The organism is Mycobacterium sp., assembly GCF_035506235.1.
Taxonomy (GTDB): domain Bacteria; phylum Actinomycetota; class Actinomycetes; order Mycobacteriales; family Mycobacteriaceae; genus Mycobacterium.
This window is the reverse complement of the sequence record NZ_DATJPU010000053.1, coordinates 1-54,152: the sequence shown is the minus strand read 5'-3', so window position 1 is coordinate 54,152 and position 54,152 is coordinate 1. Positions and strand designations below refer to the sequence as shown.

43 protein-coding genes and 1 pseudogene are annotated in these 54,152 nt (G+C 69.9%); 27 read left to right on the top strand and 17 right to left on the bottom strand.

Translation table 11 applies throughout. The features are described from left to right. The coding region (locus VMD50_RS05650; RefSeq protein ID WP_325425691.1) for an MMPL family transporter at positions 1-933 on the bottom strand (933 nt) is incomplete at its 3' end. Between the two features lie 331 nt (positions 934-1,264). Between VMD50_RS05650 and VMD50_RS05645 the strand changes: the two genes are divergently transcribed. After that, on the top strand, positions 1,265-1,789 hold the full coding sequence (locus VMD50_RS05645) for a hemophore (RefSeq protein ID WP_325425689.1): 525 nt from the start codon (positions 1,265-1,267) through the stop codon (positions 1,787-1,789). On the opposite strand, the gene VMD50_RS05640 is transcribed toward VMD50_RS05645, so the two are convergent. Continuing rightward, complete coding sequence (locus VMD50_RS05640) at positions 1,786-2,955, bottom strand: lysylphosphatidylglycerol synthase transmembrane domain-containing protein (protein WP_325425687.1); 1,170 nt, start codon at positions 2,953-2,955, stop codon at positions 1,786-1,788. The two genes, VMD50_RS05645 and VMD50_RS05640, sit on opposite strands and share 4 nt — an antisense overlap. 157 nt (positions 2,956-3,112) lie before the next feature. Here VMD50_RS05640 and VMD50_RS05635 point away from each other — a divergent pair, with 157 nt between their 5' ends. Next, a complete protein-coding gene (locus VMD50_RS05635; protein ID WP_325425685.1) occupies positions 3,113-4,270 on the top strand; it encodes an AI-2E family transporter in 1,158 nt (385 codons plus the stop codon). 22 nt (positions 4,271-4,292) lie between these two features. Here the strand turns inward: VMD50_RS05635 and mmpL3 are convergent, their stop codons facing one another. The 3 genes from mmpL3 to trmB form a co-directional block, all read right to left on the bottom strand. Beyond that, on the bottom strand, positions 4,293-7,193 hold the full coding sequence (gene mmpL3 / locus VMD50_RS05630) for a trehalose monomycolate exporter MmpL3 (protein ID WP_325425683.1): 2,901 nt from the start codon (positions 7,191-7,193) through the stop codon (positions 4,293-4,295). 64 nt (positions 7,194-7,257) lie between these two features. Then, on the bottom strand, positions 7,258-7,977 hold the full coding sequence (locus VMD50_RS05625; RefSeq protein ID WP_325425681.1) for an NYN domain-containing protein: 720 nt from the start codon (positions 7,975-7,977) through the stop codon (positions 7,258-7,260). A 1-nt stretch (position 7,978) separates the two neighbouring features. After that, a complete protein-coding gene (gene trmB, locus VMD50_RS05620) occupies positions 7,979-8,788 on the bottom strand; it encodes a tRNA (guanosine(46)-N7)-methyltransferase TrmB (protein ID WP_325425679.1) in 810 nt (269 codons plus the stop codon). 230 nt (positions 8,789-9,018) lie between these two features. Here trmB and VMD50_RS05615 point away from each other — a divergent pair, with 230 nt between their 5' ends. The 5 genes from VMD50_RS05615 to VMD50_RS05595 all read left to right on the top strand — a co-directional run bounded on the left by VMD50_RS05615 (position 9,019) and on the right by VMD50_RS05595 (position 16,277). Beyond that, positions 9,019-10,113, top strand: a complete 1,095-nt coding sequence (locus tag VMD50_RS05615; RefSeq protein ID WP_325425677.1) for a hypothetical protein — start codon at positions 9,019-9,021, stop codon at positions 10,111-10,113. Beyond that, positions 10,110-11,657, top strand: a complete 1,548-nt coding sequence (locus VMD50_RS05610) for a hypothetical protein (RefSeq protein WP_325425675.1) — start codon at positions 10,110-10,112, stop codon at positions 11,655-11,657. Before VMD50_RS05615 ends, VMD50_RS05610 begins: the two co-directional genes overlap by 4 nt. Before the next feature lie 176 nt (positions 11,658-11,833). Then, positions 11,834-13,663 carry a phosphoenolpyruvate carboxykinase (GTP) gene (locus VMD50_RS05605; RefSeq protein ID WP_325425674.1) on the top strand — a complete coding sequence of 610 codons (1,830 nt, stop codon included), beginning with the start codon at positions 11,834-11,836 and terminating at the stop codon, positions 13,661-13,663. A gap of 130 nt (positions 13,664-13,793) precedes the next feature. Further along, entirely contained in the window at positions 13,794-15,311 is a 1,518-nt protein-coding gene (gene fadD4 / locus VMD50_RS05600) for a fatty-acid--CoA ligase FadD4 (RefSeq protein ID WP_325425672.1), read from the top strand. 3 nt (positions 15,312-15,314) lie between these two features. Further along, positions 15,315-16,277: an enoyl-CoA hydratase/isomerase family protein gene (locus VMD50_RS05595; protein WP_325425670.1), complete on the top strand. Its 963-nt coding sequence runs from the start codon at positions 15,315-15,317 to the stop codon at positions 16,275-16,277. Here VMD50_RS05595 and VMD50_RS05590 read toward each other — a convergent pair. Continuing rightward, on the bottom strand, positions 16,274-17,425 hold the full coding sequence (locus VMD50_RS05590) for an acyl-CoA dehydrogenase family protein (protein ID WP_325425668.1): 1,152 nt from the start codon (positions 17,423-17,425) through the stop codon (positions 16,274-16,276). The genes VMD50_RS05595 and VMD50_RS05590 overlap by 4 nt on opposite strands. A gap of 57 nt (positions 17,426-17,482) precedes the next feature. Here VMD50_RS05590 and VMD50_RS05585 point away from each other — a divergent pair, with 57 nt between their 5' ends. From VMD50_RS05585 to VMD50_RS05575, 3 genes are all read left to right on the top strand, one after another. Further along, on the top strand, positions 17,483-18,511 hold the full coding sequence (locus tag VMD50_RS05585; RefSeq protein ID WP_325425666.1) for a MaoC family dehydratase: 1,029 nt from the start codon (positions 17,483-17,485) through the stop codon (positions 18,509-18,511). Positions 18,512-18,587: 76 nt separating this feature from the next. Further along, positions 18,588-19,727 carry a CoA transferase gene (locus VMD50_RS05580; RefSeq protein WP_414686008.1) on the top strand — a complete coding sequence of 380 codons (1,140 nt, stop codon included), beginning with the start codon at positions 18,588-18,590 and terminating at the stop codon, positions 19,725-19,727. Next, on the top strand, positions 19,721-21,025 hold the full coding sequence (locus tag VMD50_RS05575; protein ID WP_325425662.1) for an amidohydrolase family protein: 1,305 nt from the start codon (positions 19,721-19,723) through the stop codon (positions 21,023-21,025). The genes VMD50_RS05580 and VMD50_RS05575 overlap by 7 nt, the downstream gene beginning before the upstream one ends. Positions 21,026-21,032: 7 nt before the next feature. On the opposite strand, the gene VMD50_RS05570 is transcribed toward VMD50_RS05575, so the two are convergent. Next, the gene (locus tag VMD50_RS05570) at positions 21,033-21,935 is read right to left on the bottom strand and encodes an alpha/beta hydrolase (RefSeq protein WP_325425693.1); all 903 of its coding nucleotides are present in this window, start codon (positions 21,933-21,935) and stop codon (positions 21,033-21,035) included. 228 nt (positions 21,936-22,163) lie between these two features. Between VMD50_RS05570 and VMD50_RS05565 the strand changes: the two genes are divergently transcribed. From VMD50_RS05565 to VMD50_RS05530, 8 genes are all read left to right on the top strand, one after another. After that, entirely contained in the window at positions 22,164-22,817 is a 654-nt protein-coding gene (locus VMD50_RS05565) for a class I SAM-dependent methyltransferase (protein WP_325425661.1), read from the top strand. Then, entirely contained in the window at positions 22,814-24,100 is a 1,287-nt protein-coding gene (locus tag VMD50_RS05560; protein WP_325425659.1) for a molybdopterin-dependent oxidoreductase, read from the top strand. Before VMD50_RS05565 ends, VMD50_RS05560 begins: the two co-directional genes overlap by 4 nt. A 1-nt stretch (position 24,101) precedes the next feature. Next, positions 24,102-24,599, top strand: a complete 498-nt coding sequence (locus tag VMD50_RS05555; RefSeq protein WP_325425657.1) for a hypothetical protein — start codon at positions 24,102-24,104, stop codon at positions 24,597-24,599. A 115-nt stretch (positions 24,600-24,714) separates the two neighbouring features. Next, on the top strand, positions 24,715-25,920 hold the full coding sequence (locus VMD50_RS05550; RefSeq protein WP_325425655.1) for an alpha/beta hydrolase: 1,206 nt from the start codon (positions 24,715-24,717) through the stop codon (positions 25,918-25,920). A 44-nt stretch (positions 25,921-25,964) separates the two neighbouring features. Further along, complete coding sequence (locus VMD50_RS05545; protein ID WP_325425653.1) at positions 25,965-27,374, top strand: WS/DGAT/MGAT family O-acyltransferase; 1,410 nt, start codon at positions 25,965-25,967, stop codon at positions 27,372-27,374. Positions 27,375-27,482: 108 nt separating this feature from the next. Beyond that, a complete protein-coding gene (locus VMD50_RS05540; protein WP_325425651.1) occupies positions 27,483-28,274 on the top strand; it encodes a crotonase/enoyl-CoA hydratase family protein in 792 nt (263 codons plus the stop codon). A gap of 83 nt (positions 28,275-28,357) precedes the next feature. Further along, positions 28,358-29,854 (top strand): class I adenylate-forming enzyme family protein, encoded by a 1,497-nt coding sequence (locus VMD50_RS05535; protein WP_325425649.1) that lies wholly within the window; start codon positions 28,358-28,360, stop codon positions 29,852-29,854. Between the two features lie 4 nt (positions 29,855-29,858). Then, entirely contained in the window at positions 29,859-30,155 is a 297-nt protein-coding gene (locus VMD50_RS05530; protein WP_325425647.1) for a hypothetical protein, read from the top strand. A gap of 21 nt (positions 30,156-30,176) precedes the next feature. On the opposite strand, the gene VMD50_RS05525 is transcribed toward VMD50_RS05530, so the two are convergent. The 3 genes from VMD50_RS05525 to VMD50_RS05515 form a co-directional block, all read right to left on the bottom strand. Beyond that, the gene (locus VMD50_RS05525; RefSeq protein WP_325425646.1) at positions 30,177-31,622 is read right to left on the bottom strand and encodes a PE family protein; all 1,446 of its coding nucleotides are present in this window, start codon (positions 31,620-31,622) and stop codon (positions 30,177-30,179) included. A 331-nt stretch (positions 31,623-31,953) separates the two neighbouring features. Continuing rightward, positions 31,954-33,375 (bottom strand): PE family protein, encoded by a 1,422-nt coding sequence (locus tag VMD50_RS05520; RefSeq protein ID WP_325425644.1) that lies wholly within the window; start codon positions 33,373-33,375, stop codon positions 31,954-31,956. Positions 33,376-33,517: 142 nt separating this feature from the next. After that, positions 33,518-34,177, bottom strand: coding sequence for a TetR/AcrR family transcriptional regulator (locus VMD50_RS05515; RefSeq protein ID WP_475446747.1), 660 nt, complete (start codon positions 34,175-34,177; stop codon positions 33,518-33,520). A gap of 334 nt (positions 34,178-34,511) precedes the next feature. Here VMD50_RS05515 and VMD50_RS05510 point away from each other — a divergent pair, with 334 nt between their 5' ends. Beyond that, on the top strand, positions 34,512-35,306 hold the full coding sequence (locus VMD50_RS05510; protein WP_325425641.1) for a crotonase/enoyl-CoA hydratase family protein: 795 nt from the start codon (positions 34,512-34,514) through the stop codon (positions 35,304-35,306). Here VMD50_RS05510 and VMD50_RS05505 read toward each other — a convergent pair. Together VMD50_RS05505 and VMD50_RS05500 are read right to left on the bottom strand one after the other, a co-directional pair. Next, a complete protein-coding gene (locus VMD50_RS05505) occupies positions 35,303-36,772 on the bottom strand; it encodes an aldehyde dehydrogenase (RefSeq protein WP_325425640.1) in 1,470 nt (489 codons plus the stop codon). The two genes, VMD50_RS05510 and VMD50_RS05505, sit on opposite strands and share 4 nt — an antisense overlap. Positions 36,773-36,816: 44 nt before the next feature. Next, positions 36,817-37,584 carry a class I SAM-dependent methyltransferase gene (locus tag VMD50_RS05500; protein ID WP_325425638.1) on the bottom strand — a complete coding sequence of 256 codons (768 nt, stop codon included), beginning with the start codon at positions 37,582-37,584 and terminating at the stop codon, positions 36,817-36,819. A gap of 216 nt (positions 37,585-37,800) precedes the next feature. Between VMD50_RS05500 and VMD50_RS05495 the strand changes: the two genes are divergently transcribed. Continuing rightward, positions 37,801-38,967 (top strand): glycosyltransferase family 4 protein, encoded by a 1,167-nt coding sequence (locus VMD50_RS05495; RefSeq protein WP_325425636.1) that lies wholly within the window; start codon positions 37,801-37,803, stop codon positions 38,965-38,967. On the opposite strand, the gene VMD50_RS05490 is transcribed toward VMD50_RS05495, so the two are convergent. Continuing rightward, entirely contained in the window at positions 38,951-40,633 is a 1,683-nt protein-coding gene (locus VMD50_RS05490) for an MmpA family trehalose lipid delivery protein (protein WP_325425635.1), read from the bottom strand. The genes VMD50_RS05495 and VMD50_RS05490 overlap by 17 nt on opposite strands. A gap of 9 nt (positions 40,634-40,642) precedes the next feature. Next, positions 40,643-41,944 carry a cell envelope lipid trafficking protein PgfA gene (gene pgfA / locus VMD50_RS05485; RefSeq protein ID WP_325425633.1) on the bottom strand — a complete coding sequence of 434 codons (1,302 nt, stop codon included), beginning with the start codon at positions 41,942-41,944 and terminating at the stop codon, positions 40,643-40,645. Positions 41,945-42,071: 127 nt separating this feature from the next. On the opposite strand from pgfA, the pseudogene VMD50_RS05480 reads away from it, so the two are divergent. After that, positions 42,072-43,275, top strand: a pseudogene (locus VMD50_RS05480) (acyltransferase family protein). On the opposite strand, the gene VMD50_RS05475 reads toward VMD50_RS05480, so the two are convergent. Together VMD50_RS05475 and VMD50_RS05470 are read right to left on the bottom strand one after the other, a co-directional pair. Then, positions 43,241-44,737 carry an AMP-binding protein gene (locus VMD50_RS05475; protein ID WP_325425629.1) on the bottom strand — a complete coding sequence of 499 codons (1,497 nt, stop codon included), beginning with the start codon at positions 44,735-44,737 and terminating at the stop codon, positions 43,241-43,243. The pseudogene VMD50_RS05480 and the gene VMD50_RS05475 sit on opposite strands and share 35 nt — an antisense overlap. Further along, positions 44,738-45,715 carry a phosphotriesterase family protein gene (locus tag VMD50_RS05470; RefSeq protein WP_325425627.1) on the bottom strand — a complete coding sequence of 326 codons (978 nt, stop codon included), beginning with the start codon at positions 45,713-45,715 and terminating at the stop codon, positions 44,738-44,740. It abuts the gene before it with no gap. A 98-nt stretch (positions 45,716-45,813) separates the two neighbouring features. Between VMD50_RS05470 and VMD50_RS05465 the strand changes: the two genes are divergently transcribed. The 3 genes from VMD50_RS05465 (at position 45,814) to VMD50_RS05455 (ending at position 49,253) form a co-directional block, all read left to right on the top strand. Continuing rightward, positions 45,814-47,511, top strand: a complete 1,698-nt coding sequence (locus VMD50_RS05465) for an acyl-CoA dehydrogenase family protein (protein ID WP_325425625.1) — start codon at positions 45,814-45,816, stop codon at positions 47,509-47,511. A gap of 138 nt (positions 47,512-47,649) precedes the next feature. Continuing rightward, positions 47,650-48,318, top strand: coding sequence for a TetR/AcrR family transcriptional regulator (locus VMD50_RS05460; protein ID WP_325425623.1), 669 nt, complete (start codon positions 47,650-47,652; stop codon positions 48,316-48,318). Continuing rightward, the gene (locus tag VMD50_RS05455) at positions 48,315-49,253 is read left to right on the top strand and encodes a R2-like ligand-binding oxidase (RefSeq protein WP_325425621.1); all 939 of its coding nucleotides are present in this window, start codon (positions 48,315-48,317) and stop codon (positions 49,251-49,253) included. Before VMD50_RS05460 ends, VMD50_RS05455 begins: the two co-directional genes overlap by 4 nt. 23 nt (positions 49,254-49,276) lie before the next feature. Here the strand turns inward: VMD50_RS05455 and VMD50_RS05450 are convergent, their stop codons facing one another. Beyond that, positions 49,277-50,695: an NADP-dependent succinic semialdehyde dehydrogenase gene (locus VMD50_RS05450; RefSeq protein WP_325425619.1), complete on the bottom strand. Its 1,419-nt coding sequence runs from the start codon at positions 50,693-50,695 to the stop codon at positions 49,277-49,279. An 80-nt stretch (positions 50,696-50,775) separates the two neighbouring features. Here VMD50_RS05450 and VMD50_RS05445 point away from each other — a divergent pair, with 80 nt between their 5' ends. The 3 genes from VMD50_RS05445 to VMD50_RS05435 all read left to right on the top strand — a co-directional run. After that, a complete protein-coding gene (locus VMD50_RS05445; protein ID WP_325425617.1) occupies positions 50,776-52,422 on the top strand; it encodes an acetolactate synthase large subunit in 1,647 nt (548 codons plus the stop codon). 69 nt (positions 52,423-52,491) lie between these two features. Further along, positions 52,492-53,724 carry an HNH endonuclease signature motif containing protein gene (locus VMD50_RS05440; protein WP_414686007.1) on the top strand — a complete coding sequence of 411 codons (1,233 nt, stop codon included), beginning with the start codon at positions 52,492-52,494 and terminating at the stop codon, positions 53,722-53,724. Further along, on the top strand, positions 53,721-54,152 hold a 432-nt coding region (locus VMD50_RS05435), incomplete at its 3' end, for a recombinase family protein (protein ID WP_325425615.1). The genes VMD50_RS05440 and VMD50_RS05435, both read left to right, overlap by 4 nt.

Genomic DNA, 54,152 nt, shown 5'->3' with positions numbered 1-54,152 from the left:
CGCGCCGGTGGCCATCGACTTCAGCGCCGGGGTGTTGATGATGTAGATGCCGGTCAGGGACGCGACGACCGTCATTCCCGACAGCACCACCGCCAGCCCGGAGGTGGCCATCGCGGCGTCCACGGCCTCGGTCGGCTGGCGCCCGGCGCGCAGCTCCTCGCGGAAGCGCATCAGGATGAACAGCGAATAGTCGACGGCGAGCGCGATGCCGAACATCGACACCGTCGAGGTCACGAACACCGACATGGTGGTGTAGGCCGACAACAGGTAGACCAGGCCCATGGTGACGACGACAGTGCAGGCGCCGAGGGCAAGCGGGATGGTCGCGGCGGCCAGCGAACCGAACACCGCCAGCAGGACGATCAGGATGATCGGCAGGTTCCATTTTTCGGCGGCGGCGATGTCGTGCTTGGTGTTCGCCGCCGCGGCGGCGCTGAGCGCGCCCTGTCCGATGACGTAGAGCCGCACCCGGCCGTTGGCGGTCTGCCCCGACTGGTCACCCTTGATGCCGACCTTCTGGCGGAGCTGCTTGGCGAGGTCGCTGGTGCCGGCGTTGCGCGCGTCCAGCCGAAGCGACACCACATACGGGCGGTCGGGCTGCGGCGGGCGCTGGGTGGGGTTGGGCACCTCGGTGACGCCGGGGAACTCACCGGCGATCTGCCTGAGCAGCGCGACCGCGTCGTTGATGTCGGAGTAACTGGCGTCCGGGCGCGGGGCCGCCACCAGCGCCAACGAGGATGCGCCCTGGTCGTGGTAGAGATCCTCGAGCTGATCGTGGACGGCCAGCGACTGGGAGCCGGCCACTTCGAAGCCGCCGCCGGTGAGGTTTCCCGACTCCGACATCGCCAGACACACCGCCGGCACCAATGCCAGCAACCAGCCTGTGAAGACCAACCAGCGGTACTTACGCAGGCTGCGGCTGATGCGCATCATGAACTGCTGGATTTCTTCACTCCCCGGGCTCTCGCGCAATGCGTGCAGGCGAGGATACCGCAGCAGCCTGTGGATTATGTCGGCTTATCTGGTTCCTGAGCTGCACAGACACGGATGTTGCCGGGACGCTGCCCAGTCGTTGTGGACCGGTGACCAAGCGGGATTTGCATCACACGAGGTGGCCGTCGCTTTGTGGGGCCGTATCGGCCATGGCAGGATGTCCGATGGCCGCGCGGGGGGAGCGGGGAACCCCGGCGGGAAAAGCCGTTCATGCCAACCGTTTGCGAGCTGTTCGACACGCCGCGCGCCTCCGCAAACTAAGGAGTGACCCATGACGACCGTCACCGCGACCGGGCGCCGCCGGCTTCTCGCCGGGCTGATCGCCACCGCCGTGCCCGGCGCCGCCCTCGCCGTCCTCGCCGGGCCGCCGGCGACGGGCGCCAACGACCCGTGTGCGGCCAGCGAGGTCGCCCGCACGATCGGTTCGGTTTCGAAGTCCATGGGCGACTACCTGGACTCACATCCCGAGACCAACCAGACGATGACGACGATGCTGCAGCAGCAGGCCGGGCCGCAGTCGTTCACCGGGCTGAAGTCCTACTTCGAGGCCAATCCCAAGGTTGCCGGCGACATGACGTCGATCGCGCAGCCGTTGACCAACCTGTCGATGCAGTGCAAGCTGCCGATCACGATCCCGCAGGCGATGGGCCTCATGCAGCAGGCGCAGGGCGCGGCCGGCGGACTGCCTGCGCTGCCCGGCAACACCGCGCCCGCGCCGCCCGCGGCCGGGGCCCCGGGCGCCACGCTGCCCGGCGTCACGATCGGCGGCGCGCCGCGACCGAACAACGTCGGCTAACCGCCGCGTTCCGGCTGCGCCTCGGGCGGCGGTAGCGGGCCCTGCAGGGCGGCCTCCGTCGGATCGGCGGCCGGGTCGTGCCGCACCACGGGCAGTGGGCCGGTGATGGGGTCGTCGCCGTCGGAGTCGGCGGTGTTCTCGGTGCGGAACACGAAGAAGAACACCACCCAGCCGACGGCGGAGATGAGCAGCCAGCTGATCAGCCGGTAGATGAGCATGGCCGAGATGGCGTTCGGCAACGACATCCCGCTGGAGACCAGGCCGGGCACCAGCACGGCTTCGACGACCAGCAGGCCGCCCGGCATCAGCGGAATGGTGCCGACGGCGCGGGCGGCCGCATACGCCACGGTCAGCCCGGCCACCGACGCGTGGTCGCCGGCGGCGTACGCGGCGAAGCCGAGGCAGGCCACGTCCGCGATCCAGTTGAACATCGACCAGCTGAACGCCACGCCGAGGTCGCGGCGGCCCAGGCTCACCGATTCGAGCTGCGTGAGGGTCTCGCGCCACCGGTCCAGGCCGGTGTCGGCCGGCTTGCCCCGAACGGAGTTGACCCACGACAACACCCGGCTGCCGATGCCCTCGATCAGCTCCGGCCGCGACGCCACCGCCTGGGCCAACAGCAACAGCGCGACGAAGCCGCCGAGCGTGAACAGCAGCGAGAACGGGTTGTTCTTGGCGCCCAGGAAGAACGCCCCGCCCAAGCCGAGCAGCGCCAGCCCCACCGCCTGCAGCACCCCGGACATCACCAGCTGCCACGAGGCCACCACGGTCGAGGCACCCCAGATCCGTTGCTGGCGAAGCAGGAACGTCGCGGAGAGCACCGGTCCGCCGGGCAGCGTGGTGCTCAGCGAATTGGCCGCGTAAAACGCGGCCTCCGAACGCAATTGCTTGACGTGCACGCCGGCGGATCCCAGCAGGGTGCGCTGGATTTGGGCGAAGCTGTGCATCGATGCGGCCGCCGCCAGCGCCGACGCGATCAGCCACCACCAGTTGGCCTCGTACAGGCTCACCCACGCCTTGGCCAGCTGGTCCCAGCCGAGCGAAAGCTCGACGGCAAGCACGATCGCGACGATGGCCAGAACGACCCAGCGCACCCACCAGTACCTGCCGCGCGGGGTTGCTACACGCGTCAGGTCCAGCTTGCGGGCAGGTGCGTCGTGCGTCACGTGCTTTAGGGTAACCGCGCAGGTGGCGCGGCCGGCCGGGTGCAGCTCCGACTGTGTCAGGGTCGTTCCGGGGTCGTAACCGGATCGTGCCGGGCACGGGGCCTTCACCGGCGGCGAGCGGCCGTCCGGGCGCGTCGGCGCCAGATAGGCTGGCCGGATGCCGGCAAACCTCGACCATGCCTCGGAGGCCGGGTCAGTCGAACCCCTTGTCCGCAAGGCCGCGGCTTGGGCCTGGCGTTTGCTCATCATCCTGGCCGCGGTCGTCGCCCTGCTCTGGGTGGTGAAAAAGCTCGAAGTGATCGTCGTTCCGGTGTTGCTGGCCCTGATGATCAGCGCTTTGCTCGTTCCGGCGGTTGACTGGATCGACAAAAGGGGCCTGGCGCGCGGTGCCGCGGTGGCGCTGGTCCTGCTGGGCGGATTCGCCATCTTCGGCGGCATCCTGACGTTCGTCATCGTCCAGTTCGTCTACGGCGTGCCCGACCTGACCGATCAGGTGACCCACAGCATCGATTCCACCCGCAGGTGGCTGATCGAGGGGCCGCTGCATCTGCGCGGCGAACAGATCTCCAACGCGGGCAACGCCGCGATCCAGGCGCTGCACAACAATCAGTCCAAATTGACCAGCGGCGCCCTGGCCACCGCGGCCACCATCACCGAACTGGTCACGGCCGCCGTGTTGGCCCTGTTCACGCTGATCTTCTTCCTCTACGGCGGGCGCAACATCTGGCAATACGTGACCAAGATCTTCCCCGTCGGCGTCCGGGACAGGGTGCGCGAGGCGGGCAACGCCGGATACGGATCGCTGATCGGCTACGTGCGGGCCACCTTCCTGGTCGCCCTGACCGATGCGGCGGGCGTCGGCACGGGGTTGGCGATCATGGGCATCCCGCTGGCGCTGCCGCTGGCCTCGCTGGTGTTTCTGGGCGCCTTCATCCCCCTGGTGGGTGCCGTGATCGCCGGCTTCCTGGCCGTGGTGGTGGCGCTGCTGGCGAAGGGCGCCGTCTACGCGCTGATCACCCTCGGTTTGCTGGTTGCGGTCAACCAACTCGAGGCGCATTTGCTGCAGCCGCTGGTGATGGGTCGGGCGGTGTCGATCCATCCGCTGGCGGTGGTGCTGGCCATTTCCGCCGGCGGGGTGCTCGCCGGCATCGTCGGCGCCCTGCTGGCCGTTCCGACGGTCGCGTTCCTCAACAACGCGATACAGGTGTTGCTCGCCCCGAATCCGTCCGCCGAGGCCGAGAAGCAGGCCGAGGAGGAGGAGGGAGGGGTCGTCGTGCAGGCGGAACCGGACCGTCCGGGGGACGGAGCCGGCTGAGGCGTTCGGCGCCTGCCGGCTCCTACAGTCGTCCCTCACGGCGCAGGAGATCCTGGGCGCTGACCCCCCCGCCGCCGGCGGCGGCGCGGCGGCGGCGGGGATTGTCGCCGTTGTCGCTCTGGCCGCCGCGGTCGTCTTGGCCGCGGGCGTTGAGCTGCTCGGTGGCCGCGTCGGAATCGTTGGCGTCCGACCGCGTGACCGGGAGTGCGGCGGTGGGGTCGGCCGGGTCGGCGTTGTAGTCGCCGGCGTGGTTGGTCGGGACCGGGATGGCCCGGGTCTGACCGCTGGACGGGGTCGCAGGCGGCCGTGGCGCGGCGGGGCCGGGGGCCGGGTTGGTGGGCGCCGAGAGGCGCGCCGTCTTGGGGTCGGCCGGTTGGTTCGGCCGGGCTTGCATCCGCGTGGTGTCGGCGCGGGACGGCTCGCTCGCGGCACTCGAGCCGGGAGGCCCCTGGGCGGGCCTGGGTTCCGGCGGCGCGGCCGGGCCCGGGGGGGCCACCCGCGACGGTTCCAGCGCGCCCGGGTGCGTCGGGTCGTGCGGCGCGCGCGGCGTCGCGGCAACCAGGCTGGCCGCCGCGACCGGGGGCCTGGCGGGGCGCCCGTTGAGGGTGGGGCGCTTGCGCTCGTCGGGAAGGTCGATCTCGCCCAGCCCGAGCCGGTTCTGCAGGCGCCGGGCCCAGCGCGGCGCCCACCAGCAGTCGTCGCCGAGCAGCTTCATCACCGACGGCACCAGGAACATGCGGACCACGGTCGCGTCCAGCAGCAGCGCCGCCATCAGCCCGAAGGCCAGGTACTTCATCAGCACGAGGTCGGAGAACACGAACGACGCGGCGACCACGGCAAGGACCAGCGCGGCGGCCGTGATCAGGCGCCCGGTGGTCGCGGTGCCGATCCGGATGGCCTCGGCGGTGGACATGCCGCGCTCGCGCGCCTCGACCATCCGGGACACCAGGAACACCTCGTAGTCGGTGGCCAGGCCGAAACCGACCGCGACGACCAGCGCGATGAGCACCACCATCAACGGTGTCGGCGTGAAATTGAGCAGCGAGGCGAAGTGCCCGTCGACGAAGATCCACGTCAGGATCCCCAAGGTGGATCCCAGCGTCAGCGCGCTCATCACCACCGCCTTGATCGGCAGCACGAACGATCCGAACGCCAGGAACATCAATACCGTCGTGGCGCCGAGCAACAGGACCAGCATCAGCGGAGCCTTGTCGAACAGGCTGTGGATGCTGTCCTGCTCCAGGGCCGGCGTACCGCCGACCAGGAGGCTGAGCCCCTTCGGCGGGGTGATGGCCCGCAGCTCGCTGATCTTCTTGGCCGCGTCATCGCGATTGGACAGGCCGTTCTGGATCACCCGCACGGTGTCGTCCTTGGGCTGCGACGTCCCGTTCGGCCCGCTGACGCAGGGATTGCCGGCGATGGTCGGGCACGGTCGTTCCTGCCAGGTTTTGTCGGTGAACCCGGTGATCGGCGCGAGCCTGTTGCGGATGTCCGCGACCTGCTGGTCGGTGACCTTGGTGTGGTTGTCGCTCTGGATCACCACCGTCAGCTGCTCGGTCCGGTACCCGGGGAAGAGCTTGTCGAAGTGCTCCTGCGCCAGGCGCACCGAGTTGTTCGGCGGCAGGTACTTCTCGCTCATGCCGCCGAACGAGAGATTGCCGAGCGGGATGACCAGCAGGATCATGGCGACGGCGATCGGGATGGCGAATGCCAGCGGCCGCTTCATCACGAAGTTGACCAGCTTGCCCCAGAAGCCGGCCTCCACCTCTTCACGGGTCTTGGTCTTCTGCAGCCGGTCCGCCAGCCAGTTGAGGTAGGCGCGCGACACCTTCCAGTTCCGCAGGAAGGGCACGCGGAACGCGGTTCGCACGCCCAGCGCGTCGACGTGGCGGCCGAGGATGCCCAGGCTGGCCGGCAGCAACGTGATCGACAGCAGCGCCGCGAGTCCCACCGCGGCGAAGATCGCGTAGGTCAGCGAATGCACAAAACCCTGCGGCAACGCGAGCAGGCTGGCGCTCGAGGCGATGATCAGCACCGCCGAAAAGGTGACGGTGCGACCGGCCGTCATGACGGTACGGCGCACGGCGGCCTCGGTGTCGTAGCCTTCGGCGATCTCTTCCCGGAACCGGCTCACCACGAACAGTCCGTAGTCGATGGCGATACCGAGGCCGATCAGCGAGACCACCGGCTGGGCGAAATAGTGCACCGGCCCGAACATGGCAACGAACCGCAGGATGCCCAGCGCGCCCGCGATGCTCAGCCCGCCCACGATGACCGGCAGTCCGGCGGCGACCGCACCGCCGAACACCAGGAACAACACCACCGTCACCAGCGGCAGCGCGAGAACCTCCATGCGGCGCTGGTCGGTGGCGATGGTGCCGGTCAGGGCGTTGGCGATCGGCTCCAGGCCGGCGAGTTGGACCGTGCCGCCGTCGAGCTTCTGCAGGTCGGGCGCGATCGCCTTGTAGTTGTTGAGGATGGTGTCGTCGTCGTCGCCCTTCAGCGGGATGGACACGAAGGTGTGCTTCTTGTCCTCGGTGGCCATCCCCTTGATCAACGGGGGCGCGTCGGCCGGATTGGCCACCGCCAGCCAGCCTGCCCAGCCGACGACCTGGTTGGGATGGTCGTTCTTGAACTTATTCAGCTCGTCGACGATCTTCTGTCGCCATGCCGGGTCGTCGACCGTCTTCCCGTCGGGGGCGCTGAAGGTGGCGACGATGTGGCTGGTGCGGTCGCGACCGTATGTCTGGTCACCCAGGACCGAGGCCTTGACGGATTGGCTGCCGTCGTCGTAGAAGCCGCTCTGCGTGACGTGCTTGCCCAGGCTCATGCCGAAGATGCCGCCGCCGAGGCACAGGGCCACCATGACCCCGATCACGATGTACCGGTAGCGGTACACGGTTCGACCCCACCAGGCGAACACGTAAAACTCCTTACTGGATCGCTAGCGACCCGCGCTGTGCCTCTTCGGTTTTTTGAAGCCAGTCTCACACACGCGTGGTCAACAGGGCGGACAGCGGCCGGAACGGCTGCAGCCACGCCCCCTGATCAGGCAGCGAATCCAGGCCGATCCGTGGCAACGGCTCCCGGAAAACACCGGTGATGTCTTCCAGGTCGACGAAATCCAAGGTATCCGACGCTAGCGCCCAACTCGCGTGTTCGCGAAATCCGATCACTTGGACGGATACGCCGGTCCGCGCGATGTCTTCCAGCGGTTGGCGGAACGCCTGACCGTCGGCGGAGGCCACCACCAGCGCCGCGAGGCCCTCCCGGTGCCGCTGTGCGATGTGGGCGAGCATGTCCCGGTCGACGTCGCTGTCCTCGTCGATCTTCGGCTTGGCGAAGACCGCGAAACCCACGTTGCGCAACGCGTCCACCCACGGCCGGACAACGTCGGCGCTGCCCGGCGCGATGTTGGTGAAAACGGTGGCCTCGGGTTCGATCACGACGCCGGGGCGGCCCGAGCTGACCTCCGCGGTGCGCGCCAGCAGCCAGCGCCCGAGCGCGTCGAAGCGCGGGCGTTCCAGGGCAGTCGGGCGCCGGCCCAGGATGGAGCCCAGGCCCATGTCCAGGTTGGGAGCGTCCCAGACCAGCAGAACGCGCCCCGCCGGGGGTTGGAAACTGCTCAGCCCCTCGGCGGATAGAGCCGCCGGTGAGTCCAGGGGTGCTTCTTCCGATGCCGCTGTGGTCTCTTCGGTCAGGCTCATGTCACTGCCTTTTCCGGCCTTGTGCAGCCTTTGTCCAGATGAATTCGTTCACGGCGCTGCCCGCTTCTCGGGCCTTCGTCTCGTACTTGGTGGTGGGCCGGACGACCGAGATCGGCAACCGGCCGCCCGGTTCGACGCGACGCAGCCGCGGTTCGGCGTCGCCGGCCTCGGCGATCTGCTCGGCGTAACCCGCGTGGTCCGTCGCGGCGTGCAGGACACCACCGGGGAGTAGCCGGTCGGCGATCAGGCCAATCGTGCCCGGTTGCAGAAACCGGCGTTTGTGGTGCCGTGCCTTGGGCCAGGGATCGGGAAAGAAGACGCGCACCCCGGTCAGCGACCCCGGCGTGATCAGGCGGTCCAGCACGTCGATCGCGTTGCCGCGGATCAAGCGGATGTTGCCCACCTGCTCGCGGTCGATCGCGCACAGCAGCTGCGCCAGCCCGCGCCGGTAGATCTCCACGGCGATCACGTCGACGTGGGGTTCGTCCTTGGCCATCGCCAGGGTGGATGCGCCGCTGCCAGAACCGATTTCGAGCACCACCGGGGCATGACGGCCGAACCACGCACCGGTGTCCAGCGGTTCTGCGGTACGTGGCGCCCCCGCCGCGGGGGCGCCGACCGAGATGCCCAGTTTCGGCCACAGCCGCTCCCAGGTGTCGCGCTGCGCCGCCGAAAGCGCGGAACGCCGCGAGCGGAAGCTCGTGACCGGGAGGTGGCGCTGCTCGGGATCCAGGCCAGCCTCCACTTCCACCGGCGCGTCGGGACACGTCCCGACCCCGGGTTGCGCATGCATTTGTCCATGGTGGCCCATCAACGCCCGATGTAGCCGCCCCTGATCCAGATTGATACCCAACAGTTGCCTTCGACTGGTAACAGCCCGGTGGCTCGCATCTCGGTGACGTAGATGCCACCATTCCGGGGGGACTCGATTGACTCCCGGCAAACGGAGCAAGCCTTCAAGACGGCCAACATCCGGTCGGGGGCTAAGCCTCCTGAGCCGGCCGGGCCGGTTCGGGGCCCATCACATCGAACGGGCAGGACATGACGGGAGAGGGGCACCACATTTTCGTCGACGAGCTGGCGCGCTTTGCTGGTCGCCGCGCCGACCCGCGCCTGACGGCGATCGCCGAGCGATGCGCCGCGCCGCTGCGCGTGGTCGTCCGCGGGCGCCGCGGGGTGGGTCGTGGCACGGTGGCGCGCGCCCTGGATCTCGCCGGGGACGCGCACGGGGTCTCGTCGGCGACGGGGGTGGCCAACGACGCCGACGTCGCCGACATCTTCGTCTACGTCACCGCAGAGGTGGTCAAACCCGAGGACACCGCGGCGATCGCGGCAGCCACGCGCCCGGTGTTGGCGGTGCTGAACAAGGCCGACCTGGCCGGCTCGCTTTCCGGCCGGGCCGCTGGCGGGCCGATGGCGGTGGCGGGGACGCGCTGCGCCGAGCTGTCCGCGCTCGCGGGGGCGCCGATGGAGCCGATGAGCGGGTTGCTCGCGGTGTGCGCGGTGCACGGCCTGGACGAGTCGCTGTGGGTTGCACTGCGGGTGCTCGCCGCCGATCCGGGCGGCGCCACCTGCCTCGACGACTCGTTCGCGGGGTTCCTCGCCGCGGACAACCCGGTGCCGACCGGTCTGCGGCTGCGCCTGCTGGACACCCTGGACCTTTTCGGCACCGCGCTCGGCATTGCCGCGGCCCGGCAGGGCAGGACACCGGCGCAGTTCCGGGCGCTGCTGCGCCGCATCAGCGGCGTTGACGCCGTCCTGGCGCAGATCTCGGTGCTCGGGGCCGAGCTGCGCTACCAGCGGGTGCTCCGGGCCGTTGCCGAGCTGGAGGCCCTGGCCGTCTCCCGGGACCGCACCGGAGGGGCGATCGCCGACTTCCTCCGCCGCGACGACACGGTGCTCGCGCGCATGGCGGCCGCCGTCGAGCTGGCCGGGGCCGCCGGGCTGGCTCCCCTGAACCAAGACCGCCGCGACCGCGACGACCCGGCCCCGCACCTACCGCGCGCGGTGCGCTGGCAGCGCTACAGCCTGGGCCCGGCGAGCGAGCTGCACCGCGCCTGCGGCGCGGACATCGCCCGGGGATCGCTACGGCTCTGGTCACGAGCCGGCGGGTCGCTGCCCGGGGGGTCGTGTTGAGCGGCGAGGATGCGGCCACGCGGGTGGACGCGCTGGTGGCGGCGATCGGTCCGCGGCTGGATGCGCCCGCCCTCAACCGTCGCGACGTGGTGCTGGTGACGGGCCCGTGGCTGGCCGGCGTCACCGCGGTGGTGGCGGCGCTGCGCGAACGGCTGCCGCAACACAAGTTCGTCGAGTCGACGGAGCTGGGACCCGGCGATGCGCCGACGGCGGTGGTCTTCGTGGTTTCCGCGGCCGCGCCGTTGACGGAATCCGACTGCGCGCTGCTGGATGCCGCCGCCGAGCACACCGATGTGGTCGTCGGCGTGGTGTCCAAGATCGACGTCCACCGCAACTGGCGCGACGTGGCGGCCGCCGACCGCGACAGCCTGGCCGCGCACGCGCCGCGCTACGGCCAGGTGCCCTGGATCGGTGCGGCTGCGTTGCCCGACCTCGGCGAACCGGACGTCGACGACCTGGTGCGGACCGTCGCGGCGCAACTCGACGACGCCGACATTCCCAGGCGAAACAGGCTGCGCGCCTGGGAATCCCGGCTGCAGAAGGTCAAGCAACGGTTCGACCGCGATGCCGAGGGCGCCGGTCGGCGGGCCCGTGTCGATGCGCTGCGCGAGGAGCGCAGCACGGCACTTCGGCAGCGGCGGCAGTCGAAGACCGAGCGCACCGTCACCCTGCGCGGCAAGATTCAGCAAGCCCGGGTCCAGCTGTCCTACTTCGCGCGCAACCGTTGTTCGTCGGTGCGCGGCGAGCTGCAGGAGGACGCCGCGGGTCTGTCCCGGCGGAAGATGGCCGGCTTCGAGGCGCACACGCGCGGACGGGTCGACGAGGTGGTGGCCGAGGTGAGCGAGGGAACCACCACCCAGCTCGCCGACGTCGCGCAGGTGCTGGGTGTGCCGGTGGTGTCGCCCGCCTACCAAAACGGGGAGGAGCGGCCGCCGACGATCGAGATCCCGTCCCCGCCGCTGAAATCCCGGCGGCAGGAAACGTGGCTGCTGATGCTGTTGGGCGCCGCGTTCGGGCTCGGTGTGGCGCTCACGCTCACCCGGCTGGTGGGCGGGCTGACGTCCCGGCTGAGCCCCGGGCTGGCGCTGGCGGGGGCCGCGGCGTGCGTGGCGATCGGGCTGGCGGTCACCTTCGTGGTGATCCACATCCGCGGCCTGCTGCGCGACCGGGCGTTGCTGGACCGCTGGGCGGGCGAGGTGACGTCGTCGCTGCAATCGGCGGTGGAGGAACTGGTCGCCACCCGTGTGCTGGTCGCCGAGTCGCTACTGAGCACCGCGCTGATCGCCCGGGACGAGGCCGAGAACGCCCACGTGGCCGAGCAGGTCAGCGCCATCGACAGCGAGCTGCGCGAGCACGCCATCGCGGCGGCGCGGGCCGCGGCGGCGCGTGATCGGGAGATGCCAACCGTGCAGGCCGCGCTGGAGGCCGTGCGTGCAGAACTCGGAGATCCGGGTACACCCTCCTCCGAGGACCCCGCCGGGAGGCCGGCCGGGGGCGATAGCGAAAAACCCGCTCCGGGCAGCGGAAATGGCGAGCTTGGGTGACGTTCGGCCCTGTTTCTGAATCGTTGTTGTGAGAAGGCTTATACCCGCCCGAGACCTCCCCGACAAGTAGATCACGATAACCTGTAGTTAACGCCACCATGTAAACAGTTGTGTGGGCGAACGCATACGCAAGCGAGAGATGCCGGTTAGCAGGCAGAAGAATTCAGGAGAGTTCGATGACTTCAGCGACCATTCCCGGTCTGGACAGCGCACCCACCAATCATCCCGGCCTGCTGGCCTGGGTACAGGAGGTTGCCGAGCTCACCCAGCCCGACCGGGTTGTGTTCGCTGACGGCTCCGACGAGGAGTGGAAGCGGCTGACCGACCAGCTCGTCGAGGCGGGCACGTTCACGCGGCTGAACCCCAAGGAGTACCCGAACTCGTTCCTGGCGCTGTCCGACCCGTCCGACGTGGCGCGGGTGGAGTCGCGGACATTCATCTGCTCCGAGCGGGAGATCGACGCCGGACCGACCAACAACTGGATGGACCCCGCCGAGATGCGGTCCACCCTGACCGACCTGTACCGCGGCTGCATGCGCGGCCGCACCATGTATGTGGTGCCGTTCTGCATGGGCCCACTCGGTGCCGACGACCCCAAGCTCGGCGTGGAGATCACCGACTCGGAGTACGTCGTCGTCTCCATGAAGGTGATGACCCGGATGGGCAAGGCCGCCCTGGAGAAGATCGGCGACGACGGGTTCTTCGTCAAGGCGCTGCATTCGGTGGGCGCCCCGCTGGAGCCGGGCCAAGACGACGTGACGTGGCCCTGCAACGACACCAAATACATCACCCACTTCCCGGAAACCCGCGAGATCATGAGCTACGGCTCCGGCTACGGCGGCAACGCCCTGCTGGGCAAGAAGTGCTACTCGCTGCGCATCGCCTCGGCGATGGCCCACGACGAGGGCTGGCTCGCCGAGCACATGCTGATCCTCAAGCTCATCTCCCCGGAGAACAAGGCCTACTACTTCGCCGCGGCCTTCCCGTCGGCGTGCGGCAAGACCAACCTGGCCATGCTGCAGCCGACCATCCCGGGCTGGCGCGCCGAGACGCTGGGTGACGACATCGCCTGGATGCGGTTCGGCAAGGACGGCCGCCTGTACGCGGTCAACCCCGAGTTCGGTTTCTTCGGGGTGGCGCCGGGCACCAACTGGAAGTCCAACCCCAACGCCATGCGCACCATCGCCGCCGGCAACACCGTGTTCACCAACGTCGCGCTCACCGACGACGACGAGGTGTGGTGGGAAGGCCTAGAGGGCGAGCCGGATCACCTGATCGACTGGAAGGGCCACGACTGGTACATCCGCGAGACGGAAACCAAAGCCGCACACCCGAACTCGCGGTACTGTACGCCGATGTCGCAGTGCCCGATCCTGGCGCCGGAGTGGGACGACCCGCAGGGCGTGCCGATCTCGGGCATCCTGTTCGGCGCCCGCCGCAAGACCACTGTGCCGCTGGTGACGCAGGCCCGCGACTGGCAGCACGGCGTGTTCATGGGGGCCACCATGGGCAGCGAGCAGACCGCCGCGGCCGAGGGCAAGGTCGGCACCGTGCGCCGCGACCCGATGGCCATGCTGCCGTTCCTGGGCTACCACGTCGGCGACTACTTCCAGCACTGGCTCGACCTGGGCAAGAACTCCGACGAGTCCAAGCTGCCGAAGGTGTTCTTCGTCAACTGGTTCCGGCGGGGCGACGAGGGCCAGTTCCTGTGGCCGGGCTTCGGCGAGAACAGCCGGGTGCTGAAGTGGATCGTCGACCGCATCGAGCACCGGGCCGGCGGCAAGGAGACGCCGATCGGCATCGTGCCGACCGCCGAGGACCTGGACCTCGACGGCCTCGACGTGGACGGCGACGACGTCGAGCGGGCTCTGGTGGTCAACGCCGACGAGTGGCGCAAGGAACTGCCGCTGATCGAGGAGTGGTTCGAGTTCGTCGGCGAGAAGCTGCCCACCGGCGTCAAGGACGAGTTCGAGGCGCTCAAGCAGCGGCTGGCCGAATCCCGTTAGGTAGCGCGAGCAGTAGCGAAAGCCCCCGCACGCACGGCGTGTCGGGGGTTTTCGCGTCTGCTCGGCGCCCGGAGTGGGCCGGATCCGGCCACTTAACACGTGTCAAAATCGGCGGCGGTACAGTCCTCCCATGCAGATTCGCCCCCATGTCGGCGCCGGCAAACCCGCCGTCATCCTGTACCCCTCCGGCACGGTCGTCACCTTCGACGACCTGGAGGCCCGCGCCAATCGACTGGCGCACCGGTTCCGCCAGGCCGGGCTGCGTGAGGGGGACACCGTCGCGATCCTGATGGAGAACAACGAGCACATCCACGCCGTGATGTGGGCGGCCCGCCGCAGCGGTCTGTATTACGTGCCGATCAACACCCACCTGACCGCGGCCGAGGCCGCCTACATCGTCGACAACAGCGGCGCCAAGGCCATCATCGGGTCGGCGGCGCTGCGCGACACGCTTGCGCAGCTGCGCGACCATCTGCCCAACGGGCTGCCGGAGTTGCTGATGATCGCCAGCGCCGATCTGCCCGGCTGGGAGCGCTACCCGGAATGCGTTGCCCGGCAACCGGATACTCCCATCGATGACGAACTCGAGGGAGACCTGCTGCAGTACTCGTCGGGCACCACCGGCCGGCCCAAGGGGATCAAACGCGAACTGCCGCATGTCCCGCCGGCCGAGGCGCCCGGCATGATGTCGGCGCTGGTCGAGTTCTGGATGACTCCCGAGTCCGTCTACCTGAGCCCCGCCCCGCTGTACCACACCGCACCGTCGGTGTGGTCGATGAGCGCGCAGGCCGGCGGCATCACGACGGTCGTGCTGGAGAAGTTCGATCCCGAGGGCACGCTGGACGCCATCCAGCGGCACCGCGTCACCCACGGGCAGTTCGTGCCGGCCATGTTCACCCGGATGCTGAAACTCCCCGCCGCCGTTCGTGATTCATACGATCTGTCGAGCCTTCAGCGGGTGATGCACGCCGCCGCGCCGTGCCCGGTCGAGATCAAGAAGCAGATGATCGACTGGTGGGGGCCGATCATCGACGAGTATTACGCATCCTCCGAGGCGATCGGGTCGACGCTGATCAGCGCCGAGGAGTGGCTGGCGCACCCGGGTTCGGTGGGCAAGCCGATGGCGTGCCAGATCCATATCCTCGCCGAGGACGGAACCGAGCTGCCGCCCGGGCAGGCCGGTGAGATCTATTTCGAGGGCGGGTACTCCTTCGAATATCTCAACGACCCGACCAAAACCGCGGCCTCCCGCGACGAGCACGGCTGGGTCACGGTCGGCGACATCGGTTACCTCGACGAGGAGGGCTACCTGTACCTGACGGACCGGCGCCACCACATGATCATCTCCGGCGGCGTGAACATCTACCCGCAGGAAACCGAGAACCTTCTGGTGACCCACCCGAAGGTGTTGGACGCGGCGGTGTTCGGCGTTCCCGACGACGAGATGGGTCAGCGGGTGGTGGCGGCCGTGCAGACCGTCGACCCGTCCGACGCCACCGATCGGTTCGCCGAGGAGCTGACCGGATGGTTGCGAGACCGCTTGGCGCACTACAAATGCCCGCGGGCGATCGCCTTCGAAGCGCAACTTCCGCGCACCGACACCGGAAAGCTCTACAAGAACGGGCTGATCGAGAAGTATTCGGTGTGACCCATGCTGCGGGTGGTCGACGTCGGTAGCGAGGGTGACGCGGGCGTCGCGTCACCACCCGGCGTGATTGTCGCCGTCGGTACCGCCGAGGACATTGCCGCAGCCGGATACTGGCTGGATGCAGCGACTTTCACGCTGACCGAGGACCCTTGTGCCGATCGCAGGGCGGTCACGGTCGGCTCGGTCGCCGACGCCCTGGCCGAGCTGACGCGGCGCTGTCAACGGTGGCCGCACGCCAGCGGCGTGTGCGACGACGTGCTGCGCGCCGTCGACCCCGCGGGCCCGGCGCTGGCCGGGGTGGTGACCGAGTCGTTGGCCTACTCGACTCTGCAGGCCGGCCCGGAGTTCGCGCGCTGGCTAGCCGAACGCGGCCCGGCCGGCACGCCCGACCTCGCCGACCCGGTGCTGGCGCGCCGCGACGGCGACACGCTGCGCATCACATTCAACCGGCCGCAACGTCATAACGCGTTCTCCACCGACGCGCGGGCCGCGCTGCTCGAGGCGCTGACCGTCGCGCAGCTTGACCCGTCGGTGACCGGGATCGTGTTGAGCGGCAACGGCCCGTCGTTCTGCAGCGGCGGAGACCTCGCGGAATTCGGCACCTTCGCCGACCCCGCGAGCGCGCACCTGGCCCGCACCCGGCACAGCCCCGCACTGGCGCTCGACGCGCTGACCGCCCGGCTCGGCCGGGCGTGCCGCGCCGAAGTGCACGGCCGGGTGGTGGGCAGCGGATTGGAGATGGCAGCCTTCTGCGGATGGGTTGAGGCGCAAGAGGATTCGCTGTTCGGGCTACCCGAGCTGGGCCTCGGCCTGATCCCCGGCGCCGGCGGAACCGTCAGCGTCACCCGGCGAATCGGGCGCTGGCGCACGGCGTATCTGGTGCTGTCCGGGCACACGATCGATGCCGGTACCGCGCGGGCATGGGGGCTGGCGGACGCGACTTACGCGGGCGCCCAGGGCCTTTAGTAGGAAATCCCGCCCCGGGCAACCAGTTGCGCGGCGATCACGTTGCGCTGGATCTCGTTGGTGCCTTCCCCGACGATCATCAGCGGCGCGTCGCGGAAGTAGCGCTCGACGTCGTATTCGGTGGAATAGCCGTAGCCGCCGTGGATGCGGACGGCGTTCAGGGCGATCTCCATTGCGGCCTCGGAGGCGAACAGCTTGGCCATCCCGGCCTCCATGTCGCAGCGTTCGCCGCTGTCGTAGCGCTCGGCGGCATAGCGGGTGAGCTGACGGGCGGCCGTGAGCCTGGTCGCCATGTCGGCCAGGTAATTGCCTATCGCCTGATGCTTCCAGATCGGGCGCCCGAAGCTCTCCCGCTGCTGCGCATAGGCCAGCGCGTCCTCGAGCGCCGCGGTCGCCACGCCCAGCGCCCGGGCGGCCACCTGGATGCGGCCAGTCTCCAGCCCCTTCATCATCTGGGCGAAGCCCTGGCCCATCCGGCCGCCCAGAACCGCGGACTCCGGCGCGCGGAAGTCGTCGAACGACAGCTCGCAGGACTCGACGCCCTTGTAGCCCAGCTTGGGCAGGTCCCGCGACACCGTCAGCCCCGGCCCGTGCTCGACGAGCACGATCGAGATGCCCTGGTGACGCGGCGTCGCGCCGGGGTCGGTCTTGCACAGCAGCGCGATCAGGCCGGCCCGGCGCGCGTTGCTGATCCAGGTCTTGGAACCGTTGATCCGCAACTCGCCCGAGCCGTCGGCAAGCGCGGTGGTCGTCATGTTCTGCAGATCCGACCCGCCGCCCGGCTCGGTCAGCGCCATGGTGGCGCGCAGCCGGCCGCCGGCCATCGGTGGCAGGTACGCGCGCTTCTGCTCGTCAGTGCCGAACAGCGTCAGCAGCTTGGCCACCACGGTGTGCCCGCCCATGGCACCGGCCAGGCTCATCCAGCCGCGGGCCAGCTCCTCGGTGACGCGCGCATAACACGGCATCGACACCGGCGACCCGCCGTATTCCTCGGGAATGGCCAGGCCGTAGATGCCGATCCGCTTCATCTGCTCGATCCACGCCTCGGGGTAGGCATTGGCGTGCTCGAGCTCGCGGACGCCGGGCTTGACGTCGCGGTCGATGAACGCCCGCACCGTGGCGACCAGCATGTCCTCTTCGTCGTTCACCCCAGACCACCTCCCGCCGTTGACCCCCGATTCGACAGCCTGCCAGCATGTGGCGTTGTGACGAGTGACGGGTACGCGGGGGTCCGCGAGGGCGGCCCCTACTTCGACGATCTCTTTGTGGGCCGGGTCTTCGACTGGGCGCCGGCGATGACGCTGTCGTCGGGGCTGGCCGCCGCCCACCAGGCGATCCTGGGGGACCGGCTGCGGCTGGCGCTGGACGGCGTGCTGTGCACCGCGGTGACGGGCGAGCCGGGGCCGCTGGCCCACCCGGGGCTGGTCTGTGACGTGGCGATCGGCCAGTCGACGCTGGTCACCCAGCGCGTGAAAGCCAACCTGTTCTACCGGGGGCTGGTGTTTCACCGCTTTCCCGTCGTCGGCGACACCATCTATACGCGCACCGAAGTGGTTGGGCTGCGGGCGAATTCGCCGAAGCCGGGCCGGGCGCCGACGGGGATGGCGGCGCTGCGGATGATCACCATCGACCAGGCCGACCGGCTGGTCCTCGACTTCTACCGGTGCGCCATGCTGCCGGCCGGGCCGGACTTCAATCCCGACCGGGCGCCCGGCGACGATCTGTCGGCCGTCGGCGCCGGCGTGCCGGGCCCGGCGCACGATCCGACCGCGCACTGGGACGCCGAGGTGTTCCGGACGAAGGTGCCGGGTCCGCATTTCCACGCCGGCCTCGCGGGCGCGGTGCTGCGCAGCACCGGTGACGTGGTCAGCGGTGCACCGGAACTCGCCCGACTCACGCTGAACATCGCTGCGACACACCATGATTCGCGCGTCGGCGGGCGCCGGCTGGTGTACGGCGGGCACACCATCGGGCTGGCGCTCGCGCAGGCCGGCAGGCTGCTGCCCAATCTGGTGACGGTCCTGGGTTGGGAGTCCTGCGACCACACCGGCCCGGTCCACGAGGGCGACACCCTGTACAGCGAACTGCACGTCGAGTCCGCCCGGCCGACCGCCCAGGGCGGGGTGCTGGGGCTGCGGTCGCTGGTCTTTAAGACTGGCGGAGCGGCCGACGGCGCGGCGGGCGAGCCCGACCGGCCGGTGCTGGACTGGCGGTTCAGCGCGCTGCATTTCTGAGTCGTCGCACGCGCACAATAGGGTGGTGACGGCGTCAACCAGGTGGGGCAGCAGCGGGCTGGCCTACCTGACGGGCATGCCGGATGGCCCGCCCGACTTCTCCCGCGCGAACGTGCTGGCCCGCGCCGAGCGGGTGGCCGCGGCGGTGGGCGACCGGCTGGGCATCGCCGTCGACGCGGCCGCCCTGCTGGCCGGGCGCGCCGCGCTGCTGGGGCTGACGCGCGGGGGCAGGGTGTCCGCCGGTGGCGCCACCCGGTTGCTGGCCGCGGCCGACGGCTGGTGTGCGATCACGCTGTCGCGCCCCGACGACGTCGCCGCCGTCCCGGCACTCCTGGAGGCCGACGAGGCGCGCAGCGATCCGTGGCCGGCGCTGCAGCGTTGGGCCGCAACGCATCCGGTGGCGGCGATCATCGGGCGGGCGGGCCTGCTCGACATCCCCGCGGCGGGCCTCGGCGAGGCCGCGCCCCAGAAGCCGCGCGTCCAGCGGATCGGCCCCCGGGCGGCCCCGCACGACCCGGCCGGCCTCCTGGTGGCCGACCTGTCGTCGATGTGGGCCGGGCCGCTGTGCGGGCAACTGCTGGCGCGCGCCGGGGCCACCGTCGTCAAGGTGGAAAGCCCGCGCCGCCCGGACGGCACGCGCGGCGGCAACCCCGCCTTCTTCGACTGGATCAACTCCGAAAAGCTCTCCTACTGCGTTGATTTCGACGCCCAAGTCGGCGAGCTGCGCGAGCTGCTCGCCGTCGCCGACGTGGTGATCGAGGGCTCGCGGCCCGCGGCGCTGACGCGGCGGGGGCTGGGACCCGAGCACGTGGCGCCGAGGGCGGGCCGAATCTGGCTGCGGGTCAACGGATACGACGACTCGAGACCGGCGTTCGGGGATGACGCGGCAGTGGGCGGCGGCCTGGTGGGCGCCTCCGGCGCGGCCGGTCTGGACGGGCCGGTGTTCTGCGGCGACGCCATCGCCGACCCGCTCGCGGGCCTGGAGGCGGCCCAGGCGGCGGCCGAATCGCTGGGCCGCGGCGGCGGCGACTTGATCCACGTGACGATGGCCGCCGTCGCCGCGAGGTATGCGGCGCTGCCCACGGTCGCGTCGGTCGCGCAGCACCCGGCCCCGCCACCGCAGGCGCCGCCACACCGCGCCCGCGCGGCCGAACTCGGCGCCGACAACGACGCCGTGCGCCGGTTGGTCTCCGAAAGACGTTGCCTGTCATGCTGATTCACCGGGCAACCTTGCTGGACGGCAGGACGGTCGACATCCGGGTCGGTGCGCAGATCGACGAGGTGGGTGACGGCCTGGTCGCCGGGCGCGGGGAGGGCGTGCTCTACGCCGGCGGCGGATCCGTCCTGCCCGGCCTCCACGACCATCACGTGCACGTGCGCTCGGCGGCTTCGGCCTTGGACTCGTTTCTCGTCGGGCCGCCCGGGGTCACCACCAAAGAGCAACTGGCGCAATTGCTCTCGAATGCCACGCCCGGTCCCGACGGGTGGATTCGCGCCGTCGGCTATCACGAGTCGGTCGCCGGGGAGCTGGACCGGACGGCTCTGGATGCCCTGGTGCGCGACGTTCCCGTGCGCATTCAGCACCGCAGCGGCGCGCTGTGGATCCTCAACTCCGAGGCGCTGGGCCGGGTCGGCCTGCCCGAACACCCCGACGGGCGGCTGCGCAGCGCCGACCGCGGCTGGTCGGACGCCCTGCAGCAGCGCGAAACCGACCTCGCGGAACTCAGCCGCCGCATCACCGCGACCGGCGTCACCGGCGTCACCGACGCGACCCCCGACCTCGCCGCCGCCGACATGGTCGCGCTGCTGGTGTCACACCGGCGCGGCGAGTTCCGGCCGCGGCCGAGCTTCCTGTCGCCGGGCAAGAAGATCCTGCAGGACGACCGCCTCGACCTGGACTCCCTGACGGCCTGGATCGCCGGCCAGCACGGCGACGGCCGACCGGTCGCCGTGCACTGCGTGACCGCCGCCCAGCTGGTGGTCACCATCGCGGCCCTGCGCGCGGCCGGCAGCCATCCGCGGGATCGCATCGAACACGCCGCCGTGGTGCCCCCGGAGAACCTGGCCGACCTGGCCGACCTGCAAATCACGGTCGTGACGCAGCCTAACTTCGTCGCCGAGCGCGGCGACCACTACCTCGCCGACGTCCCCGCCGCCGAGCACGGCCAGCTCTGGCGCGTCGCCTCCCTGCTGGACGCGGCGGTGCCGGTGGCGCTGTCGACCGACATGCCGTTCGGCCACGGCGACCCGTGGACGGCGATGCGCGCCGCGGTCTACCGCACCACGCCCAGCGGCGCCGTCCTCAACCCGAACGAATGTGTTTCGGCGCTCACGGCTCTGACGATGTTTCTGGGCCGGCCGGATCAGCCGGGCCGGGCGCGGACCGTCGAGCCCGGGCAGCCGGGGGACCTGTGCGTGCTGACCGAGCCACCGGCGACGGTGCTGGCCGAGCTGGAAGCCGGCATGGTGGCGGCCACCGTCGTCGGTGGCGAGCTGGCGTACTTCGCGATGTGACCCGCGCTCAGGCGACCGGGTCGAGCGCGGCGCGCAAACTGTCGCACTGGCTCTCGAAAAACCGCCGCGACACCGGTGCTTTCCGCGCCACCGCGTCGAAGCCGTGGAAGGCGCCGGGAACCACCTCCAGGTGGCACGGCACCCCCGCGTCGATCAGGCGCCGGGCGTAGGCCAGGTCCTCGTCGTGGAACAGGTCGTGCGTCCCGACTCCGATCCACGCCGGCGGCAGTCCGCTGAGGTCGCCGCGGCGGGCCGGCACCGCGACCTGTGGGTCGGCGCCGCCCAGATAGGCCTTCCAGCCGAAGTGATTGCTGCGCGTGCTCCACAGCCGGTGGTTCGGGCTCGCCGCGGTGGCCGAACTGCGGTCGTCCAGCATCGGGTACGCCAACATCTGGATCACGGGACTTACCTCGCCGCGGTCCCGCGCCAACAGGGCCAGCGCCGCCGCGAGGCCGCCGCCGGCGCTGGCGCCGCCGATCGCTATGCGATCCCGGTCCACCGCGGGCAGGCCGGCCAGCCAGGTGAGCGCCGAATAGCAGTCTTCCAGCGGCGCGGGATACGGATGTTCGGGCGCCAGGCGATATTCCACCGACGCGACGGTCATGCCCAGCCTGGAGCTGAACCGGCGACAACCCCAGTCGTCCTGCCGCGCGGTGCCGATCAGGTATCCGCCGCCATGGATCCACACCAGCCCCGGGGTCGGTTCGGTCGCGCCGACGGGGCGAAAGAGCCGGACGCCGGCCCCCGATGCCAACGTGATCACCTCGACATCGGATGGGCCGGGTTTGCGCCGGCGGCCGGTCACGGCGCTCAGGGACCGCATCAGCGGCAGGGTGCGGGGGCCGATGAGGTGCCGCGGGGCGATGCGGGCGATCCGGCGCAGGTCGGGGTGAACGTCACTGTTTCGAATGTCGCTGTTCGGCACCGATTCAGTATCCATCCGGGCCGGTTTCGGCGCCGAATAAATCCCGTGGACCGCTGGGTTCGCCGATCGGAGATCGGGGTAGGAATCCGGTTGATCGAAATGCCGGCGTACTCCGTGTACATCAGCGTGCCGGCGATGCATTCGCGTAAACACCCCCACCGGGGCAGAGGCGCGTCCGGGCCGCCCGGCCGTGCACGATGCGAGAGGCGTGACATGCTGGGGCATCTCTACGATCGGGCGCTCGGTGGCGAGAGGTGTTGGGTCCGGCACGAGGACGGCGAGGTTCGCCCCCTGCCGGCGCACCGCTGGCTGGGCGATCGACGTCCGGACAGCAGGCCCCGCGACGCCGTCGACGACGTGTTCGACGAAGCCGTGACGCAGATGTGCACCGGCCCGACGATCGAGCTGGGCTGCGGGCCCGGCCGGTTGGTCGCCAAGCTGATCCGCCGGGGGATACCCGCGCTGGGCATCGATCGGTCCGCGACGGCGATCCGGCTGGCCGGTCGCGGCGGGGCGCCGGCGCTGCTGGGTGACGTGTTCGAGCCGCTGCCCGGAATAGGTAGCTGGCAGACGGTCCTGCTGGTCGACGGCAACGTCGGCCTCGGCGGCGACCCCCGCCGGATCCTGGCCCGCGCCGCCGAGCTGTTGGGGCGCGGCGGGCGTTGCGTCGCCGAGTTCGAGACCGAGGCCATCGGCATCCGTCCGCGCTGGGTGCGGCTGGAGACGGCCCGCGACGTCGGGCCCTGGTTCCGGTGGGCATCGGTCGGCGTGGACAGCGCCGCCACCCTGGCCGCGCAGGTGGGTCTGACGCTGACCGGCGTCCGGCTGATCGGCGGCCGGGTCGTCGCGAGCCTGACCGCCCTGTGAGCGGCTACGGGTTTCCGGCCGGCCTATGGCGTGCGCTCGACCGCCACCCACCGCCGGGCGTGCGGCGGCTGAGTCGCTTTCGCAGCCCGCTGCGCGGCCCATGGCTGACGTCGGTGTTCGGGCTGGTGCTGCTCGTCGCGCTGCCGATCGTCATCGTCACCGGGCTGCTGTCCTACATCGCCTATGCGCCGCAACTGGGACAGGCCATCCCGGCGGGAGTCGGCTGGCTGCGGCTGCCCGCCTTCGCCTGGCCGACCCGCCCGTCGTGGCTGTACCGGCTGACCCAGGGCCTGCACGTGGGGCTCGGCCTGGTGATCATCCCGGTGGTGCTGGCCAAGCTGTGGTCGGTGATACCGAAGCTGTTCGTGTGGCCGCCGGCCCGCTCCATCGCCCAGCTGCTGGAGCGACTGTCGTTGCTGATGCTGGTCGGTGGCGTGCTGTTCGAAATCGTCACCGGGGTGCTCAACATCCAGTACGACTACATCTTCGGGTTCAGCTTCTACACCGGCCATTATTTCGGGGCCTGGGTCATGATCGCCGGTTTTCTGATGCACATCGCGCTCAAGATTCCGCGCATGATCACCGGGCTGCGGTCGATGTCGCTGCGAGAAGTGTTGCGCACCAATCGAAGTGATACCCGTCCGGAACCGCCCGACCCCGACGGGCTGGTGGCGGCCGATCCGGCCGAACCGACGATGAGCCGGCGCGGCGCCCTGGCGCTGGTCGGCGCCGGCGCGCTGCTCATCGGCGTGCTGAGCGCGGGCCAGACGCTCGGCGGCGTGTCCCGTCGCGCCGCGCTGCTCCTGCCGCGCGGGCGCGGCGATTTCCCGGTCAACAAGACCGCCGCCGCCGCCGGGATCGCGCCCGAAAGCGTCGGCGCGAGTTGGCGGTTGACCCTGCGGGGCGGGCCCTCGGAGGTGGTGCTGGACCGGGCCGCGCTGGCCGGCATGCCGCAACACGGGGCGCGACTGCCGATCGCGTGCGTCGAGGGCTGGTCCACGGTGCAGACCTGGAGCGGGGTCCGGCTGGCCGAGCTGGCCCGGCGGGCCGGGGTGCCCGCGCCCCGCGCGGCCCGTGTCACGTCGCTGCAGCGGGGCGGGGCGTTTGGCGCGGCGACGTTGCAGGCCAACCAGATCGGCGATCCGGACGCCCTGCTGGCGCTGCGGGTCAACGGCGCCGACCTGTCGGCGGATCACGGCTACCCGGCCCGGATCATCGTTCCCGCGCTGCCCGGCGTGCACAACACCAAATGGGTGACCGCCATCGAGTTCGAGCCGAGCTGAGATGCCTGGATTGCCAACGCGTTTCGCGGCGTTTTACGGCTCCCGCCCGCTACATCTGCTGACGATGCTGACCGGCTTCGCGCTGCTGGGCTACGTTCTGGCCACCTTCAAGCCTGCCACGCTGTGGGACTCCGGCGCCTGCTGGCAGTCGATCGCGGTCTGGCTGGCCGCCGCGGTGATCGCCCACGACCTGCTGCTCTTTCCGCTCTACGCGCTGGCCGACCGGTTGCTGTCCCTGCGCATTGGCCGGTCGGGTCGGCCAAAAGTGAGCGCGCGCAACTACATTCGGGTACCGGCGCTGGGCGCCGGGCTGACGCTGCTGGTCTTTCTTCCGGGCATCATCCAACAGGGCGCGGCCACTTACCAGGCGGCCACCGGGCAGACCCAGCAGCCGTTCCTGGGCAGGTGGCTGCTGCTCACCGCGGGAATGTTCGCAGTCAGCGCCATCTGCTATGCCGCGCGACTTGCCGTGGCGCGTCGGCGCGCTACCGGCAAATAGGGTCAAGCGGTCGGTGCTGGGTGAGCGCGGAAGGCAGCAAACCGCGCGCCCGTGGGGCCACGCTCTCTAACGCAAACGTCAGTTTCAGCCGTCCGCCCGGGGGTACAGTCCGTACATGACTGCGAGGGGACCCCGCATGACGCCCTGCGTGAAGTGGTTGCTGCGGGCCGGTCCCGCCGACTACATGCTGGCGTTGAGCGTGGCCGGCGCTTCGCTGCCGGTCGTGGGCAAGCGGCTGGAGCCGCTGGGCGCGCTGACCGCGATGAGCGTGTGGGGCGCCCGTCATGCACCAGAGGCGCTGTCCTCGATGACGAAGGATCTGCTGACCCCCGGCAGCACCGACGCGCGGCGCCGGGACCGGGACAGCACCCGGGAGGTCTCGCTGGCGGCGCTGCGCGGTGTCGTGGCGGCCGCCGACCTCGAACTCGAATGGCCCGCCGCGGAGCGGACGCCACCGATCTGGGACGCGATGCGTCAGCGCCGCTACCTGTACCGCCGCGGCGTCCACTACGGGAACAGCCCGGCGCAGGTGCTCGACGTGTGGCGCCGCAAGGACCTCCCCGCGCAACCCGCGCCCGTCCTGATCTTCGTCCCGGGCGGCGCCTGGGTGCACGGCAGGTGCATGGGGCAGGGCTCCGCGCTGATGTCCCGGCTGGCCGAGCAGGGATGGGTGTGCCTGGCGATCGACTACCGCGTCGCGCCGCACCATCGCTGGCCGCGCCACATCACCGACGTCAAGATCGCCATCGCGTGGGCGCGCGCCAACGTCGACAAGTTCGGCGGCGATCGCAATTTCGTTGCGGTGGCCGGCTGTTCGGCCGGCGGGCACCTGTCCGCGCTGGCCGGGCTGGCCCCCGACGACCCCGCGCACCTGGCCGAGTTGCCCGAGGGCGCCGACAGTTCGGTGGATGCCGTGGTCGGGATCTACGGCCGCTACGACTGGGAGGACCGCTCCACTCCGGAGCGCGCCCGGTTCGTCGACTTCCTGGAGCGGGTGGTGGTCAAGAAGTCGATCGCCCGGCACCCCGAGGTGTTCCGCGACGCGTCGCCGATCGCGCGAGTGCATCGAAATGCGCCGCCGTTCTTGGTGATTCACGGCAGCAAGGACAGCGTCATCCCGGTCGAGCAGGCCCGGAGCTTCGTCGAGCGGCTCCGCGCCGTCTCGCATTCGATGGTCGGCTACCTGGAGTTGCCCGGCGCGGGCCACGGGTACGACCTCATCGACGGGGAGCGGGCCGGCGCGGCGGCGCACGCCGCGTCGCTTTTCCTCAACCAGGTCTACCGCACCAAAACACAGATCGGCGCGAAAGAGGTTATCTGAGCTCCCGCCGCTGGGTAATGTCCTCCTATGGGGAAGGGGCAGCGGTGAAGAGGCTCAGCGGCTGGGACGCGGTACTGCTGTACAGCGAGACGCCGAACGTGCACATGCACACCATCAAAGCCGCCGTGATCGAACTCGCGCCGGACCGGCGGGACTTCGACATCGACGCCTTCCGGCAGGTGATCGGCGGCCGGCTGAACAAGCTCGAGCCGTTCTGCTACCAGCTCGTCGAGATCCCGTTCAAGTTGCACCATCCGATGTGGCGGGAGCACTGCGAGCTCGACCTCGACTACCACATCCGCCCGTGGCGGCTGCCCGCCCCCGGCGGCCGCCGGGAGTTGGACGAGGCGATCGGGCGGATCGCCAGCACCCCACTGGACCGCGAACGCCCGCTGTGGGAGATGTACTTCGTCGAGGGGCTGGCCGACCAACGGATCGCGGTGGTCGGCAAGATCCACCATGCGCTCGCCGACGGCGTCGCCTCGGCGAACCTGATGGCCCGCGGTATGGACCTGCAGCCCGGCCCGGAGGGCGGCGCGTACATGTGCGACCCGCCGCCCACCACCCGGCAGCTGATGAGTTCGGCATTCGCCGATCACCTGCGCCACGCCGCCCGAATCCCGGCGACGATCCGCTACACCGCGCAGGGGCTGGGCCGGGTGCGCCGCAGCTCGCGCCCGCTGTCCCCGGAACTGACCCGGCCGTTCGAGCCGCCGCCGACCTTCATGAACCACATGATCACCGCCGAACGCAGGTTCGCCACCGCGACGCTGGCGCTGGCCGACGTCAAGGAAACCGGCAAGCGGCTCGGGGCGACGATCAACGACATGGTGCTCGCCATGTCGAGCGGCGCGCTGCGCACCTTGTTGCTGCGCTACGACGGCAAGGCCGAACCCCTGCTCGCTTCGGTGCCGGTGAGTTTCGACTTCTCGCCCGAGCGGATCTCCGGAAACCGCTTCACGGGCATGCTGGTGGCGCTCCCGACCGATTCGGACGACCCGCTGGAGCGGGTGCAGTGCAGCCACGACAACGCCATCTCCGCCAAGGAAAGTCACCAGCTGATGGGGCCGGAGCTGGTCAGCCGGTGGGCGGCCTACATGCCGCCCGCGCCCACCCAGGCCTTCTTCCGGTGGGCAGCCGGCCGCGACGGGCACAACAAGATCCTGAACCTGAACATCTCGAACGTTCCCGGCCCCCGCGAGCGCGGCCGGGTCGGCGGGGCGCTGGTCACCGAGATCTACTCGGTCGGGCCGCTGACCGCCGGCAGCGGCCTCAACATCACCGTGTGGAGTTACGTCGACCAGATCAACATCTCGGTGCTGTCCGACGGCGCCACGCTGAAGGACCCGCACGAGGTGACGGAGGCCATGGTCGCCGACTTCATCGAGATACGCAGGGCCGCAGGGCTTTCCGACGAGCTGACGGTCGTCGAGGCGGCGATGGCGCCGGCCTGAGGGCTGCCCCGGAAACGGGACTCTCGGCTGGTGCCAATGCCATTTCCGTCGACCGCTACCATCGGTCGGATAAGCAGCCACCCCTACCCGAAGGAGCTGTGCGGCACCGTGAGCACTGGGAACGAAGAGGCCACCGATTCCGAACCCGAAGTCCTGGTCGAACAACGGGACCGGATCCTGATCATCACCATCAACCGGCCGAAGGCCAAGAACGCGGTCAACGCCGCGGTCAGCAGGGGCCTGGCCGATGCCATGGATCGGCTCGACGGCGACACCGGCCTGTCCGTGGGAGTCCTGACCGGCGCCGGCGGCTCGTTCTGCGCGGGGATGGACCTGAAGGCGTTCGCGCGGGGCGAGGTGCCCATCGTCGAGGGCCGCGGCATGGGCTTCACCGAACGTCCGCCCGTCAAGCCCCTCATCGCGGCGGTGGAGGGCTTCGCGCTGGCCGGCGGCACCGAGCTGGCCCTCGCCACCGACCTGATCGTGGCCTCCACGGACGCGGCCTTCGGAATCCCCGAGGTCAAGCGCGGTCTGGTGGCCGGCGGTGGCGGATTGCTGCGGCTGCCCGAGCGCATCCCGTCGGCCATCGCGATGGAGTTGGCGCTCACGGGTGAAAACCTTTCCGCCGAGCGCGCCCACGAACTGGGGATGGTCAACGTCCTGGCCGAGCCGGGCAAGGCGCTGGAGGCCGCGATCGCGCTGGCCGGGAAGATCGCCGCGAACGGCCCGCTCGCGGTCGCCGCCACCAAGCGGATCGTCGTCGAGTCCCGCGGCTGGACCCCGGAGTCGATGTGGGCGGAGCAGAACAAGATCCTGGCTCCGGTCTTCGTGTCCAACGACGCGAAAGAGGGCGCGATCGCCTTCGCCGAAAAGCGCCCGCCGCGCTGGACGGGCACGTGACGAGCCAACCCACGGGTTACACTGTGACTAACATTTGTAAAGGCGTAAGGCTGTAAAAGCGTGGGGATCCAGGAAGATCGAGGATGAGCATTTCTTTGCTTCTGGAGATGGCCGCGTCGGGCAACCCCGGGCGCACCGCGCTCGTCGACGGGGACCTGCGGCTGACGACGCAGCAGCTCAGCGACCTCGCCGACGGCGCGGCCGGCGTCATCGCGGCGTCCGGCGCCAAGCACGTGGCCTACGTGGGCGTCGGCGGCGCCATGCTTCCGCTGCTGATCTTCGCGAGCGCGCGCGCCGGGCTGGCCTTCACCCCGCTCAATTACCGGCTCTCCGCCGACGGCATCCGGGCGCTCATCGAGCGGTTGCCCGAACCCCTCGTGGTCGTCGACGGCCGCTACCGGGACATGTTCGGGGACGCGTCCGGCCGGGTGATGGTGTCCGACGAGTTCCTGGCGGCCGCGCGCGGCAGCGAGCCGACAAGCGAATTCCCGGACCCGGAGTCGGTGGCGGTGGTGCTGTTCACGTCGGGCACGACCTCGCAGCCCAAGGCCGTCGAACTGTCGCACAACAACCTGACCAGTTATGTCACCGGGACGGTCGAGTTCGAGTCGGCCGCACCCGCCGACGCCGCGCTGATCTGCGTGCCGCCCTACCACATCGCCGGGGTCGGCGCGGCGCTGTCGAACCTGTACGCGGGCCGAAAGATGGTGTACCTGGCCAACTTTGACGCCGACGAGTGGGTGCGGCTGGTCAACGACGAGCGGGTGACCACCGCGACGGTGGTGCCGACCATGCTCGACCGCATCGTCACCGCGCTGGAGTCCGGCGGTCACGAGCTGCCGTCGTTGCGCAACCTGGCCTACGGCGGTTCGAGGGTGGGCCTGCCGCTGGTGCGCCGCGCGCTCGAGCTGCTGCCGCACGTCGGCTTCGTCAACGCCTACGGACTGACCGAGACCAGCTCGACGATCGCGGTGCTGACCCCGGACGACCATCGCGAGGCGCATTCCGCATCGGCCCCCCACGCCGTCAGGCGGCTGGGATCGGTCGGACAGCCGGTGCCCGGCATCGAACTGCAGATCCGCGACGGCGACGGCAGGGTCCTCGGCCCGGGGGAGAGCGGGGAGTTGTTCGTGCGCGGCGAGCAGGTGTCCGGCCGCTACACCGGGATCGGCTCGGTGCTCGACGAGGACGGCTGGTTTCCGACCCGCGACATCGCCCTGCTCGACGAGGACGGCTACCTGTTCATCGGTGGCCGCAGCGACGACACGATCATCCGCGGCGGCGAGAACATCGCGCCCGCCGAGCTGGAGGAGGTGCTCATCGAGCACTCCCACGTGCACGACGTCGCCGTGGTCGGCGTCGACGATCCGCAGTGGGGCCAGGCGATCGTCGCCGTGGTGGTGCCCGCCGCCGGCATCGATCCCGACCCCGAGGAACTCCGCGAGCACGTCCGCAAGAGTTTGCGGGGGTCGCGAACCCCCGACCGGGTAGTGTTCCGCGACGAGCTGCCGACCACGCCTACCGGCAAGGTGCTTCGCCGCGAGATAGTCGAACAGCTACAAGGACGCCAAAGGAATTAGGTACATGATCAAGAACGGAACCCGCCTCGCCAGCCAGGTGTGTGACACCCAGGTCATCGTGGTCCGCAGCGCCGACAGCCTCGACGACCTGCGCTGCGGTGGCGCGCCGATGGTGCCGATCGGGGGCGAGCGGTCCGGCGAGCCCGACCCGGACTTCGCCGACGGCACCGTGATGGGCAAGCGCTACGTCGACGAGACCGGCGCCGAGGTGCTGGTGACCAAGCCGGGTGCGGGAAGCCTGAGCATCGGTGCGACCGCGCTGCAGCTCAAAGAGGTCAAGCCGCTGCCGGCCAGCGACTGACGTGTTACGGCCCGGGCTCGGCTAAGTGCCGGTTTGCCCGTCGGTACCGGGGATTCCGAGCAACAGCCCACCGGCCCCTCCCACACCGACGGTGCTCCCCGCACCGAAGCTGTTTCCGCCGGCGCCCCCGTTGCCGATCAGCTGCGCGTTGCCGCCGTCGCCGCCATTACCCAGTTGGGGGCCGGTTCCGGCGCTGCCGCCGCTGCCGCCGTTGCCGATCAGGATGGCGCCATTGCCGCCGTGACCACCGGTGGCGCCGGTGATGGCCGCATTGGTTTGGCCAGCCTCGCCGCCGTCGCCGCCGTTGCCGAATAGCCCCACCGCGTTGCCGCCAGCACCGCCCGCGCCGCCCCTCCCGGAGGTGGATTGCCCCCCGTTGCCGCCGTTGCCGCCGTCGCCCAACAACATCCCGCCGTTTCCGCCGGCGCCGCCGGGACCGCCGGTGCCACCACCGCTGAAGCCGGTGCCGTTGCCGCCGGCGCCGCCGTTGCCGATCAGGCCCGCGTTCCCGCCCGTGCCGCCGCTCTGGTTACCGTCGCCCACACCGCCGGCGCCGCCGTCACCGCTGAGCAGCCCACCGGCACCGCCGTTGCCGCCGACCGCGCCGAAGGACCCGTCCCCGGCGTTTCCGCCGACGCCGCCGTTGCCGTGCAGCAGGCCGCCGTGGCCGCCCTGACCGCCCGCGCCCGCGATGCCGCCTGCGAAGACGAGGGGGACATTGCCGAGGCCGCCCTTCCCACCGGCGCCGCCGCTGCCGAACAACCCGATGGCGTCACCGCCGGCGCCACCGGCTCCGGCGGCACCGAACATTGTGCTGTTGTTGTACGACCCGCCGGTGCCGCCCGCGCCGCCGCTGCCGAACAACAGCCCGCCGGTGCCGCCCGCGCCGCCGTTTCCGGCGGCAACCCCGGCGGTGGTGCTCAACCCGCCGGTGCCCCCAACGCCGCCATTGCCGAACAGCCCAGCGGCCCCCCCGTTGCCGCCGGGTGAGTTCGCCGCGCCGGATCCGCCGTTGCCGCCGTTGCCCCACAGAAGTCCGCCGGCCCCGCCGTTTTGGCCGCTGCCCGGCAACCCGTTGGTGCCGTTGCCGATCAGCGGGCGCTGCAGGAGCATTTCGGTCGGCGTGTTGATTGCGTTGAGCGCGTCCTGCTGCAGGACCTGCCACGGATTAGCTGTGGTCGCGGCGTTGGCCGCCTCGGTGCTGGCATAGGCGCCCGCGCCTGCGCTCAGGGCCTGCACGAACTGCTGATGAAACGTCGACGCTTGGGCGCTCAGGGCCTGAAACCCCTGGCCATGCGCAGCAAAGAGGGCCGCCAAAGCCGCCGATACCTCGTCGGCGCCCGCGGCCACCACCTCCGTTGTGGAGGACGCTGCGGCCGCATTGGCCTCGCTGACTGTCGAACCGATAGTTGCCAAATCCGTGGCGGCAACCGCCACCAGGTCGGGCTGCGCGATCAGGAATGACATATTCGCACCTTCCACCGCGCCTTTCGGCCCTGCGGTCGCCCAGACCGAGAGGATTGTCGAGCGCCAGGTTAAGCACCAAATAGTACCGTAATTGTCGCGAGTGCATACTGAAGATCCAGCAACGCCAGCATTTTCCACCGCAACCGCACATGTACCGCATACTTCCGGTGTGGCGCCTGGCGCCGCCTCAGGTTTTTCGGGCCGGCAGAACGGATTGCGGGCTATCGCTGATGCTGGTCCGGCGGGTCCGTTACGGTGGACGAATTCCTTTGCCTTGATGAGGATTTCGAGCCGGTCGACGATCCAGAGCTGTTGTCGCCGCCGCGGCCGGCTAGGGCAGTTGCCCGTTCGGTCCGGGCACCCCGAGCAGCAACCCGCCGTTGCCGCCTTGCCCTATGGTGCCGTCGGCGAAGTACGGGCTGCCGCCGGCGCCGCCATTGCCGATCAGCCCGGCATTCCCGCCGTCTCCGCCTTGCGACGGGCCACCGGCGTCATGGTCAGCGGTCCCGGCGCTGCCGCCGTTGCCGCCGCGTCCGATCAGGGCGGCACTGCCGCCGTGGCCGCCGACGCTGTTGAGCTCTCCGCTGCCGCCAGCGCCGGCGTCGCCGCCATGGCCGAAAAGCCCCATGGCGTTGCCGCCGGCGCCGCCGGTACCGCCATGGCCGGCGGCGGCTTGCCCCCCATCGCCGCCGCTCCCGCCGTTGCCGAACAGCCCTATCGCGTTGCCGCCGGCGCCGCCGGCGCCGCCGTCACCACTGCTCGTTTGTCCGCCGTCGCCGCCGCGACCGCCGTCGCCGAACAGCGCCCCGCCGTTCCCGCCGCTACCGCCGCTCTGGCTGCCACTGCCGTCGCCGCCGCGACCGCCGTCGCCGCTCAGCAGCCCCCCGGCCCCGCCGTTCCCCCCGACATTGCCCGCCGGGCCGGACCCGGCGGCGCCGCCGGCACCGCCGGCGCCGTTGATCAGGCCGCCGTGGCCGCCCTGTCCCCCGGCGCCGCCGGTGCTTCCGCTCGGCGCCGCGCCGCCGACGCCAGCGGCGCCGCCGTTACCGAACAATCCGATCGCATCACCGCCGGCGCCGCCGGTGCCCGCGACACCGCCGGCGACGCCGCGCCATGGCCCGCCGGCCCCGCCGGCGCCGCCGTTGCCGACTAACAGTCCTCCGGCGCCGCCCGCCCCGCCGTTGGCTGGGCCGGAGCCGGAAAAGAACACACCGGCGGCACCGCCGTTTCCGCCGTTGCCGATTAGTCCGGCGGCCCCGCCGTTGCCGCCGGACTGGTTATCGCCGCCGGATGCACCGTTGCCGCCGTTGCCCCAGAGGATGCCGCCAGCCCCGCCGTTCTGGCCGGTCCCCGGGGCCCCGTTGGTCCCGTTGCCGATCAGCGGCCGTTGCAACAGCAGTTCGGTTGGCGTGTTGATCGCGTTGAGGATCTCTTGCTGCAGCATCTGCCACGGGCTGGCCGTAGCCGCGGCGTTGGCCGCTTCGGCGCTCGCGTACGCGCCCGCACCCGCGTTCAGGGCCTGGACGAACTGCTGATGGAATGCCGCCGCTCGGGCGCTCACGGCCTGATATGCCTGGGCGTGTGAGCCAAACAGAGCCGCCACGGCCGCCGACACCTCATCGGCGCCCGCCGTCAAAATTTGCGTGGTTTGGGCCGCGGCGGCCGAGTTGGCCTGGCTGAGGGTCGAACCAATGCCCGCCAAATCCGTGGCGGCGGTTGAAACCAGGTCCGGCACGGTCAAAACAAACGACATTTCGCACCTCCCGACGGCGCATACGACCGGCGGTCGTCCAGCGCAGGTGCGATCGTCGAGCCGGTCAGTAGGAGTCAGATCGTACGCGCTTCCGGGCGCGCATATCCGGTTATCGCCAGGTCGCCGGCCGCAGCTCGGTGGGCTATTGCGCGATCTTGTTGCGAACCACGAATTCCCTTGCCTTGATGAGGAACTCGAGTTGCTCGCCTACCTGGTGCAGCGGGCCGGTGCTGCGCGTCGAGCGGGAAAGCACGACGGCGCCTTCGAGGGCGGCGATCGACATGACCGCCAGCGATGCGGCATCGGCGTCGTCGAAGCCGTCGTTGGTGAACGCCCGTGTCAATGCGATACACCAGCGGCCCAGGATGCCACCGGCCTCGGCGGAGAGCTTGGGCTCGGCCTCGTCCGAGCCGATCGCCGCCGCGACCACGGGGCAGCCGGCGGTAAAGTCGCCCCCTGTCAGCAGGCGTTCCCAGAACTCGACGAACTCGCGCAGCAGCGCCCTGGCGCCCCAGCCGGCCGCGTCGTCGATCATGGCGGTGATGGAGTCACCGGAGTACCTCAGCGCCTCGGTCAGAATCTGATTGCGCCCGTCGGGAAAGTGGTAGTACACCGAGCCGCGCGGCGCGCCGCTGCGAGCGAGCACCTCATCGATGGTCACCCCGGCGGCCCCGCGCTCGCGCATCACCTCGGCGGCGCTGACCAGCATCTTTTTGCGAGTATCGCAGCGCTTCGTCGGCGTGGATTCCGCCTTAGCGTCGGTGCCACTCGGCACTGTCGTACCTCCCGGGGCTGGCGTCATGCAGCGTGTGAGTGCCGCAGTACCGGCCAGTGCATATTACGCGGGCTGAAGCGGAAGGGACGGCGCTTCAAGTCGGGCATCTCCCGGGTGAACTGATAGCCAGCGACGTTGAGCTCGATGATCCACATTTTTTCTCCCGGCCTGTGTGCGGCCCATGATTATGCTGTGGACCATATGGGACATCGGTCGAGTAAGCAAGTTTTATTCCCTAACTAAGTCGATCAACACCACAAATGGCGTATGTGGGCCGTCAAGGGTCCTGGTCAGCGAGAACGTAACGATTCGGTTTCTATGCTCCTTTGCATATTTACGAAGGCTGCGATTCACTGTGTCGATGGCGCTTCCGAACCTGGACACCGTGTCCCTCGAGCGCGATGGACATCTCCTGCTCATCGGCCTGAACCGGCCGCACAAGCGCAACGCGTTCGACCGGGCGATGCTCGCCGACCTGTCGCGTGCGTATGCGCTGCTGGAATCCGATGACTCGCTACGGGCCGGCGTGCTGTTCGCGCACGGCGACCACTTCACCGCCGGTCTGGACCTCGTCGACGTCGGCCCCGCCGTCGCGGGCGGGCAGGATCTCATGCCCGACGACGGCCGGGACCCCTGGCGTCTGGACGGTCCGTGGACCACACCGCTGGTCGCGGTCGCGCATGGCTGGTGCATGACGTTGGGCATCGAGTTGCTGCTGGCCGCCGACATCCGCGTCGCGGCGGCCGGTACCCGATTCACTCAGCTCGAGGTGCAGCGGGGCATCTACCCGTTCGGCGGAGCGACAATCCGTCTTCCGCGCGACGCCGGGTGGGGCAACGCCATGCGCTGGCTGCTGACCGGCGACGAGTTCGACGCCGCCGAGGCGCACCGCATCGGCCTGGTGCAGGAGTTGGCCGACGACGCGGCGGCGGCGCTGGCCCGGGCACGCGAGATCGCGCACACCATCGCCGAGCGCGCGGCTCCGTTGGGCGTGCGGGCCACGCTGGCGTCGGCCCACCTGGCCCGCGGAGAAGGCGAGGCTGCTGCCATCGAGCGGCTGCAGCCCGAGGTGACCGCGCTGTTCGCCAGCGAGGACGCCGCCGAGGGCGTGCAATCGTTCATCGAGCGACGGCAGGCCCGATTCCAGGGCCGCTAACTGTCGACGGCGTAGCCCATCGGCATCAGCACGCTCTTCTGCTGGGTGAAGTGCTCGACGCCCTCCGGCCCGTTCTCGCGGCCGATGCCGGAGTTCTTGTAGCCGCCGAATGGACAGCAGGGATCGAAGGCGTACCAGTTGATTGCGTATGTCCCGGTGCGGATCTTCTCGGAGATCTCGATGCCGCGCGGCACGTTGGTGGTCCACACGCTGCCGGCCAGGCCGTACTCCGAGTCGTTGGCGATCTTGATCGCGTCCTCTTCGGTGTCATAGGGGATGATGCTCAGCACCGGCCCGAAGATCTCCTCCTGGGCGATCGTCATCTTGTTGTCGACGTCGGCGAAAACCGTTGGCTGCACGAAGAATCCGTTGTCCAGCCCCTCGGGGCGGCCGCCGCCGCACACCAGCCGCGCGCCCTCCTCGATGCCCTTGGCGATGTAGCCCTCGACCCGGGCGCGTTGCTTCTCCGAGATCAGGGAGCCGATCTGGGCGGCCGGGTCCGACGGGGGGCCGACCGGCAGCGCCTGCACGAAAGCGCTTACCGCGTCCACGATTTCGTCGTAGCGCGAGCGCGGCGCCAGGATGCGGGTCTGGCCCACACAGGCCTGTCCGGTGTTCATGATCCCGGCGAACACCATCATCGGGATAGCTGAGGCCAGGTCGACGTCCTCGAGGACGATGGCGGCCGATTTCCCGCCGAGCTCCAGGGTGCACGGCTTGAGCATTTCCGCGGCGCGGCGGCCGATCTCCTTGCCGACGCCCGAGCTGCCGGTGAACGTGAACAGGTCGACGTCCCGGTTCGACGTCAGCGCCTGCCCGGTCTCGATCCCGCCGGGCACCACCGACAGCACACCCTCGGGCAGGCCGGCGTCGGCGAACACCTGCGCCAAAGCGTTTGCGGTCAAAGGGGTTTCGGCGGCCGGCTTCAGCACCACCGTGCAGCCGGCCAGCAGCGCCGGCCCCAGCTTGTTGACCGCCAGGAACAGCGGCACGTTCCACGCCACGATCGCGCCGACGACGCCGACCGGCTCGCGGTGGACGATGGTCTGCCCGTAGGAGCCGTTGCGGATCTCCCGCCACTTGACCTGGTCGACGGCGGGGCCGGCGAAGAAGTTCATCGCCCCCATCGAGCCCATCCAGTGCATCGTCTCGATGGTCATCGGCGGCTGGCCGGTCTCGTCGGCCAGCAGCTTGGCGAACTGCTCCTTGCGCTCCTCGAGCAGCTGCAGCGCCTTGGCGATGACGGCCGCGCGTTCCTTCGGCGGCGTCGTGGGCCAGGGGCCGCTGTCGAAGGCGGCGCGGGCCGCCGCGACCGCCGCGTCCACGTCCGCCGCCGCCGCCAGCGGCACCTTCCCGACGTACTCGCCGGTGGCCGGGCAGTGCACCTCGATGACTTCGGGGGTCGACGGCTCCGCCCATTTGCCGCCGATGAAAAGTTTGTCGTATTCCGTCTTAAGGTCGGTCATGGCGCCACCCTACCCAAGGGGAGACAAAACGAGAACATGTTTCATTATCGGGGTGCGAGCACCAGCGCGAGATTGCTCACCAGGAACTCGCGCACCGTCGGCACCGACGTCAGCCACCACGCCCATCGCGGGTGGTAGCGGGGAAATGCCGCGACGAGCGCGCCCGTGTTCGCAGCCCAGTCCAGCCCCTCGGCGGCCGACACCGCGAACAACGACGACCCGTAGTTGTTTTTGGCCGGATGACCGTGCCTGCGGGCGTAGCGCTCGGCGGCGCGGGCGCCGCCGAGGTAGTGGGTCAGGCCCATCTCGTGGCCGCCGAACGGGCCGAGCCACACGGTGTAGGACAGCACGGCCAGCCCGCCCGGCCTGGTGACCCGCAGCATCTCGCCGCCGAGCTGCCAGGGCCGCGGCACGTGTTCGGCCACGTTGGACGACAGGCAGATGTCCACCGAATCGTCGGCGAACGGCAGCGCCATGCCCGAGGCGCGGACGAACGCGCCCGGCTCGCGCGCCAAAACCGGTCCGGCCGCGTGCATCTCGCTCGGGTCGGGCTCCACGCCGAGGTAGCGGACACCGGCATCGGCGAAGGCCGCCGCGAAATACCCCGGGCCGCCGCCGACGTCGAGCAGCGTGCGGCCCACCGGCGGTTCACCATGGCTTCCGCTCCACAGGTCGGTCACCATCGCGGCGGTGTCGGCCGCCAGGGCGCGGTAGAAGCGCGCCGGGTCGGAGCGTTCGTGGCGGAACTCGGACAGCAGCCGCAGCGACCGGCGAAGCGTCGCCCGCCGCGCGAAAACGTCGGTCACGCTCACGTGCCGGTCCCCACGGTCCGCCAAGAGCGTTGGTCGTATATGCCACACGGGTCACTGCCCCGGGAGGCATGCCAGTTGCCCGCCTCGTAGCGACAGACAGCCCGAACCATCAGTTGTCGCGCAAAGGTGGACACAAAGGACATCCTTTCAGCCAGCGGCCAGTGTGACGGATGGGGCGAAGGCCCGGCGCCCCCGCGCCAGCTACGCTGGCCGGTAATGTCTGCTCTCCGCTCGGTTCTGCTGCTGTGCTGGCGCGACACGGGGCACCCGCAGGGCGGCGGCAGCGAAGCCTATCTGCAGCGCGTCGGCGCGCAGCTGGCCGCCTCGGGGATCGCCGTCACGCTGCGCACCGCCCGCTATCCGGGTGCGCCCCGGCGCGAAGTGGTCGACGGGGTGCGCATCGACCGTGCCGGTGGGCGGTACTCGGTGTACGTGTGGGCGCTGCTGGCGATGACCCTGAACGAATTGGGGGCGCGCCTCGGTCTCGGGCCGCTGCGTCGGGCGCGGCCCGACGTCGTCGTCGACACCCAGAACGGCTTACCGTTCCTGGCCCGGCTGGTGCACGGCCGCCGGGTCATGGTGCTGGTGCACCACTGTCATCGCGAGCAGTGGCCGGTGGCGGGGCCGGTGTTGGGGCGGATCGGCTGGTTTGTCGAGTCGTGGTTGTCGCCGCGGCTGAACCGGGGAAATCAGTACGTGACGGTGTCGCTCCCGTCGGCCCGCGACCTGGTCGCGCTCGGCGTCGCCAACGAGCAGATCGCCGTCGTGCGCAACGGCCTCGATGAGGCGCCGCCGCAAACGTTGTCCGGTCCGCGCTCGGCGGCGCCGAGGGTGGTGGTGCTGTCGCGGTTGGTGCCGCACAAGCAGATCGAAGACGCGCTGGAAGCCGTCGCGGCGTTGCGACCGCGCGTGCCGGGTGTGCACCTCGACATCGTCGGCGGCGGCTGGTGGCGGCAGCGGCTCGTCGACCATGCGCGACGGCTGGGCATGTCCGGCGCGGTGACGTTCCACGGCCACGTCGACGACCTCACCAAACACCATGTCCTGCAGAGCTCCTGGGTGCACGTGCTGCCGTCCCGCAAGGAGGGCTGGGGTTTGGCGGTCGTCGAGGCGGCCCAGCACGCGGTGCCCACCATCGGCTACCGCTCCTCGGGCGGCCTGTCCGACTCGATCGTTGACGGGGTGACCGGGATGCTGGTGGACAGCCGCGCCGAACTGGTGGATCGCCTCGAGCAGCTGCTGTCCGATCCGGTGTTGCGCGATCAACTCGGCGCCAAGGCGCAGGCGCGCAGCGGCGAGTTCTCCTGGACGCAAAGCGCAGACGCGATGCGCGGTGTGCTCGAGGCCGTCCGGGCCGGCGAGTTCGTCAGCGGCGTCGTCTGACCCGGCAGAGCACCGCCCCGGCGGCGCCCCCGATCAGCATCGCCAGCCAGGCCAGGTGCGCGATCAGTGCCGCGGTCCGCCGGGCCGCCGGGACACCGGCGGTGTCGCCGCCGATCCGATAGAGAGCGATCTCGTTGTCACGGTAGACCGGCCTCAGCGCGTCGAGGGTGCGCGCGGCCGCGCCCAGGTCACCCGCGCTGTCCGATTCGACGACCAGCCACCCGATGCCGGCCGGGGCCAGCGCGGCGGGATCGGGCCCCGTCAGGAGCAAGTCCTGCACGGCGCGGGCGCGATCGCCCTCCCCGGGCACGACGACACCCGAGATGGCCAGGTCCCCGGTGGTCAGCACGTCGGCGCGCAGCCAGCGGGGCAGCGGATCCAGCACCGGCGCCGGGCCCGACCACGAGAACCGCCGCATGGTGCCGGCGGGCAGCACCGCGACCGTCCGCGGATCGGAGTTGATCGCCGCCGCCACGGCGGCCCACCCGGGCGGGTAGCGCACCGGCGAGACCTTGCCCCACACGCCCCACGCCAGGTCCGGCAGGGTCAGGATCAGCGCGAGGCAGCAGACCAGAGCCGCCACCCAAGGCCGTAACCACCGCCGCAGCGTCACCACGGCGCCGGCACCCGCCAGCGAGTACCCCGGCACCGCCAGCGCCACCCACTTCTGCCCATCGCGCAGCACACCGAAGCCGGGCGCGGCCTCCACCAGCGCCCGCAGCGCGTGCAGGCCCGGGCCCGTCGCCAAAACGGCAGGAACCACCACCGACACCGCGGCCAGGATCAACAGCGGCACCACCGCGCGCCGGCGCGCCACCACCGGCAGCCCGACCGCCACGATCCCCAGCAGCACCACGGCCGACGACACCGCGAAAAGCGTTGTCCGCGAGGCCGGTACCGCCTCGCCGTTCCAGATGCCGCCGAGGCTGGCCAGGCTGGCCAGGGTGCCCAGGCCGGGCTCGGCCCGCGGCGCGAACGCGTCCACCCCGAGCGCGGCGTTGGGCGTCAGCGACGAGCCCGCCGCCGCCGCGGTCAGCCAGGGCGCCGCGGCCACCAGCGCGGCGCCCGACGCCACCGCGGCGCAGAGCCGGCGGGGGCGCCCCGCACCCGGCACGGCAACGCAGACCAGCGCCACCGTCGCGGCCAGCAACAGGCCGGTGGGGGTCAGCCCGGCCAGCGCCACCCAGAACGCCAGGCCGAACACGACGGACCAGCCGGCGTCGTCAGCCGTCCGCAACCGCAGCATCGCCGCCGCGACCCAGGGCAGGCAGCCGCAGCCGACCAGCAGGCTCCAGTGGCCCTGCAGAAGCCGTTCGGCCACATAGGGATTCCAGATCGCCAGCGTGCCGGCGACGAACTCGCCGGGTGCGCCCGCGCAGGGCAGCGCCGCGGCGACCAGCCGGGCCGCGCCCCAGCCCGAGAGCCACAACCCCGCCACGAGCAGCGCTTTCACCACGACGCCGCCGTCGACCAGGTGCGAGGCCACCGCCACCGCGAAGTCCTGGGGCGTCGCGCGCGGCGCCGCCGTCAGCCCCAGGGCGGTGTCGGACAGATACGACCGCGGCGTCGACACCGCATCGCGCAGGAGCAGGTACCCGGGCGCCAGGAGCGGCCCGACCACCAGGAGCGCCAGCAACAGCGCGTACCCCGGCCGGGTCCAGCGCATCCGAGGAATCTAGGCCCGTTCGGGCGGGCCGGGGGCTTCGGGCGGTCCGGCGTCGGGCGGCCGCGGCTCGGGTGGCTCATCCGACTCCGGGGCCGGCGGGTCCGAACCGGGCGGCGACACCGGATCCCCGGCCGGTCGCTGGGTGGGCAGCTTCTCGGTCTCGGCCTCGGCGCCGGGCACCGGTTCCGCGAGGCCGGTGCGGCCGAAGAACTCCTGATCGGACCGGTCCAGGCCGGGGTCGGTCAGCGCGCTTTCGGTGCGCAGGCTGAAGGCGGCGAGCACGCCGCCGCCGATCAGCGCGATCAGGCCGACCGCGGTGAACGTGATCGGCAGCACCCGCGACCACAGCGCCAGCCGGTCGCGCTCATCCCGCGCGGCGTTGACCTGGGCTTCGACGGTGTCTTCGTTCGAGGTGACCTTGTAATCGGCCAGCGTCAGCTCCGGCTTGAGCGGATCCCGGGCGAAGTAGTGATTGGCGTGCTCGGTCTCCTTGACGATGGTGCCGGACACCGGGTCCACCCAGAAGGTCCGCTGCGCCGCGTAGAAGCGGGTCATGGTGATCTGTTCGTTGGGATCGCCGCCCTGAACGCCCCACATCGCCGCCGAGGCGGTGAACTTGGAGTCCGTCGTCTGGTCGGCGTACAGCGTCGGGTACGCCACCGGAGCCACCAGCTTGCCGTCGGCGTTGTAGCCGACGTTCTGCGTGAACTTGTAGGTGGTCAGCCCGTTGACGTCTTCCTGGCTGTCGTAATTGACGTCGAACTGCTTCTGCGCGATCGGATCGAAGTAGGGGTACGTCTTCTTCTCGGTGTGGAACGGGAAGCGGTAAGACAACCCCTCGTGGCGGAGCGGCATCGCGGTGGGCGGGCTCTCGTCATTGACAGTGCGCGGCTTCTGCACGGAGCCGCCGGGGTGGGTGTCGTCGGAGACGGCCATCGCGGTCTTGCGGTTGAGCGTGACGGTGTCGACGATCGCCAGCAACAGCCCGCTGTCCTTCTGCTTGTCGGTGCGCCGGACCGAGGTGCCGACCTGCAGCGTGACGACGTCGGCGTTCGCCGGGTTTTCGACGCTGACCTGCTGCTGGGACACCAGCGGCACGTTTTGGTTGACGACGAGGTGGTCACCGGACAGCGAGGCGGAGTCGAGCGCGGTTCCGTTACCGTTGCTGATCAACGTGGCGTCGATGTCCAGCGGGATCTTGGTGATCCTGCTGCTGGTGTACGTCGACAGCAGCAGCGCCGCGATCAGGAGGGCAGCCCCGAGTCCGATGATCGCGCATGCGGCGTATCGCAACATGACTGCTCGGTTCACGTTGCCGTGCCCTCCTCATCGATCCCTCGTGGTCGCTGATGATCCCCGCGTGGCAAACCCGTTCGACCCTAACAGCAGAATTTAAGGCCCCGGCTTACCGACCCTTGCAGCCCGCGCCGGGTACCCGATTCGTCCGGTCGGGCACACTTGTGACCGTGACCGAGGGCCAGCAGGTGGGAGGGATCCGCAGTTTCCTGCCCGCCGTGGAGGGCATGCGCGCGTGCGCGGCGATGGGCGTCGTCGTCACGCACGTCGCCTTCCAGACGGGACACTCCACCGGCGCCACCGGCCGGCTGTTCGGCCGCTTCGACCTCGCCGTGGCGGTGTTCTTCGCGTTGTCGGGGTTCCTGTTGTGGCGCGGGCACGCCGCGGCGGCAAGGGGTTTGGCACCGCGTCCCCGCACCGGCCACTACCTGCGGTCGAGGGCGGTCCGCATCATGCCGGCCTATGTGGTGGCGGTCGCGGTGATCCTGACCTTGCTGCCCGACTCCAATCACGCCAGCCTGACGGTGTGGTTGGCCAACCTGACGCTCACCCAGATCTATGTGCCGCTCACCCTGACCGGTGGCCTGACGCAGATGTGGAGCCTTTCCGTCGAGGTCAGCTTCTACCTGGCGTTGCCCGTTCTGGCGCTGCTGGCCCGTCGTCTCCCGGTGGCGGCCCGGCTGCCGGCGATCGCGGCCCTGGCGATGCTCAGCCTCGCCTGGGCCTGGGTGCCCACTTTTTTGACGGACGCCAGCACCTGGAACAACCCGCTGGACTGGCCCCCGGCGTTTTTCTCCTGGTTCGCCGCGGGCATGTTGCTGGCGGAATGGGTCCACAGCGGAATCGGGTTGCCGCACCGCCTGGCGCGCAAGCGCGTGCTGATGGCCGTGATCGCGGTGGCGGCCTACCTGGTCGCGGCCTCACCGCTGGCGGGGCCCGCGGGCCTGGCCGTCGGCAGCGCCGCGCAATTCGCGGTCAAGACGGCGATGGGCTCCCTGGTGGCCTTCGCGCTGGTCGCCCCGCTGGTGCTGGACCGGCCGGGCACCCCACACCGGGTGCTGGGCAGCACGACCATGGTGACCTTGGGGCGCTGGTCCTACGGCCTGTTCATCTGGCACCTGGCCGCGCTGGACATGGTGTTCCCGGTCCTGGGGACGTTCGCGTTCAGCGGCGGGATGCCCTCGGTGCTGGCGTTGACGCTGATCTTCGGCTGGGCGATCGCCGCGGTCAGCTACGGCCTGGTCGAGTCGCCCTGCCGCGAGGCGCTGCGCCGCTGGGAGAAGCGGCACCGACCCGTCGAGACAGCTCAGGTCACAGACGCTGAGGCGGACGCAATCGCGCCATGACCTCCTCGCGCACCGCGGATCGCCGCGCCTTGCCGGCGTCGTCGCGCAGCGGAGTGTCGACGAACTCGATGGTGTGCGGCACTTTGTGCGACGAGATCCGTTCGCGCAGAAAGCTTTTCACGCCTTCGTTGTCCAGCGTGGATCCGTCGGCGGCATGCACCAGGGCGTACGGCACCTGACCCAGGTCCCCGGCGTTCGGGTCGGGTACGCCGACGACGAGGCAGGACAGCACCTCCGGGTGCGCCGACAGCGCGTTCTCGATCTCGGCAGGATAGACGTTGCGGCCTCCGACGGTGAACATGTCGACCCGGCGGTCCGACAGGTAGAGGAAGCCGTCTTCATCGAAATAGCCGAGGTCGCCCAGCGAGTCCCAGCCGTCGCGCGTCTTGGCGGTGACCCCGATGTAGCGGTAGGTCGGCGCGCTGCCCGGGGCGGGGCGCATGTAGATCTCGCCGACGACCCCGGGCGGGCAGGGATTGCCGTCGTCGTCGATCACCCTCATCTCCCCGGCGACCACCACCCCGACCGAGCCGCGGTGGGTCAGCCACTGGTCGCCGCGGATGAACGTAAGCGCCTGTAATTCGGTGCCGCCGTACAGTTCCCAGACGACCTCGGGGCCCAGCAGCTCGATCCACGCCTCCTTGATGGCCGGCGGGCAGGGCGCCCCCATGTGCCAGAAGCGTCGGAGCGACGACAGGTCGTAGGATCCGGGATCCGCGTGGTAGACCGGCAGCGACCGCTGCATGATCGTCGGGACCGTCGTCAGGAACGTGACGCGATGGTCGGTGATCAACTGCAGGAAACGCTGGGGGTCGAACCGGCTCATCAGCACCAGGTGGTGGCGCATCAGCAAGGCGAGCGTCGCGGTGGTGAAGCCGGTGTTGTGGGACAGCGGAATCGGCACCAGGGTGGTGTCGCCCTCCTGCGCGCCCAGCGGATACCCGATGGCGGCCGGTATCCGGCTTCCAAAGTGGGGGCCGCCGGACTCGATGAGCTTGGGCCGCCCGGTGCTGCCGCCCGACCCCATCGCCTTCCACACCGGCGAGACCGCTTCGGGTAACTCGGCGTCGGACAATGCCGGATCCGGAGCGAATCCCGCTGGGAAGCTGCGTATTTCGGCATGTTCGCGGCCCACCAGCAGCGCGGGCGGCCGCAACGCCAGCAGCCCCTGCAACTCCGCGTCGGGCAGCCGCGCCGACAACGGCTGGGGCACCGCGCCCAGCTTCCAGCACGCCACCGCGGCCTGAATCCACTCGATCGAGTTGGGCAGCACCATGGTCACGTAGTCGCCGACGCCCACGCCGCGCTCGGCGTACGCCCGGGCCAACCGGTTCGTCGACCGGTCGAGTTCGGCGCGGGTGAGGGTCAATCCGTCGCAGGTGACCGCCGGCTCGTCGGGGGCCAGCCGGGCAAGGCGCGAAATCTGGGTCCCGATCGGCGGGACCGGCTCGCTCTGGGTCATTTAGTAGGCGCCCGTCCGCTCGAAGATGCGCCGCGGGTTGTCGACCAGCATGGTGTGCAGCTGCTCGTCGGTGACGCCGCGTTGTTTGAGGGCCGGGATCACGTCGTTGTGGATGTGCAGGTAATGCCAATTCGGCGCCATCTGGGGTACCAGGGCTTCGGGCAGCGCGTCGAAATAGCAGTTTGCGTCGTGCGAGAGCACCATCTTGCCGGCGTGCCCACGCTCGCACATCGTGGCCACGATGTTGACCCGGTCCTCGAACGGCAGGATCACGTCGATGCCGAACCGGTCCATGCCGAGGTAGGAGCCGGCGGCGATGAGCTCCTCGAGGTAGCCGACGTCGGTGCTGTCGCCGGAATGCCCGATGACCACCCGGCTCAGGTCGACGCCCTCCTCCTCGAAGATGCGTTGCTGCTCGAGTCCGCGGCGCAGCCCGGCGTGGGTGTGCGTGGAGATCGGCACCCCGGTGCGCTTGTGCGCCTGGGCGACGGCGCGCAGCACCCGTTCGACGCCCGGCGTGATGCCGGGTTCGTCGGTGGCGCATTTGAGGATGCCCGCCTTGATGCCGGTGTCGGCGATGCCCTGCTCGATGTCGCGGACGAACATCTCGGTCATGATCTCGGGGCCGTCCAGCAACCCTCCCGGGCCCTCGTAATGGAACCGGAACGGCACGTCGTTGTAGGTGTAAAGCCCGGTCGCCACAACGATATTCAGTTCGGTGGCCGCCGCCACGCGCGCGATGCGCGGAATGTAGCGGCCCAGCCCGATCACGGTGAGGTCGACGATGGTGTCCACCCCGCGGGACTTCAGCTCGTTGAGCCGGTTGACGGCGTCGGCCACTCGCCGTTCCTCGTCGCCCCACGCTTCCGGATAGTTCAGCGCGATTTCGGTCGTCATGATGAACACGTGCTCGTGCATGAGAGTCACGCCGAGATCGGCGGTGTCGATGGGGCCGCGGGCGGTATTGAGTTCTGACACGGGACTGACTCTAGGTCGACTCGGCGCCCGAACAACAGGGCCCGACAGTTTTGTCCGGTGCGTTCCGGCGGCGGCGCCGTTGCAGTACCGTCCACGCCATGTTGCTCAATCCCAACCACCTGCAACGCCGCTACCCGGACCGCCGCTCGAGCGAGATCATGGCCGCGACGGTCGACTTCTTCGAGTCGCGGGGCAAGGCGCGGCTGAAGTCCGACGACCACAACCGCGTCTGGTACGCCGACTTTCTCGACCACATCGGGCGGGAGCGCATCTTCGCCTCGCTGCTGACGCCGGCGGAGTACGGTGCGGACGATTGCCGCTGGGACACCTACCGGATCAGCGAGTTCGCCGAGATCGTGGGCTTCTACGGGCTCAGCTACTGGTACCCCTTCCAGGTGACGGCGCTGGGCCTGGGCCCGATCTGGATGAGCGACAACGAGGACGCCAAGCGCAAGGCCGCCGCCCAGCTGGAACAGGGCGAGGTGTTCGCCTTCGGGCTGTCGGAGCAGACGCACGGCGCCGACGTCTACCAGACCGACATGATCCTGACGCCCAGCGAAGGCGGATGGACGGCTAATGGGGAGAAGTACTACATCGGCAACGCCAACGTGGCCCGGATGGTGTCGACCTTCGGCAAGATCGCCGGCACGGACGAGTACGTCTTCTTCGCCGCCGACTCCCGGCACGATCGATACGAGCTGATCAAGAACGTGGTCAACTCGCAGAACTTCGTCGCCAACTACGCGCTGCGCGGCTACCCCGTCACCGAGGCCGACATGTTGCACCGCGGCCCCGGCGCCTTCCACGCCGCGCTCAACACCGTCAACGTCTGCAAGTACAACCTGGGCTGGGGCGCCATCGGGATGTGCACCCACGCCATGTACGAGGCCGTCACGCACGCCGCCAACCGTCACCTCTACGGGACCGTCGTGACCGACTTCTCCCACGTGCGGCGGCTGCTCACCGACGCCTACGTGCGCCTGATCGCAATGAAGCTGGTCGCCACCCGCGCCTGCGACTACATGCGCAGCGCCTCGGCGGACGACCGCCGCTACCTGCTCTACAGCCCGCTCACCAAGGCCAAGATCACCAGCGAGGGCGAGCGCGTCGTCACCGCGTTGTGGGATGTCATCGCCGCCAAGGGAGTTGAGAAGGACACCTTCTTCGAGGCCGTCACCCGCGAGATCGGCCTGCTGCCCCGCCTGGAAGGCACCGTGCACATCAACATCGGGCTGCTCGGCAAGTTCATGCCCAACTTCCTGTTCGCCCCGAGCGCCGAACTGCCCGTGATCGCACGCCGCGACGACGCCGCCGACGACACATTCCTGTTCGCCCAGGGGCCCACCGGGGGCCTGGGCAAGGTGCGGTTCGCGGACTGGCGCGCGCCGTTCGAGAGCTTCGCCCACCTGCCCAACGTCGCGCTGCTGCGCGAGCAGGTCGACGTGCTCACCGAGATGCTGGCCGGCGCCACCCCGGATGCCTTGCAGCAGAAGGACATTGACTTCGCCTTCGCCGTGGGCCAGCTGTTCGCGACGGTGCCCTACGCGCAGCTCATCCTGGAGGAGACTGCGTTCTCCGGGGTGGACGACGGGTTGATCGACGAGATCTTCGCGGTGCTGGTGCGGGACTTCAACGGCTACGCCGTCGAACTGAGCGACAAGCCCGCGACGACGGATTACCAGGCCCGTTTCGCGATGCGCATGCTCCGGCGCCCAGTACACGACCCCGCGCGCTACGACCAGATCTGGAAGGAACACGTGCTGCCGATCAACGGCGCCTACGCGATGCGGCCCTGATTGCCTCGGCGAGTGGCCCCGGCAACCCCGGCCGACCGCCCGGGACCATGTGCTGACCTTCAAACGTGGTAGCAAACCCTTGACTGTGACGTGGCTCACCGTAGAATGACCAGTGGTCATCGACGTTAGGGGGCAGCCATGCCGACGGTGACATGGGCGCGCGTCGACCCCGCCCGGCGCGCCGCGGTGATAGAGGCTGCGGAGTCGGAGTTCGGCGCGCACGGATTCTCCGGCGGCAGCTTGAACGTCATCGCACGGCGCGCCGGCGTCGCCAAGGGCAGCCTGTTCCAGTACTTCGCCGACAAGCGTGACCTGTACGCGTTCATCGCCGACATCGGCAGCCAGCGGGTGCGCGCCTACATGGAGGACCTGATCCGCCGGCTCGACCCGACCCGCCCGTTCTTCGACTTCCTCACCGACCTGCTCGATGCCTGGGTGGCCTACTTCGCCGAGCATCCGCGCGAACGCGCCCTGCACGCCGCGGCGACGCTGGAGGTCGACACCGATGCCCGCATCAGCGTGCGCAGCGTCATCCACCGCCACTACCTGGAGGTGCTGCGCCCGCTCGTCCGCGACGCCCGGGCCCGGGGCGACCTGCGCGCCGACGGCGACACCGACGCACTGTTGTCGCTGCTGCTGCTGATCTTCCCCCACCTGGCGCTGGCCCCGTACATGCGCGGCCTGGATCCCATTCTCGGTCTCGACGAGCCGAGCCCCGAGCAGCCCGCGCTGGCCGTGCGCAGGCTCGTCGCGGTGCTCGCGGCCGCGTTCTCCCCGCACGCCGTCACAATCAAGGAGGTCACATGACACGTTCACATTCGGGTTCGCTCGTTGCGGGCGGCCTCAACTGGGAAAGCCTGCCGCTCAAGCTCTTCGCCGGTGGCAACGCAAAGTTCTGGGATCCCGCCGACATCGACTTCTCCCGCGACCGCGCGGACTGGGAACAGCTCTCGGACGTCGAGCGCCACTTCGCCACCCGGCTGTGCGCCGAGTTCATCGCCGGCGAGGAGGCGGTGACCGAGGACATCCAGCCGTTCATGGCGGCCATGCGGGCCGAGGGCCGCCTCGGCGACGAGATGTATCTGACGCAGTTCGCGTTCGAGGAGGCCAAGCACACGCAGGTGTTCCGGATGTGGCTGGACGCGGTCGGGATCACCGGCGACCTGCACGGCTTCCTCGAGCCACTGACGGCCTACCGGCAGATCTTCTACCAGGAGCTGCCGGACTGCCTCAACGCGTTGTCGACCGATCCGTCGCCGGCCGCGCAGGTCCGGGCGGCCGTGACCTACAACCACATCGTCGAGGGCATGCTCGCGCTGACTGGCTATTACATCTGGCACAAGATCTGCGTGGACCGCGACATCCTCCCCGGCATGCAGGAGCTGATCCGGCGCATCAGCGACGACGAGCGGCGACACATGGCGTGGGGCACCTTCACCTGCCGGCGCCACGTCGCCGCCGATGACGCCAACTGGACGGTGTTCGAGACCCGCATGAACGAGCTCCTCCCGTTGGCGTTGGAGGCCGTGCAGCAGAGCTTCGCCTTGTACGACCCGATGCCGTTCGGGATCACCGAGGACGAGTTGATGCAGTACAGCGCCGACAAGGGGATGCGGCGGTTCGGCACGATCTCCAGCGCCCGCGGGCGGCCCGTCGGCGAAATCGACCTCGACTACTCGCCGCTGGTGCTCGAGGACACCTTCGCCGACGAGGACGAGAAGGTATTGGCGGGCAGCCACTAAGGCCGCGCAGAGAAGCCGGGCGGCTACTCGACCTTCGTGCCGCCGCCGGAGTCCCCGGTTTCCGCCGAGCCCACCCACACGGTCTTGGCGTTGCAGAACTCGCGGATCCCGAGGCCCGCGAGTTCGCGGCCGTACCCGGATCGCTTGACGCCGCCGAACGGCAGCTCAGGGTAGGACACCGTCATCCCGTTGATGAAGACCTGGCCCGCCTCGATGTCGTCGATAAAGCGCTGCTGCTCGGCCTCGTTGCGGGTCCAGGCGTTGGAGCCCAGGCCGAAAGTCGTGGCGTTGGCGATCTCGATGGCCTCGTCGATGTCGGCGGCGCGATAGATCGAGGCCACCGGGCCGAACACCTCCTCGGTGTACAGCGCCATGTCCTTGGTGATGTCGGTGACGACCGTCGGCGAGTAGAACCAGCCGGGCCGGTCCAAAGCCTTGCCGCCGCAACGGATCACCGCGCCGGCGGCGGCCGCGTCGTCGACCTGCTTGGCCACGTCGTCGCGGCCCGACTCGGTGGCCAGCGGGCCGACGTCGGTATCCGGGTCGGTCGGATCCCCGACCCGCAACGCCTGCACCCGATCGACGAACTTCTCGACGAACTCGTCATAGACGTCGGCGTGGGCGATGAACCGCTTGGCGGCGATGCAGGACTGGCCGTTGTTCTGCACCCGGGCGGTGACGGCCGTCTTGACCGCCTCGTCCAGGTCGGCCGACGGCATCACGATGAACGGGTCGCTGCCGCCGAGCTCCAGCACCGAGGGCTTGATCTCGTCGCCGGCGATGGCGCCGACCGATTGGCCGGCCGGCTCGCTGCCGGTGAGGGTGACCGCCGCGACGCGGGCATCGCGCAGGATCTTCTCCACCGCACTGGACGGGACGAGCAGCGTCTGGAAGCAGCCCTCCGGGAAGCCGCCGCGGGCGATGACGTCGGCCAGATACAGCGCGCACTGCGGCACGTTCGACGCGTGCTTGAGAATGCCGACGTTGCCCGCCATCAGCGCCGGCGCGGCGAACCGGACGGCCTGCCACAGCGGGAAGTTCCAGGGCATCACGGCCAGCACCACGCCCAGTGGTTGGTAACGGGTGTAGGCCTGCGTGGCGCCCACCTTTCCCGCGTCGGCCAGCTCGTCGGCCAGCAGCTGCTCGGCGTTCTCGGCGTAATAGCGAAAACCCTTGGCGCACTTCAGCGCTTCGGCCTTGGCCGAAGCCAGCGTCTTACCCATCTCCAGGGTCATCATCGAGGCGACGTCGTCAGCCTCCTTCTCCAGCAGATCGGCGGTTGCGTTTGCCCATTGGGCGCGCTGGGCAAAGGTGGTGTTATGGCGGTAGTCCTGGAAGCGGGCGTACGCCCGGGCGATCGCCGCGTCGACTTCTTCGTCGGTTGCCGGGGTGAAGGTCTTTACTGTCTCGCCGGTAGCCGGGTTGATCGTGGCGATGGGCACGCTGACATCCTTCGCTTTGGGGGTTGATGAAAGGTCCAACACCTAGCCTGCCACTATCGTTCCCTCAAAGGAGGTGCCGGATGAGCAAAGCCGCCGAGTTGATGGTCAAGTGCCTGGAAAACGAGGGGGTTTACGTCGTTTTCGGGCTGCCGGGGGAGGAGAACATCCGCTTCGTGCAGGCGCTGGCGTCGTCGGACATCCGCTACGTCCTGACCCGCCATGAGCAGGCCGCCGCGTTCATGGCAGAGATGTACGGGCGGGTCACCGGGCGGGCGGCGGTGGTGTCGAGCACCCTGGGGCCGGGCGCGATCAACATGCAACTCGGCGTCGCCGACGCCACCACCAACAGCACGCCCTTGGTCGCCATCTCCGCGCAGGTGGGCCACGACCGGGAGTACAAGGAGTCGCACCAGTACGTCGATCTGGTATCGATGTTCGCGCCCATCACGCGGTGGGCCGCTGGGGTCCCCACCGCGCGCGCCATCCCCGAGATGTTCCGCAAGGCGTTCAAGGTCGCCGAGACCGAACGCCCGGCCGCGGTCTATCTCGCGGTGCCGGAGCACATCGACGCCGACGAGACCGACTACGAACTGACGCCGTTGCCGCGCAACGTCGTCCGCCCCGATGCGCCCGCACCCGGTCAGGTGGAACGCGCGGTCGACATCCTGCGCAAGGCGAAGCGGCCGGTGGTGCTGGCCGGGCACGGCGCCGCCCGCGCCGACGCCACCAAGGCCCTGGTCCGCTTCTCCGAGGAGCTCGGCATACCGGTGGCCAACACCTTCCACGGCAAGGGCGTGATGCCCGACGACCATCCCAATAGCATCGGGACCCTCGGGTTCATGCGGCACGACTACGTCAACTTCGGCTTCGACAACGCCGACGTGGTCATCGCCGTAGGCTACGAGCTGCAGGAGTTCGACCCCGTCCGGATCAATCCGCAGGCCGACAAGAAGATCATCCACATCCATCGTTTCCCCGCCGAGGTCGACGCGCACTACTCGGTCGACGTCGGGATCATCGGCGACATCAGCTCCTCGCTCAACGCGCTGACGGACGCGCTGGACGGCCACGCCTACGAAGCCGATCCAGAGGTTCCCGGCCACGGCCTGCTGGCCGAGGAATTCGCTCGGGGACAACAGGATTCGCGCTACCCCCTGGCGCCGGCCCGGGTGGTCGCCGACACCCGCGAGGCGTTGGGCCGCAGCGACGTCGTGCTCGTCGACACCGGCGCCACCAAGATGTGGATGGCCCGCCTCTACCCGACCTACGAGCGGAACACCTGCCTGATCTCGAACGGCTTGTCCACCATGGCTTTCGCGCTACCGGGGGCCCTCGGCGTCAAGCTGGCCCGGCCTGAGGCCAAGGTGCTGGCCGTCGTCGGCGACGGCGCGTTCCTGATGAACTCCCAGGAAATCGAGACCGCCGTCCGGGAGCGGATCCCCCTGGTGGTGCTGATTTGGGAGGACGGTGGTTACGGCCTCATCGAATGGAAGATGGACCTCGAACTGGGCGAGCACTATTACGTGAAGTTCGGCAATCCCGACATCGTGATGTACGCGGAAAGCTTCGGAGCCAAGGGATATCGGATCAACAGCGCCGAGGAGCTGTTGCCGACGCTGCGGGCGGCACTCGACGACGACGGGGTGTCGCTGATCTGCTGCCCGGTCGACTATTCGGAGAACCTGCGGCTGACCGACCGGCTCGGCGAGCTGGACGAGACGCTGTAGCTGAGACGCCGCCGGTTATCCACAGGGCGGCGGTGGCGGTTTGTCACCCCAACGGTTATACTCGAACACATGTTCGAAGAAGTCCGTGCCCGGTTCGACGAGATGATCGAGCGGCACTACCCGTCGAAGACCGGCGAGTCGGCGGCGCTGCTGGACGAGATCGGAGCGGCGGCGCGCGCGGAGAATCGGTCGGCGGCGGCGCAGCTTTCGGCGATCGGGCGGTTGTTCGGGTATCGGCTGTCGCGGTGTTCAGAGACCGAGGACTGGGCGATCGACACGATGGAGGCGGTCGCGGCTGAGGTGGCCGCGCAGTTGCGGATCAGCCAAGGGCTGGCGGCCAGCCGGGTGCGCTACGCCCGCGCGCTGCGCGAACGCCTGCCCAAGGTGGGCGAGGTGTTCAAGGCTGGGGACATCGACTACCGGATGTTTCAGACGCTGGTGTTTCGCACCGATCTGATCGTCGATCCCGACGTGCTGGCATCGGTGGATGCGACGTTGGCGGTCAATGTGGTGGTCTGGCCGTCGCTGAGCCGGGGGCGGCTGGCCGCGCAGGTGGACAAGATCGTCGCTAAGGCCGATGTGGATGCGGTGCGCCGGCGCACCAAGTCCCAGGGGGATCGTGACGTGTGGATCGGGCCGGACCACGACGGGGTGGCCGAGATCAGCGGCAGCCTGCTGTCCCCGGACGCGCATGCGTTGGAGCAGCGGTTGACTGCGCTGGCCGCCACGGTGTGTCCGCATGATCCGCGTACCCGCGAGCAGCGCCGCGCTGATGCGCTGGGGGCGCTGGCCGCTGGGGCGGATCGACTGGGCTGCCGCTGCGGGCGCGGTGATTGCGCGGCCGGCAAGCGGCCGGCGGCTTCGCCGGTGGTGATCCATGTGATCGCCGAACAGGCCACCCTCGACGGCCGCAGCGCGGCACCGGCGTCGGAGGTCGCCGCCGACGGGATCATCACGCCGGAACTGCTCACCGAGCTAGCCAAATCGGCCAAGCTGGTGCCGCTGATCCATCCCGGTGACGCCGCACCCGAGAACGGTTACGTGCCCTCGAAGGCGTTGGCCGATTTCGTGCGGTGTCGGGATTTGACGTGTCGCTGGCCCGGCTGCGACCAGCCCGCGGTGGGCTGCGACATCGACCACACGATCCCCTACAGCCAGGGTGGGCGCACCCACGCAGCCAACCTCAAGTGTTATTGCCGTACTCACAGTCGGCTAGCTGGAGAATACTTTAAGGGGGTAGGGTGTGCTACCAGGTGGGGAGGCATCCCGCCCCCCCGCCACGAGAGGACACCTACGACATGACCGCCAAGACCGCCGCCATCTACACCCGCATCAGCGCCGACCAGTCCGGCGAGGCGTTGGGCGTGACCCGTCAGGAGGAGGCGTGCCGCAAGCTGGCCGCCGCCCGCGGCTACGAGGTCGTGCAGGTCTACCCGGACAACGACGTGTCGGCGTTCAACGGGAAGGTCCGGCCGCATTTCGAGCGCCTGCTTGGTGACATGAAGATCGGCGCGTTCGATGTGCTGCTGTGCTGGCACCCTGACCGGCTGTATCGGTCGTTGCGGGACATGACCCGGGTTTTGGACGCCGCCAAGCTCGGCGGCAACATTGCGATCGACACCGTCAACGGCGGGACCATCGACCCCGGCACTGCGACCGGCGCGATGGTCGCGACCATCTTGGGCAGCGTCGCCATCCAGGAGAGCGCGCACAAGGGTGAGCGGCAGCGG

Coding starts and splice junctions, on each gene's coding strand:
- VMD50_RS05530 (WP_325425647.1), top strand. CDS start 29,859: ATGATCAAGAACGGAACCCGCCTCGCCAGCCAGGTGTGTGACACCCAG.
- VMD50_RS05490 (WP_325425635.1), bottom strand. CDS start 40,633: ATGCGCTGGACCCGGCCGGGGTACGCGCTGTTGCTGGCGCTCCTGGTG.
- VMD50_RS05525 (WP_325425646.1), bottom strand. CDS start 31,622: ATGTCATTCCTGATCGCGCAGCCCGACCTGGTGGCGGTTGCCGCCACG.
- VMD50_RS05465 (WP_325425625.1), top strand. CDS start 45,814: ATGTTGCTCAATCCCAACCACCTGCAACGCCGCTACCCGGACCGCCGC.
- VMD50_RS05535 (WP_325425649.1), top strand. CDS start 28,358: ATGAGCATTTCTTTGCTTCTGGAGATGGCCGCGTCGGGCAACCCCGGG.
- VMD50_RS05460 (WP_325425623.1), top strand. CDS start 47,650: ATGCCGACGGTGACATGGGCGCGCGTCGACCCCGCCCGGCGCGCCGCG.
- VMD50_RS05495 (WP_325425636.1), top strand. CDS start 37,801: ATGTCTGCTCTCCGCTCGGTTCTGCTGCTGTGCTGGCGCGACACGGGG.
- VMD50_RS05510 (WP_325425641.1), top strand. CDS start 34,512: ATGGCGCTTCCGAACCTGGACACCGTGTCCCTCGAGCGCGATGGACAT.
- VMD50_RS05645 (WP_325425689.1), top strand. CDS start 1,265: ATGACGACCGTCACCGCGACCGGGCGCCGCCGGCTTCTCGCCGGGCTG.
- VMD50_RS05595 (WP_325425670.1), top strand. CDS start 15,315: ATGCTGCGGGTGGTCGACGTCGGTAGCGAGGGTGACGCGGGCGTCGCG.
- VMD50_RS05555 (WP_325425657.1), top strand. CDS start 24,102: ATGCCTGGATTGCCAACGCGTTTCGCGGCGTTTTACGGCTCCCGCCCG.
- VMD50_RS05565 (WP_325425661.1), top strand. CDS start 22,164: ATGCTGGGGCATCTCTACGATCGGGCGCTCGGTGGCGAGAGGTGTTGG.
- VMD50_RS05580 (WP_414686008.1), top strand. CDS start 18,588: ATGCCGGATGGCCCGCCCGACTTCTCCCGCGCGAACGTGCTGGCCCGC.
- VMD50_RS05615 (WP_325425677.1), top strand. CDS start 9,019: ATGACGGGAGAGGGGCACCACATTTTCGTCGACGAGCTGGCGCGCTTT.
- VMD50_RS05625 (WP_325425681.1), bottom strand. CDS start 7,977: ATGAGCCTGACCGAAGAGACCACAGCGGCATCGGAAGAAGCACCCCTG.
- VMD50_RS05605 (WP_325425674.1), top strand. CDS start 11,834: ATGACTTCAGCGACCATTCCCGGTCTGGACAGCGCACCCACCAATCAT.
- VMD50_RS05515 (WP_475446747.1), bottom strand. CDS start 34,177: ATGACGCCAGCCCCGGGAGGTACGACAGTGCCGAGTGGCACCGACGCT.
- trmB (WP_325425679.1), bottom strand. CDS start 8,788: ATGGGCCACCATGGACAAATGCATGCGCAACCCGGGGTCGGGACGTGT.
- VMD50_RS05455 (WP_325425621.1), top strand. CDS start 48,315: ATGACACGTTCACATTCGGGTTCGCTCGTTGCGGGCGGCCTCAACTGG.
- VMD50_RS05475 (WP_325425629.1), bottom strand. CDS start 44,737: ATGACCCAGAGCGAGCCGGTCCCGCCGATCGGGACCCAGATTTCGCGC.
- VMD50_RS05445 (WP_325425617.1), top strand. CDS start 50,776: ATGAGCAAAGCCGCCGAGTTGATGGTCAAGTGCCTGGAAAACGAGGGG.
- VMD50_RS05635 (WP_325425685.1), top strand. CDS start 3,113: ATGCCGGCAAACCTCGACCATGCCTCGGAGGCCGGGTCAGTCGAACCC.
- VMD50_RS05505 (WP_325425640.1), bottom strand. CDS start 36,772: ATGACCGACCTTAAGACGGAATACGACAAACTTTTCATCGGCGGCAAA.
- VMD50_RS05550 (WP_325425655.1), top strand. CDS start 24,715: ATGACTGCGAGGGGACCCCGCATGACGCCCTGCGTGAAGTGGTTGCTG.
- fadD4 (WP_325425672.1), top strand. CDS start 13,794: ATGCAGATTCGCCCCCATGTCGGCGCCGGCAAACCCGCCGTCATCCTG.
- VMD50_RS05440 (WP_414686007.1), top strand. CDS start 52,492: ATGTTCGAAGAAGTCCGTGCCCGGTTCGACGAGATGATCGAGCGGCAC.
- VMD50_RS05520 (WP_325425644.1), bottom strand. CDS start 33,375: ATGTCGTTTGTTTTGACCGTGCCGGACCTGGTTTCAACCGCCGCCACG.
- VMD50_RS05575 (WP_325425662.1), top strand. CDS start 19,721: ATGCTGATTCACCGGGCAACCTTGCTGGACGGCAGGACGGTCGACATC.